Genomic DNA, 57,538 nt, shown 5'->3' with positions numbered 1-57,538 from the left:
GAGAAGATCCACGAGGAGGGCCGGGCCAAGGCCATCGGCGTCTCCAACTTCCAGCCGGCGCACCTGCGGCGGCTCTTCGACGAGAGCGGCATCGTGCCCGCCGTCAACCAGATCGAGCTGCACCCGCGGCTCCAGCAGGAGGAGCTGCGCTCCTTCGACGCCGAGCACCGCATCGCCACCGAGGCCTGGTCGCCGCTGGGCCGCGGCAACGGCGTCCTGGACGACCCGGCCGTCCTCAAGACGGCCGAGAAGTACGGCAAGACCCCCGCCCAGGTCGTGCTGCGCTGGCACCTCCAGCTCGGCAACGTCGTGATCCCGAAGTCCTCGACGCCCTCGCGCATCGCCGAGAACTTCGACGTGTTCGGCTTCGAGCTGGACGACGACGACATGACGGCCATCGCCGCGCTGGAGACGGGCGAGCGTGTCGGGCCCGACCCCGACACGCTCAACTGACCCGTCCCGTACGGCGGTCCGGCCTGTACTGCGGTCCGGCCCGTACAGCGATCCGTTCCGCACGGACTGCTCGTACGGGCCGGACCGCGAGGACGGAGCGAGCGGGCGGGCGGTGCGGGGTCAGCCCCGGGCCGCCCGCCCGTTCTCATCCCCCAGCAGCTGCTCGATGCGGGCCAGCTCCTCGTCCGTGAAGTCGAGGTTCTCCGCCGCGGCGACGCTGTCCGCCAGTTGCTCGGGGCTGCTCGCGCCCACCAGCGCCGAAGTGACCTGCTCCGTCCGCAGCACCCACGCCAGCGCCATCTGCGCCAGCGACTGCCCGCGCTCCCCGGCGAGCCGGTCCAGGGCCCGCAGCACTGTCACCCGGTCCTCGGTGATCCCGTCCTGCGTCAGGAACGGGCTGGCCCCGGCGGCACGCGAACCGGCCGGCACCCCGTTCAGATAGCGGTCGGTCAGCAGTCCCTGGGCGAGCGGTGAGAAGACGACGGAGCCGGCGCCCACGTCCTCCAGCGCGTCCCACAGCCCGTCCTCGGGCGACCGCACCAGCATCGAGTAGCGCGGCTGGTGCACCAGCAGCGGCGTGCCCATCTCGCGCAGGATGAGCGCGGCCTCCCGGGTCTGCTCCGGCGAGTAGTTGGATATCCCCGCGTACAGCGCCTTGCCCTGCCGCACCGCCGTGTCCAGCGCGCCCATCGTCTCCTCCAGCGGAGTGTCCGGGTCGGGCCGGTGCGAGTAGAAGATGTCGACATAGTCCAGGCCGGTACGGGCCAGCGACTGGTCCAGCGAGGCGAGCAGACTCTTGCGGGAGCCCAGGTCCCCGTACGGTCCCGGCCACATCCGGTGGCCCGCCTTCGTCGAGACGACGATCTCGTCCCGGTAGGGGTGCAGGTCCTCCCGGAAGATCTGCCCGAACACGGTCTCCGCCGCGCCGGGCGGCGGGCCGTAGTTGTTGGCGAGGTCGAAATGGGTGATGCCCAGATCGAAGGCCCGGCGCAGGATGGCCCGTTGACCGTCCAGCGGCCGGTCGGTGCCGAAGTTGTGCCACAGACCGAGCGACACGACGGGCAGCCGCAGTCCGCTCAGCCCGGCACGCCGGTAGGGCATCGCGTCATAGCGGCGGGGATCTGCTTCATACACGGGCGGGACCTCTCCTGGGACGTACAACGGGTGAATGGCGGCGGCGGGTCAGGCGACGCCCTCGGGGCTCGCACCCTCGATCTGCACACCGTCCGCCGCGATCCGGTCGATCTCGGCGAGCTCGCCGTCGCTCAGTTCGATATCGGCGGCACGCGCGCTGGCCTCGATGTTCTTCGCGCTGCGCGCGCCCACGATGGCCACGTCCACCCGGGCCAGCACCCAGGCGATCGCCAGCTGGCTGACACTGTGACCGCGCTCCCGCGCGAAGTCCTCCAGCTTCCGTACGACCGCCAGATTGCGCCGCAGCGCGTCCCCCGTGAACGCCGTGGACTTGCTGCGCCAGTCGGAGTCCTCGAACGTCGTGTTCTCGTCGAAGCGGCCGGTCAGCAGACCGCTGGCGAGCGGGCTGTAGGCGAGCACGCCGATCCCGTGCTCCCGCGTGTACGGCAGGATGCCGTCCTCGATGCCGCGCCGGAACAGGTGGTACGGCGGCTGCAGCGTGTCCACGGGCCGTACGGCGGCGAACTCCGCCATCTCCGCGGCGTCGTAGTTGGACACCCCCACGTAACGGATCTTGCCCTCGTCCACCAACTCCTGGAGCGCGCCCGCGGTTTCGGCCTGCGGCACGTCCGGGTCCGGCCAGTGCACCTGGTACAGGTCGATCGTGTCGACGCCGAGGTGGCGCAGGCTCTTCTCCACCCCGTCGCGGAGGAACGCGGGGGAGGCGTCGCGGCCGCCGCCGTCGGGACGGATACCGCCCTTGGTGGCGATCACCACGCTGTCCCGGTCGCGCTCGATCTCCGGCCGCAGCGCCTTGCCCAGCAGCTCCTCGGACGCGCCGAAGCCGTACGCCTGCGCCGTGTCGAAGAAGTTGACGCCCAGCCCGAGCGCGTGCCGGATGGCGTCGACGGCGGTGTCCTCGTCGAACGAGCCCCATTCACCGCCCAGTTGCCAGCTCCCGTAGGCGATGCGGGAGACCTTCAGTTCCGTGGCCCCCAGAGTCGTGGTCCTCATGTGCTCTGCTCCTCGTGACAGCGTTCCCGTGACGATGTCCTCGTGCCGGCGCCCTCGAACGGCCGCGGACGATCAGCCCTCAGCCTCTCCCCGCCACCGCTGACCCGTCCAATAGAAGAAAGCGAACGGATTCAGCGACTAGCCTGCTGAGTCATGGAACTGAGGCACCTGGAGCACTTCGTCGCGGTCGCCGAGGAGCAGCACTTCACCCGCGCGGCCGAGCGGCTGATGGTCTCCCAGTCCGGACTGTCCGCGTCCGTGCGGGCGCTGGAACGGGAGCTGTCGGCGCGGCTGTTCGTCCGGACCACCCGCAGCGTGGAGCTGACGGGGGAGGGGCGGGCGCTGCTGGCGGAGGCGACGCGCGCGCTGGCGAACGTACGGGCCGGCCGGGAAGCGGTCGCCGCCGTGCAGGGGCTGCTGCGCGGCACCCTGTCGGTGGGCACCGAACAGTGCGTCGCGGGGGTCAACGTGCCGTCGCTGCTGGCCCGGTTCCGCACCGGGCACCCCGGGGTGGAGATCCGGCTGCGGCAGGCCGGGTCCGGACAGCTGGCGGGCGAAGTCGCCGCGGGGCGGCTCGACCTGGCCTTCGTCGCGCTGTGCGGCGAGCCGCCGCAGGGCGTGGAGCTGCTGCCGCTGGCGGCGGAGCCGATGGTGCTGCTGTGTCACCCGGATCACCGTCTGGCCGCGCACCGGCAGGTCGGCTGGAGCGAGCTGAAGGGCGAGGCGGGCATCGACTTCCAGCCGGACTGGGGCGTACGGCAGCTGACGGACCGTGCGTTCGCGGAGGCGGGGACGGCACGGCAGGTCGCGCTGGAGGTCAACGACGTGCACACCCTCATCGAGCTGGTCGACGAGGGGATGGGCAGCGCGGTGGTCCCGCGCCATTTCGCGCGCAAGCCGCAGGCGTCCGGCCTGTGCACCGTGCCGCTGGAGGGTGAGCCGCTGTGGCAGGTCTCCGTGGCCGTTCCCGCCGGCGGGGGCGCGGGACCGGCGGCGCGCGCCCTCTGCGCCCATCTTGACGTGGCGGTGCCCTCGTCCGGCTAGTTGCCGTCGGGCCGGCTGGTTGTCCTGAGCCACAAGGGGCCCTCCTGTACGAGGTGTTGACCGGTCAGAGGAGCGCCGTGCGACGATCGGGCGGCTCGCGCGTCACTTCTGACCTGCGCAACTCATGAGCCCCGGGAGGAACGTTGGACCCCAACGACAGATCCGCCCCCGCACGGCCCGCCGGCGAAGCCGGCCCCGCACAGTCCGACACCGCACAGTCCGACACCGCACAGTCCGGCCCCGCGCCGGACGCCGCGCCGCACGGCACCGGTTCCCGGCAGGACAGTGGCCTGTCCCGGCGCCGCTTCCTGCAGTCCGGCACCGCCGTCACGGCAGCCACCGCCGCCACGGTTACCGGGTGGAACGGACCGCAGCCCGCCGCGGCCGCCGAGGCCCGCCGCACCGTGCTCTCCTTCACCGCCGCCACCAACGGCGCCGGGACACTGGCCCCTTCCGGCGACCGCCTCGTCGCGGAGATCCAGAACATCCTGTGGTCCGTCCCGCGCGAGGGCGGCGACGCGACCCCGCTGACCCGGCCGGGACTGGAGCCCACCCGGCCGCAGTTCTCCCCGGACGGCCGCCTGCTCGCCGTCTGCGCCTACCAGGGCGGCGGGTTCCACCTGTGGACGCTGCGTCCCGACGGCAGCGGTCTGCGGCAGCGCACCGACGGGCCGTGGGACGACCGCGGCCCGTCCTGGTCGCCCGACGGCACCCGTCTCGCCTTCGCCTCCGAACGCGGCGGCGACCCGGTCGACGGCAGCCCGTACCGCATCTGGGTGCTCGACGTCCGTACGGACGAACTGACCCGGCTCACCGGCCTGCCGGGGCAGGACGGGCCCCATCAGGGCGGCGCCTGGGAGGACTTCGACCCCGCCTGGTCCGGGGACGGCTCCCGGGTGCTGTTCGTACGCGGCACCGTCACCGCGGGCGAGGAGGGGCCGGCGCTGGACTCCCGTACGGTCGCCTCCGTGCCGGCGGACGGCGAGGGGCCCGTGCGCACCGAGTACACGGAGCGGGAGAAGGCGCAGCTGATGACGCCCGCCGTCAGCCCCGCCGGACGGCTCGCCCTGTTGCGGACGACGCCCTCTCCGGCGGCGAGCTGCACGCTGCTCGTGGACGGCGAACTGGTCGCCGTGCAGGGCGATGTGGCGCCCGTGCCACCCCGCTGGGTCTCCCGTGAGGAGCTGCTGCTCACCGTCGACGGACAGTTCCGTGTCGTCGACGTGCGCGAGCCGGCGGACGCGGAGCGGATCCCCTTCACCGCCGAACTGCCCGTCCGGCGGCCGCAGTACAGGATCAAGGACTACGGCTTCGCCCCCGAAGGTGTCCGTCCTGTGCGCGGTGTGCACCTGCCCGTCCTGTCGCCCGACGGGCGGCAGGTGGCCTTCGCCGCACTCAACGCCCTCTGGACGGCCGGCACCGACGGCGGCCGCCCGCGCAAGCTCGTACAGGCGGACCCGACCCGCTATCTGCTCGGCCCGTCCTGGACACCGGACGGCAAGGCGCTGCTGTACTCCGACGACCGTGCCGGACTGTTCGCGGTGCGCCGCCGTGACCTGCGTACCGGCGAGGAGACCGTACTCGCGGAGGGCGGCCGCGTGTTCCCCGCCCTCTCGCCGGACGGCCGCAGGCTCGCCTGCCTCGATCTGACGGGCAATCTGCTGGTGCGCGACCTGCCCGACGGCGCGGAACGCACTCTCGTGAAGCCGATGGGTTCCGGCGGGCTGCCCGGCCGGCCCAGCTGGTCGCCGGACGGACGGTACGTCGTCCTGTGCGACCGCAACCGTCTCGACAACCGGTTCCGCGAGGGCTACAACCTGATCCGCGTCGTGGACGCCCGTACCGGCGAGGACAGGCTGTACTCCCCGGCACCGCACCTCTCGCTCTCTGACCGCTACGACTCGGGGCCCGTCTGGTCGCCCGACGGCACATGGATGGCGTTCGTCGCCGAGTCGGCGCTGTGGCTGCTGCCCGTACGGCCGGACGGCGCCCCGGACGGCCGCCCGCATCCCGTCACCCGCGACGCCGCCGACCACCCGTCATGGTCCGCCGACTCGCGCACCCTGCTCCATCTCTCCTCGGGCGCACTGCGCCTGACGGAGATCCGGCAGAACGGCACGCCGGGACGGAGCCGTACTGTACGCGTGCCGCTGGAGTACCGCAGGGCCCGCACCCGGGACACAGTCGTGCGCGCGGGACGCCTGTGGGACGGACACGGCGACACCGTCCGCGAGGACATGGACATCCTCGTGCGGGACGGACGTGTCACCGCCGTCGCCCCGCACCGCGCGGGACGGCCCGCGGCGCACCGGGTGGACGCGTCACAGCAGACAGTCCTGCCGGGGCTGTGGGACTGTCACACGCACCCCTGGCAGACCATGTACGGCGGGCGCCTCACCGCCGCCATGCTGGCGTACGGCATCACCACCAGCGTGTCCCTCGGCGGCTTCGCCTACGAACAGGCCAGGCTGCGCGAGGCGTTGACCGACGGCAGTCTTGCCGGGCCCCGGCTGCTCACCACCGGTGAACTGCTCGACGGCGGCCGGGCCGCGTACAGCATGGGCCGTACGCACCGCACGCGTGCGGGACTGCGCCGCACTCTGGACCGCGGGCGTGCGCTGGACTGGGACTTCGTCAAGACGTACGTACGGGCGCCCGGCTGGATCATGGCGGAGGCGGCGCGCTTCGCGCACGACGAACTGGGCGTACGTTCCGGCAGCCATCTGCTCACCCCCGGCGTACAGCTCGGCCAGGACCTGACGACCCATCTGCAGGCGACACAGCGGCTGGAGTTCGGGCACGCGACGACGGCCACCGGACACGTCGGGCAGGACGTCGAGGAGGTCTACACGGCTGCCGGTGCGGACTTCCATCTGATCGCCACCCCGTTCACGGCCGCACCGCTCGTGGGTGCCGACCCGGCACTGGCCGAGGACCCGCGTGTCACCCGTGTGCTGCCGCCGTGGGACACCGAGGCGGTACGGGAACTGGCCGCAAGGCCGCCGACGGACGGTCAACTGGCCACCCTGGACCGGGAGACGGCCTTCTACCGCCGGCTGCTCGCGGCCGGCGGACTGCTCGCCCTGGGCACCGACGCGCCCATCGTGCCGGCGGGCCTCCATCTGCACATGGCCCTGCGCGCACTGCACCGTGCGGGGCTTCCGCCCGCGGACGTGCTGCGGACAGCCACCGTGCTGCCCGCCCGGGTGTTCGGCGCGGAACGCGATCTGGGCACCGTGGAGGAGGGCAGGCTCGCGGATCTGACGGTGGTCGACGGCGACCCGTTCACGGACTTCGACAGCCTCGTACGGACGACGTCCGTGCTGCGCGGGGGAGTGCCGTTCACCCAGCGGGAGCTGGTGGAGGCGTACCCGGAGCCGGACGCCGGGCCCAAGGCCGCCGGCGGCCAGTGGCACGCCACCAGCCGGCAACTGCGCCGCGACGGCTGCTGCGACGCGGGCGTCTGACACGCACCACCCGGAGGGCCCGAACAACGGGACCCGACAGCAGGACCCGACAGCAGGACCCGACAGCAGGAACCGACAGCAGGACCGGCCGGCGGGACATCCCCGCCGGCCGGTCCGCAGTGCGCCGTGCCGGCCGCACCCGCCGTACAGTCCGCGCTACTTGATGGACTTGATCAGTTCGCCGCCGGCGGTGTCACCGCTGAGCTCCCAGAAGAACGTGCCGCCCAGGCCCTGCTGCGCGGCCCATCCGCTCTTCGTGCCGATGGTCTCGGGCGTGTCGTAACTCCACCACTGGTCACCGCACTTGGCGTACGCCGTGCCCGCGACCTTGCCGGTGGCCGGGCAGCGGCCCTTGAGCTCCTTGTAGTCGTCGATGCCCGCCTCGTACTTGCCCGGTGCCGCGCCGCTCGCCGTGCCGCCCGGCTCCGCCTGCGACACGCCGGTCCAGCCGCGTCCGTAGAAGCCGAGCCCGAGCAGCAGCTTGTCGGACGGGACGCCCATGCCCTTCAGCTTCTCGACGGTGGCCGTGGTGTTGTAGCCGTCCTTCGGGATGCCGTCGTAGCCGGTCAGCGGGGAGTGCGGAGCGGTGGGCCCCTTGGCGTCCCAGGCGCCGAAGTAGTCGTAGGTCATGGGGAGATACCAGTCGACGTACTGCGCGGCGCTCTTGTAGTCCGTCGCGTCCAGCTTGCCGTCCTTCGAGGCGTCCGCGGGGATCGCCGAGGTGATCAGCCTGTCGCCGCCGAGCTTCGCGCGCAGCGCCTTCATCAGCTTCGCGTACGCGTCCCGGCCACTGGTGTCGCAGGTCAGGCCGCAGGCGTTGGGGTACTCCCAGTCGATGTCGATGCCGTCGAACAGACCCTTCCAGCGCGGGTCGTCGAGCAGCCCGGCGCAGGACTCGGCGAACGCGGCGGGGTTCTTGGCGGCCTCGGTGAAGCCGCCGGACCAGGTCCAGCCGCCGAACGACCAGAGGATCCTGAGGTTCGGGTGCTTGGCCTTCAGCTTCAGCAGCTGGTTGAAGTTCCCGCGCAGCGGCTGGTCCCAGGTGTCGGCCTTGCCGTCGACGCTGTCGGCCGCCGTGTACGCCTTCTCGTAGTCCGCGTACCCGTCGCCGACCGTGCACTTGCCGCCCTGCACGTTGCCGAAGGCGTAGTTGATGTGGGTCAGTTTGCCGGCCGAGCCGGAGGTCTCGATGTTCTTCACGTGGTAGTTGCGCTGGTAGACGCCCCAGTTGGTGAAGTAGCCGACCGTCCGGTCCGCGGCGGCCGCCTTGCCTGCCGGCTGCCGCGGCGCGGTCTCGCCCGCGAAGGCTCCGGCGGTGAGCAGCGCGGCGGACAGGACGGCCGCGCACGCCGCGGCGATCAGGGCCAGTAAGCCGCGTCGCCCTGCACGGCGGCGTCTTGCGCGATCCCGGGGTGCGTTGAGTCCGTGCATGGTTCTCCTCGCGGTGTGGGGGAGCGGGGCACGTGCTGTGCTGCGTACGGACAGCCACGGATGTGCGGGGCGCGGTATGCCGTACGTTCGCCGCAGGAACCTAGAAGGACTAGACCAGTACGTCAATGGTCTGCACCAAACACCTTGCTCCGGCCCCGTCCTGACACAGGATCACGAGCCTGTTCCGGCTCGGTACCGGGTCACCGCCATTCGGTGACTCGGCACCGCCGAACGGGCATACTCACCGACGCCACCGCCGCTGATGAGCCGCCGCCGCGACCCGGCGCGGCAGCATCACGGCCAGGCAGCGACACAACGGCGTCTCCGTCCCACCCCGACGGCCGGCGCCGCAGCGCCCGGAAGAAGGAGAGCGCCGCCATGACCGAATACGGGCCGCGTCCGGTGGAACGCCGGCTGCCCACCGAGGAGTCCAGGGACCTGCTGGCCCTCGTCCGCGACCTCGCCCAGCGGGAGATCGTGCCCACAGCGGCCGCGGAGGAGGAAGCGGGCCGGTTCCCGCGCGAGACCTTCGCCCTGCTGTCCCGCTCCGGACTGCTCGGCCTGCCGTACGACAGCGAACACGGCGGCGGCGACCAGCCGTACGAGGTCTATCTCCAGACCGTCGAAGAGCTCGCGGCGGCCAGACTCACCGTCGGACTCGGCGTCAGCGTGCACTCCCTCTCGTGTCACGCTGTGGCCGCTTTCGGCACCAAGGAGCAGCGCGCCGAGCACCTGCCCGGCATGCTCGGCGGCGGACTCCTCGGCGCCTACTGTCTGTCCGAACCGGCCTCCGGTTCGGACGCCGCCTCGCTCCGTACGCGCGCCGTGCGGGACGGCGACGACTGGGTGCTCGAAGGCACCAAGTCCTGGATCACGCACGGCGGCATCGCCGACTTCTACACCGTGCTCGCCCGTACGGGAGGCGAGGGCGCCACGGGCATCTCGGCCTTCCTGGTCCCCGGCGACACGCCGGGCCTCACCGCCGCCGCGCCCGAGCGCAAGATGGGCCTCAAGGGCTCACCCACGGCGCAGCTCCACTTCGACGGCGTACGCGTGCCCGACAGCCGGCGCATCGGCGAGGAGGGACAGGGCTTCACCATCGCGCTGGCCGCCCTCGACTCCGGCAGGCTCGGCATCGCGGCCTGCGCCACCGGACTCGCCCAGGCGGCACTCGACGAAGCACACGCGTACATGCAGGGGCGGCAGCAATTCGGCCGCCCGCTCGCCGACTTCCAGGGCCTGCGCTTCATGCTCGCCGACATGGCCACCCAGATCGCGGCGGGGCGCGCACTGCTGCTGGAGGCCGCCCGTCTGCGGGACACCGGCAAACCCTTCGCCCAACAGGCCGCCATGGCCAAACTGTTCTGCACCGACACCGCCATGCGCGTCACCACGGACGCCGTCCAGCTCCTCGGCGGCTACGGCTACACCGCCGATTTCCCGACCGAGCGCTACATGCGCGAGGCCAAGGTCCTCCAGATCGTCGAGGGCACCAACCAGATCCAGCGGATGGTCATCGCCCGCCATCTGACCGGTCCCGAACGGGGCGTCACACGCCCCTAGAGCCGTCCGCGGGCGGCGCGGTGCACGTCACCGCGCCGCCTCGCGCACGTCCTCCACCACCTCCGAGCTCAGCGCGGCCCGCACCAGCGCCGCCGCGAACCGGGCCGTGTCCTGCTCCCGTACCAGCCCTGCCAGGGTCTTCGCGCTCGTCGGCAGGCCGAGCTTCTCCGCGCCCTGCTGCGCCTTCTTGTCGACGTACGGCACGAACTCCGGCCACACCTCCTGCACTTCACGCAGGAAGATCGACACGCCCGTCGGGCCGATGCCCGGTACGTCCTCCAGGCGCTTGTGCGGCGCGGAGTCCTCGCGCAGCTTCCGCAGATCGCCCCCGTACTGCTCCAGCAGCAGCTCGGCGCCCTGTCCGAGCATCGTGGCCGTGCGCTCGTCGTACCGCCGGTAGCCGCCCTCTCCGAGCGCGTCCACCCGCTGCTGCCAGGTCGCGTCGCACATCCGGCGCGCGTCCCGCATGCCGGCGTCCGACAGCGCCCGCGCGGCGGCCACCGCGATGTCCGCGCGGATCCGCGCGGACAGCAGCATCGACAGCACCAGCAGCCGGTACAGCGGCGACGGCGTGTCCTTCAGCGTGATGCCGGCCTCCGCCGCGTACGTCCGCCCGTGCCGCTTCAGCAGCTCCCGTACGACGGCCTCGTTCCGCTGCGTCGTCATGGCAGTTCACTCCCGGTCTGTCCGCGAGGCGGCCGCTGTGGCCGTGTCACTGTCGGGCCGGCCGCCTCAGTCCGGCGGCTCGCCGTTCGGCTGCGCGGCAGACTTCCGCTCGCCCTCGCCGGGCGACTCGGGAGGCGCGCCCAGCGCCTCCTCGACCTCTTCGTCCGGCTCCTTGGCCCGCAGGGCGTGCTCGACCTGCTCGGTCCTCTCCTCCTCCGCGGTCCTCTCCTGATCGGCGCTGCCGTCCTCGCCCGGTGCCTGCTCCTGCCTCAGCGGCTCCGGCGCGCCGTGGTCGTCAGCCATGGCCTCTCGCTCTCCGCGGACCGGGCACCGGCCCCGCAGACTGCCCGTGGGGGGCGGCGCCCGTGTGCCCGTTCCTGCTCGTGTGTCTGCTCCGAGTCCCCGGCAGCGGCGCGGCAAAACGCGCCCTCACCTGCGGCGCCGCACCGTACATCGGGGCGTGCCCCGGCGCGTGCGGACAGCGTGAACCGGTATGCGGCAGCGAGGAGTTGAGCACGCGGCACGTCCCCGGCGGGGACGCGCGGCACGTGGCACCGGCGAACCGGTGTGTCAGGGAAGGGCGCTCCGCGGGAGCGGGCCCGTCAGTGCCGGAGCGCCGGCTGCTCCGGTACCCGTACGGGGCGCGTCCGCGGGCCGCCCACGTGCGAGAAGGGCTGGGTCCGCCAGTCCAGGCTCTCCGGAAGCGTCAACAGTGCGGTCACGTCGTGCTCCTGACCGTCCGTCAACCCGTCCAGCTCGGCCGCCTCGTCCACATGGCGCCCCGAGCCCTGGCACACCACGGGCCCGAACGGGTTCCACGGTGTGGCACACAGCGCGTGCTCCGGCAGGCTCTCCTCGTCCGCCAGCAGCGCGATCGGCTGGCCGCAGTCCGGGCAGCTCACCCGGAAGATGTCGTACGACTCGTTCTCCAGCGCCTCCACGGCCTCCGGACCGCCGAACTCGGCGTCCTGGACGTCCTGCTCACGGGCACGGACGGGCTTCACAGCGGGCATGCAATCCCCCTCGAACGGACCTGCCGGGCGTCGTGCCCCGGCCACAGCAAGCACTTCCCGCCGCGTCACACGGATATTCGCCTCACCCCCACGGACACCGGGGTGCGCGTGTGGCCTTGGTCACACCGTGCGCCTGTACGTGCCACCGGGAGCTGTCGACCGTGCCGGAGCGCCTCTCCGTACGCGGGCGGGCACGGCGTTTCCGCCGTGCCCGCCCGCCGGGGCCGCGGCCCCGGAAACCTCAACGCACGGTGACCTTCATGGTGTTGGAGACGGTGTCACCGCCGGCCATGCGGAGCTTGTTGACCCCCTTGGGGCCGAGCTTGGCCCGCAGCCCGAAGTGGCCCCCTGTCTCGACCACGGTGGTCGCGGCCAGCGGGACCCACTTCTTCTCCGCGGCCCGGTACTGCTGCAGGGTCAGCTCGGTGCCCAGCGGAATCCCCGTCGCCCTGCCCGTGATGCGGAACTCCTGCCAGCTCTTCACGCCGGAGGTGTCCGCCTCGGCGACGAGCTTCCCGGCCACGGCCTCCTCCGTCCCGGCCGGCGGCGCCGGCGCCGCGACGGCGGCGGGGGACCGCCCCGGAGCCGCCGCCGCGGAGGCCGCGGCACCGAGGGTTCCGGCGAGGACGGCGACGGCGAGGGAGCCTGCCACGGCGAGGCGGGACGTGCGGTTGAGCGTCATCAGTCATCTCCAGTTGTCCGTGATCCGTATAGGACCCGTGATCCGTGAGGACCCCGCCTTCCGTGCGGAACGGCGGGATCGCACGAGGACGCGTCCGCCGCGGCCTCACCCGGCCGCGGCGGACGCGTCGCCCTGTACTGAGGCATCGCAGCGCCTCCGGCCCCGTTCCCCTACGGGAAACGCCACGCACCCCACGCCTCTCACCCGATGGGCTGATTCCTCATACCGCCCGCGCCCCGACGGCGGCACACGCGCGCGGGGCAACGCGGGCCCGTACGGGGCGCGTTGGGGCTCGCGTACGGCCGGCGCGGCTCCGCTGTCCGTGGAGGCGGCGGGCGCCGGCCTGGGCCCCGCCGCCCGCTCGCGGCGGGACAGCGCGTTACAGGGCGCGGAATCCCGCGGAACCGGCCGGTGGAATCCCGCTGTGCCGAGCCCTCCCGTCCCCTGTAGGTTGATCCGCTGTGGAGGAACTCGACCGACAGATCGTGGAACTGCTCGTCAAGGACGGGCGGATGAGCTACACCGACCTGGGCAAGGCCACCGGCCTGTCCACCTCGGCCGTTCATCAGCGGGTACGGCGCCTGGAGCAGCGCGGAGTCATCCGCGGCTACGCGGCGATCGTCGACCCGGAGGCGGTGGACCTGCCGCTGACCGCGTTCATCTCGGTCAAACCCTTCGACCCCAGCGCCCCCGACGACATCTCCGACCGGCTCGCCGACGTACCGGAGATCGAGGCCTGCCACAGCGTCGCCGGCGACGAGAACTACATCCTCAAGGTGCGCGTCGCCACGCCCATCGAGCTGGAGCACCTGCTCGCCCGCATCCGCTCGCTGGCCGGGGTCTCCACCCGCACCACGGTCGTCCTCTCCACCCCGTACGAGGCGCGGCCGCCCCGCATCTGAGGCCGCACGGCCGACCCCGCGCGCGGGCGGCCGCGCGCGGGGCGGGAAACTGTCCCCATGAGCGAGCGCACCACCCCCGAGAACCGGACCGTCCTGCTGCGCGGCGGCGAGGTCCACAGCCCCGCCGACCCGTTCGCCACCGCGATGGTCGTCGAGGGAGGCAGCATCGCGTGGGTCGGCTCCGAGGGCGCCGCCGACTCCTTCGCCGACGGAGTCGACGAGACCGTCGACCTCGAAGGCGCGCTCGTCACCCCCGCGTTCACGGACGCACACGTGCACACCACGTCGACCGGGCTCGCCCTCACAGGGCTCGACCTGTCCGGGGCCACCGGACTCGCCGACGCGCTCGGGAAGGTCCGTACGTACGCCGCCTCCCGCCCCGCCGACCGGATCCTCCTCGGCACGGGCTGGGACACCGCCGCCTGGCCCGAGCGCCGCCACCCCTCCCGCGCGGAGCTCGACGAAGCGGCAGGCGGGCGGCCCCTCTACCTCAGCCGTGTCGACGTGCACTCCGCGCTCGCCACCACCGCACTCCTCGACCTCGTACCGGGCGTCACCTCCCGGCAGGGCTACGCCGACGGACAGCCGCTCACCGGCGACGCGCACCACGCCGTACGCGCCGCCGCGTACGGCAGCCTCAGCGCCGCGCAGCGCGCCGAGGCGCAGCGCGCGGCACTCGACCGTGCCGCGTCCCTCGGCATCGGCGCACTGCACGAGTGTGCGGGCCCCGACATCTCCGACGAGGACGACTTCACCTCGCTCCTCGCGCTCGCCGCCGAGGGCAACGGGCCGCGCGTCCACGGCTATTGGGCCGAACCCCTCACCTCCGCCAAGGGTGCCGAACGCATTCGCGAACTCGGCGCCCTCGGCGCGGCCGGCGACCTCTTCGCCGACGGCTCCCTCGGCTCGCACACCGCACATCTGTGCGGCCCGTACGCCGACGCGGGACACTCCGGCACCGCCCACATGGACGCCGACGCCATCGCCGCACACGTCGCCACCTGCACCGAAGCCGGCCTCCAGGCCGGCTTCCACGCCATCGGCGACGCCGCGATCCGGAACGTCACCGACGGCGTACGGGCCGCCGCCGAACAGGTCGGCCTCGGCCGCGTCCGCGCGGCCCGGCACCGCGTCGAACACGCCGAGATGCTCGACGAGCACACCATCGCCGCGTTCGCCGAACTCGCCCTCACCGCCTCGGTCCAGCCCGCCTTCGACGCGGCCTGGGGCGGGGAGGACGGCATGTACGCCGAACGGCTCGGCCGCGAACGGGCCCGCACCCTCAACCCGTACGCCGCCATGCAGCGCGCCGGCGTGCCCCTCGCTCTCGGCTCCGACAGCCCCGTCACGCCCCTCGACCCGTGGGGCACGCTCCGCGCCGCGGCCTTCCACCGCACACCGGAACACCGGATCTCCGTACGGGGCGCCTTCACCGCCCACACGCGCGGCGGTTGGCGCGCGATCGGACGCGACGACGCGGGAGTTCTGGCACCCGGCGCGCCGGCCGACTACGCGGTCTGGCGCACCGGCGAACTCATCGTCCAGACACCCGACACGCGCGTCGCCAACTGGTCGACCGACCCGCGCTCCGGCACACCCGGACTGCCCGACCTCACTCCCGGCCGCCAACTCCCGCTCTGTCTGCGGACGGTGCTCGGCGGACGGACCGTCTTCGCGCGGCCGAACGAGTGATCTCAGGGCCTCCCCATACCGCCGAACGATGCCCCTCGGCCTGTCGCGGGGCCTTCGCGCGGTCCTCACTGACCTGCTGATTTGGTGAAACGCCGCAGGCCAGAGGGCTGTTGACAGGCGATGCCACTGGGCGGGTAGGTTCAGCCGGGTCCACCAGAGGACGTCCGACCGGCAAGACTCCGCGCAGTCGTCGAACGCCGCTGGGCCATGGGGCGGTGTGCCGCACCGGCGCACCGCCACTGGGAGCCAGGTCCAGCGCCCGCGGCACGGGGGCGGAAGGTTTCAGCCGATCGGCAGGTGCGACCCGGGTGGGGCCCGGAGGCTCAGTAGACAACGGCTTTCGGTCGACCCGCAGCCAGCGGTTCCCAAGCCGGCCCGAAGAGCCCCGGGCCCCACCCGCACCTCACCCCCCACCGAGGGGCGGCTGAGTTGGATGTGCGGCTACGCCGCGCGGGGCGGGCACACCTCCACCGAGGTGTGGGCAGCGGTCCGCCCAGAGGGCGGGACGGGTGGGCACACCGGACCGCACCCGCGAGGACACGTCCCCCACGCACGCAACGCACGCGCACCCCACGCGCCGGCCACCCCGCACGCAACGCCCGCGCCCCGCTGAGGGGTTGGCCCCAGCCCCGCCCCTACCCGTTTCTTCCAGGGCCCCGCCCCGGTCCCCACCGCGCTCCGCGCGAAAGACCGGGGCTACGCCCCAGACCCCACGGGGCTCCGCCCCGTACCCCACCGCGCTCCGCGCGAACGCGGGGACACCGCCCAGGGCCGAAGCCCACCGGGCCGGACCCGCCAAGGTCCGCCCGCCCAACACGGGGCGAGGCCCCCACGGCGCGGGCCCCTCACGCCCCGCCCCGAGGGCGAAGCCGTCACAGCAGCGGGCCCCCGACCCCCTCACGGGGCGAGGGGGATGGGTGTCGGGGCGGCTGCGCGTTGTACCGTCAGCTCACCACCGCGCACCACCTGGAGGAAGGCCGACCGTGCCATCGGGCCCGCACACCACCGACGCCCCCGTCACCGACGGCACGGGCGCGCCCGCAGCCACGCAGGACGGGCAGACCTCGCAGGACGCGCCGCCCCGCGCCGGGCGCACGCGCCGCCTCGGGAGGGCCCTGCGCCGTGAGGCGCCCCGTACGGGCTGTGCCGTACTGGCCGGTGTCGCCCTCGCCCTGGCCTTCCCCCCGTACGGGCTGTGGCCGCTGTCGCTGGTGGCCGTCGCCGCGTTGAGCCTGCTGACCCGCGGCCGTTCCGGCCGCAACGGCGCCTGGCTGGGCCTCGCTTTCGGCTGGCCGTTCTTCGCCGTACTGCTGAAGTGGCTTCATGTCGTGGGCTGGGACGCCGTGTTGGGGCTCGCGTTCCTGCAGGGCCTGTTCCTCGCCGCACTCGGTGCCGCGCTCGCCGTCACATCGCGGCTGCCGTGGTGGCCGTTGTGGGGCGCCTGCCTGTGGGTGACCGAGGAGTGGGCCCGGGACCGGGTGCCGTTCGGCGGATTCCCTTGGGGGCGGCTCGCGTTCGCCAACACGGGCTCCCCGTACACGCCGCTCGCGGCGCTCGGCGGCGCCCCGCTGGTGACGTTCGCCGTGGCACTCACGGGCACGCTGCTCGCGGCCACCGCGCTCGCGCTGTGGCACCTGCGCCGCACCCGCCGCACCCCGTCCGGGACGGACACCGCACCGGCACCGGACTCCGCGGCAACCGCCCCGGCCCCGGAGACATCCGGAACCCCCCAGACGTCCGGAGCCACACCGGCATCCGGAGCCACGCCGGCAACAGCGACCGGAACCACCCCGGACGACGACGCAGCGGCCCCGGACACCCCCGGCACTCCCACCCCCTCCGCCCCAACGCCCGCCTCCCGCCGGGCCGTCCGCGTGCTCGCGCCCCTCGTGCTGGCGCTCGCCGTCACCGCGTCCGGGTACGCCGTGCCCGTCCCGACGCAGGCGGACGACAGCGCCGACATCGCCGTCGTGCAGGGCAACGTGGCGCACGCCGGCATGGACTTCCTCGGCCGCCCGATGAAGATCCTGAACAACCATGCCGACGCGACGCTGGACCTCGCGAAGAAGGTCGAGCAGGGCAAGGCCAAGCGCCCCGATCTGGTCATCTGGCCGGAGAATTCCTCCGACCTGGACCCCTACCAGTGGCCCGAGGCACGCGACCGCATCGACGAGGCGGTCAAGGCGATCGGCGTGCCCGTCCTGGTCGGCGCGCTCGTCGACAGGCCAGGCTCGCAGGGCTACGTGGAGAACCAGGGCATCGTGTGGGACCCGAAGAAGGGTCCCGGCGCCTCGTACACCAAGCAGCACCCCGTGCCGTTCGGCGAGTACGTGCCGTTCCGCGCCGAGCTCAGCAAGGTCATCACCCGGCTCCAGCGCATCCCGCGGGACTTCTACCCGGGCGACCACACCGGCGTCCTGCAGACCGGCCCCGCCCGGCTCGGCGACGTGATCTGTTTCGAGGTCGCGTACGACGAGATCCCCCGCGAGACGGTGAACGCCGGCGCCCGCGCCCTCGTCGTGCAGACCAACAACGCCACGTACGGCAGGACCGGGCAGCCCGAACAGCAGCTGGTGATGTCGAAGTTGCGTGCCGTCGAGCACGGCCGCGCCGTGGTCACGGCGGCCACCAGCGGCATCAGTGCCGTCGTCGCCCCCGACGGCACGGTGCAGCAGCGCACCGAGGAATTCACCCGGGACGTGCTGAGCGCGAAGCTGCCGCTGCGCGACGACACCACACTGGCTGACCGTATTGGCGCCGCTCCGGAGTGGACGCTCGCTATGGTGGGCTTGCTGTCCTGCGCCGGAGCATGGTTCCTCGGCCGACGGACACGGCGTACGGCGGTGCGACAGGGGAGCGAGGGGCAGCAGTGAAGGACGGCGGACAGCAGGAGCGCCCGTCCGGGGAAGCGGACCGGCGCGAGTCCGGACCCCTCGGCACTCCGCTGGTGATCGTGCCCACCTACAACGAGGCCGACAACATCAAACCCGTGGTGACACGCGTGCGTTCGGCCGTCCCCGACGCGCACGTCCTCGTCGCCGACGACAACAGCCCGGACGGTACGGGCAAGGTCGCCGACGAACTCGCCGCGGACGACGAGCAGGTGCACGTGCTGCACCGCAAGGGCAAGGAGGGCCTCGGCGCGGCCTATCTGGCCGGCTTCCGCTGGGGCATCGAGAACGGCTACGGCGTGCTCGTGGAGATGGACGCCGACGGTTCGCACCAGCCGGAAGAGCTGCCCCGGCTGCTGACCGCCCTGAAGGGCGCCGATCTGGTGCTGGGTTCCCGCTGGGTGCCGGGCGGACGGGTCGTCAACTGGCCGCGCTCCCGCGAGTTCCTGTCCCGCGGCGGCAGTACGTACTCGCGGCTGGTGCTGGACGTGCCGCTCCGCGACCTCACCGGCGGCTTCCGCGCCTTCCGCGCCGAGACCCTGGAGGGGCTGGGCATGGACACCATCACCTCCCAGGGCTACTGCTTCCAGGTCGACCTGGCGCACCGCGCCGTCCGCGCCGGCTACCAGGTCGTCGAGGTGCCCATCACCTTCGTCGAACGGGAGCGCGGGGACTCGAAGATGAGCCGGGACATCGTCGCGGAGGCCCTGTGGCGGGTCACCGCATGGGGCATCCAGGACCGGATGAAGAAAATCCTCGGCCACAGGCACACTTGAGACATGACGACGCGCGCACCTTACCCGTACGAGCCCCCTCACGAGCAGGCGTCCTCCGCCGGTGAGGAGCAGAACGGAGGTGCGAGCCGCCGTCCCGCGGGGCGCCGCTCGCGCCTCCGCACGCTGCTCCCGCTGGGCGTCGCGGCCTGGGTGGTGCTGGAGATCTGGCTGCTCACCCTGGTCGGCCAGGCCGCGGGCGGGCTGACCGTCTTCGCGCTGCTGGTGGCCGGGTTCCTGTTCGGCAGCTGGGCCATCAAGCGCGCCGGGCGGCGCGCGTGGGGCGAGCTGACCGACTCCGTGCAGCGCGCTCAGGCGCAGGCGGCGGGCCAGGACCCGGACGAGGCCGGCACGCAGTCCGGGGACGGCACAGCGGCCGGGAACGCCAAGAGCGGAAAGGGCGGCGGCAAGAAGGGCGGCAACGCGCAGGCGATGCTGGGCGGCCTGCTGCTGATGGTGCCGGGCCTGGTCTCCGACGCGGCCGGGCTGCTGCTGCTCTTCCCGCCGACAGCGCGGCTGCTGAGCCGTACCACCCGCCGCATGATCGGCCGCCGGGCCGAGGCCGGGTTCGCGCCCGGCGGGCTCGGCGACGCCTATCAGCAGGCGCGCCGGGCCGAGGAGCAGGTCCGCATCCACCGCCCGGACGGCAAGGTCGTGCAGGGCGAGGTCCTCCGCGAGGACGAGCCCCCGACGCGCTGACAGCATCTCGGCTGCGGCACAGTCCCGCGGGCCGCACAGGCCCGCGGGACACCGCACGTCCCGCCGGCAGAACCGCAGACACGACTGACCCGCAGACACGACAGAAAGGCCTGCGACCGGACTGGTCGCAGGCCCTCACTGCCGTCGTGACACAGGCACACCCTGCGGGGGCGTGCCGTGCGGCGGCGTCAGCTCACGCGGACTTGCGCTTGCTGTTGCTGTTGTTGCCGCTGCCGTCGTCCCGCGGATGAATCGCGAGGTTCATCGAGCCGGAGCGCAGGACGGCCAGCCTCTCGGCCAGCACCTCCTCCAGCTCCTCACGGGTACGCCGTTCCATGAGCATGTCCCAGTGCGTACGCGCGGGCTTGCCCTTCTTCTCCTCCGGCCCCTCTCCGTCGACAAGGAGTGCCGTGGCGCCGCACACCTTGCACTCCCACTCATGCGGAATCTCGGCCTCTACCGAGAACGGCATCTCGAAACGATGGCCGTTCTCGCATGCGTACTCCACCGCCTGGCGCGGTGCCAGGTCGATGCCGCGGTCGGTCTCGTAGCTGGTCACCACGAGTCGCGTGCCGCGAAGAGCTCGCTCACTCATGAATCGTGCCTCCCGGGCTTGTCGCCCACAGGACAGGTGTCGCTGTCGTCGTCTTCCGGTCAACGTCCGGTCGGCGGTGAAGATTCCCGTGTTGGGACATGTGCCCACCCGTCACCCACCGCCACCCCTGGGGGGACGCTGTGCGCCGCTGCCGTCCTTCGTGCCACCGCTTCGTCGAATATGCGGTACCCGCCTGTGCCCGGTTTGTCACAGCTGTGAGGAGATGTCACCCAGCGTTTGCATCTCAGTGTCTGCAGTAACGGTCCACCCGGCGGGGCCAAGGGGTTACCCTATCGGGCCGAAGGGCTCGGCGTTAAATCCGGGTTGTTTCCGGTTGCCGGAGCAGACCGTTCTGGAGGGTCGCGGCGGGACGGCGAACAGCCGCAGGAACAGCTGCGACAGGGGCCCGATCGCCAGCGCGTACGCCACCGTGCCGATCCCGGCGGAGCCGCCCAGCAGGAAGCCGCACGCGAGGACGGCCACCTCGATACCTGTCCGCACCAGCCGGATCGAACGCCCCGTCACCTGGTGCAGCCCCGTCATCAGCCCGTCCCGCGGGCCGGGCCCGAAGCGGGCCGTGATGTAGAGGCCGGTCGCCGCGCCGTTCAGCACGATGCCCGCCGCGAGCAGCGGGCCGCGCAGCCACAGCGAGTCAGGGGCGGGCACCAGCCACAGGGTGGCGTCCATCGACAGCCCCACGAGAAATACGTTCGAGACCGTCCCGAGTCCCGGGCGCTGACGCAGCGGCCACCACAGGAGCAGCACCACGGCGCCCGCCACGATGGACACGACACCGATCGACAGTCCCGTACGTTCCGCCACCCCCTGATGGAACACGTCCCACGGATCGAGCCCGAGCTGCGCGCGCACCATCAGCGCACAGCTCGCGCCGTACAGCGCGAGCCCCACGTACAGCTGCGTGAGTCTGCGGATCATGCGGCCGTCTGTTCTTCCCGAACCGCTCAACTCTCCACCCCTCCTGGCGCCAATCAACCGATGCGTGGCAGTCTGTTGCAGGCCAACGGCCAGTTCGAGGGCCAATCCGGGAAAGGTGGACTGCGACGATGACTCAGTGGACCTCCGTGATGGGCGCACCGCAGCTCGCCCGGCTGCTGGCCTCCCAGCAGCCGCACAACGGTGAGGCCGCCGCGCCGACGGCGTCCGCCACGCGGCGCGTCCCCGCCTACCGCTCCCTGGCCGACGGCGTACGCCTGCTCATCCTCGAAGGCCGGGTGCCCGTCGCCACCAGGCTGCCCGCCGAGCGTGAACTGGCCGCCGCACTGCACGTGTCCCGTACGACCGTCGCCGCCTCCTACGAGGCGCTGCGCGCCGACGGGTTCCTCGAATCCCGCCGGGGATCGGGGAGTTGGACCGCCGTCCCGGCGGGCAACCCGCTGCCCACCCGCGGACTGGAGCCCCTTCCGCCGGAAACCGCCGGCACGATGATCGACCTGGGCACCGCGGCACTGCCCGCACCCGAGCCGCACCTCACGCACGCGTTCCAGAACGCGCTCGCCGAACTGCCGCCGTACGCCCGCACGCACGGTGACTATCCGGCCGGACTGCCAGCCCTGCGCGAGGCGCTCGCCGACCGCTACACCGCGCGCGGTGTGCCCACCATGCCCGAGCAGATCATGGTCACCACCGGCGCCATGGGTGCGGCGGCGGCGCTCGCCCGGCTGTACGCGCCGCGCGGCGAGCGCATCGCCGTCGAGCACCCGTCGTACGCCAACATCCTTCATCTGCTGCGCGATGCGGGTGCGCGCCTCGTGCCGGTGCCGATGGCGGGGGAGCTCGCCGGCTGGGACCTGCCCGCCTGGCGGCGGGTGCTGCGCGACGCGGCGCCCGCCCTGGCGTACACCGTGCCCGACTTCCACAACCCGACCGGCGCGCTCGTCCCCGACGACCAGCGCCGCGCCCTGGTGTCCGCGGCCCGCGCCTCCGGCGCCGTGCTCGTCGCCGACGAGACGATGGCCGATCTCCCGCTGGAGCAGGGGCTCGAACTCCCGCGCCCCATGGCCTCGTTCGACTCCGGCGGCTCCACCGTCATCACCGTCGGCTCCGTCTCCAAGTCCATCTGGGCCGGGCTGCGCATCGGCTGGGTCCGCGCGGCCCCCGAGGTGATCCGCGCCCTGGTCGCGGCCCGCGCCTACGCCGACCTCGGCAGCCCCGTCCTCGAACAGCTCGCCGTGGCCGACCTGATGACCGGCGACGGCTGGAACGCCGCCGTCGCGGTGCGCTGCGAACGGGCCCGCGCCAACCGGGACGCGCTCGTCGCCGCCGTCCACGACCGGCTGCCCGACTGGGAGTTCACGACGCCGTCCGGCGGACTCACCCTGTGGGCCCGCACCGGCGGACTGTCCGGCTCCCGCATCGCGGAGGCGGGGGAGCCGCTGGGAGTGCGGGTCCCCTCCGGCCCCCGCTTCGGTGTCGACGGCGCCTTCGAGGGGTTCGTACGGCTGCCGTTCACCATCGGCGACCCGCTGGCCCGGGAGGCGGCGAGCCGGCTGGCCGCGGCCGCGGACCTCGTACGGACGGGCGCCGTCCAGGACGCCGAAGTGCCCCGCTCGTACGTGGCCTGACGCTTCGTAAGCGGCCTGGCCGAGCCGGAGGGCCCGCCGTCAGGTCGCCTGGACGGCGGTCCGCTCGGGCAACAGGTCCATGACGGCCCGGCGTTCGGCCTCGCTCGCCGACTCGTCGTACGGGTCGGGCGTCGCCGGTACGCGCAGCCGCAGCACCGGCCCGGCGCCCAGCCGCGCGAACCCGCGGCCCGGCGGAATGTCCGAGGACGGAGCGGAACGGGGCGCCTCGCCCAGCACGGCCCGCGCCTCGTCGGGGGAGACCGCGCCCAGCACCACCCGCGCGCGGGTGTAGGCGCGTACCGGCTGCCCGAGCCCGTCGGCCCCCTCGAACTGTTCGGCCACCGCGACCGTCACCCCCGCGGCCCGGCCGTGCCGCAGCGGCACCTGCAGCAGGTCCTGCGGATCACGGCGGCCCTCCGCCTCCGCGAGCTGGCTCAGCACCGAAGGACGGTCGATCACCAGCCACAGCGGACGCCGTACGTCCTCCGGCATCTGGTGGCCCGCCTGCCGCGCACGGCTGGCGGACAGCAGCCGGCGCTCCGTCTCGTGCACCGCCCACTCCAGCGTCGCCAGCGCGCCCACCAGCGACGACTCCACCGCGAGCACCCCCGTGCGGCCGGTGAGGCAGGCGAACTCGCCGGCCCCGCCGCCGTCGACGACCACGACGTCGCCCTCCTCCAGCGCCTGAAGGGCAACCGACCGCAGCAGCGAGCTGGTGCCGGAACCGGGCACTCCCATCGCCAGCAGGTGCGGTTCGGTGGAGCGCCGGCCGGTACGCCACATCACCGGCGGTACGTCCCGCGTCTCCTCGCCGTCGGTGACCGGCACCGTCCGCTGTACCGCCGCGGCGTCGGTGAAGCCCAGCAGCACCTCCCCGGGCCCCGTCACGAAACGCTGCGCCCGGACCCCGCCGGGCAGCGGGCCGAGCGCGGAGATCTCCAGCCGGTTGCGCTCCTCGTCCCAGCCGAAGTGGTACTCCCGCTCGCGCCCGGACTTGCCGCTCAACAGCCGTTCCACGCGCAGCCGTTCCTCGGCCTCGCCGTCCCGGAAGTAGGCCGGGTAGCGCAGCCGGAGCCGCCCGATGCGGCCCTCGTCGGTGAACTCGTAGTCCTCGAAGGCGCGGGACCAGTCGCCGTTGTGCGCGTACAGCGGCTCCGGGCTGGGGTCCTCGGGGACGGCGAAATAGGGGACGAGCGCCTCGTACACCGCCTGCAGCCGCGCCGTCTCGTCCTCGCCGGGCCCGGTGGGCTCCTCCTCCACGGGGTCGGTGCGCTCCCAGCCCTGCCACACGGCGGACGCGACCAGCGCGATGGTGCCGATCACCGGCCCGTACGGCATCACCACGAGCAGCAGGAGACAGACCGCCGCCAACAGAAGGGCGGGGCCCCGCCGTTCCTTCGGCAGCTTCAGCCACGCCCCTCTCAGCAGCAGCGCCAGCTTGCCGAGTCCGCGGCACAGCAGGATCACCGGATACAGCACGTCCCGCGCGCCGTAGGTGCCCGTACGCAGCAGATCGCGTGCCCGCGACCACCACGCCCCCGGTCCGTCCCCCAGACGGGGAAGCGCCCAATGTCCCACTGCTGCCTCCTCAGGTGGCCGGAGCCCGTTACTGGATGTTGCCCAACAGGTTCGCGAGGCCCTGGCCGCCGGACCGGATGCTCGGCGCGATGGAGGTTCCGGCCAGATAGAAGCCGAAGAGCGCGGAGATGACGAAGTGGGACACCTTGAGGCCGTGGTTGCGGAAGAACAGGAAGATGATGATTCCGAGCAGCAGCAGGCCGGAGATCGAGAGGACCATGGGTTACTCCGATGTAGGGGACAATCACCATGAGTTCCACCAGTTTCACAGAAAGTATGTAAGTGGTGTAACTGGCAAAAGGGTGTTTACGCCCGTTCGGGGACTTGTCTCTCAATCCCGGCGTTGCTCTCCGGGCTCCTCCCGTACGACGTCGGCTGGCTTCTTGTCGTCCCGCAGACCGAGGTAGCGCGGGTGCCGCAGCAGGCCGTCGCGGGTCCACTCGGTGAAGCCGATCTGCGCGACGAGTTCGGGCCGGACCCAGTGCACGCCCCGCTCGCGGACCTCGTCGGCGAACTGAGACGTGCCGGTCTCCAACTCGTCCAGACGGGCGCGCAGATCACGCAGCGTGGCCTGGTCGTAGCCGGTGCCGACCTTGCCCGCGTAGCGCAGCCCGCCGCTCTCGTAGTGGCCCACGAGCAGGGCGCCGAAGCCGGTGCGGCTGCCGGCCGGTTCGGTGAAGCCGCCGATGACCAGCTCCTGGCCGCGGGAGCACTTGAGCTTCAGCCAGTCCGGGGAGCGTCGCGGCAGATAGCGGCCCTCGGCGCGCTTGGCGATCAGGCCCTCCCAGCCGTGCGCGCAGGCCTCGTCGAGCAGCTCCTGGCCGCCCTCGTTGCGGTGCGTGGTGAAGCGCAGCGGCGCGGCGAAGTCCAGGGCGCCGCGCAGCAGGGATTTGCGGCTGCGCAGGGAGAGGCGGGTCAGGTCCGTGCCGTCCAGGCGCAGCAGGTCGAACACGTAATAGGTGACGGCCACGCCGCTGGCCCGCGCCTGCCGCGGATCCGTCAGCTGCATGCGCTGCTGGAGACGGGAGAAGTCCGTACGGCCGTGGGAGAAGGCGACGATCTCGCCGTCGACGGTGAAGTCCGCGCAGTCCTGCGCGGCCAGTGCGTCGGCGATCTCCGGGTAGGTGTCGTTGACCCGGCGGCCGGTGCGGGAGAGGAGGCGGACCGTGCCGCCCTCGCGGACGGCGAGGACACGGACCCCGTCGAGCTTCCGCTCGAACATCCAGCCGCCGCCGGAGAAGTCCCGGCGGTCGCTCAGTTCGGCGCGCATCGGCTCGGCTGCCAGCTGCGCACCGGGCGGCGCGGTACGCAGCAGCCGGCGTTCCTCGTTGCCGAGCCCGTCCAGCGCGCCGCTCACTGCGGGTCCTCTTCGGCGGCGACCTGTTTGAGGGTGCGGCCGCTGCGGGCCGAGCGGGCACGTACGGGGTCGGGGGCGCCGCGCTTGCCCGCCCGGGCGTCGTCCTCCTTGACCAGCAGCCACGCCTCGCGGCTCTCGTCCTGCCCGCCGCTGCCGCCGCGGAACCGGGTCAGCGCGTAGCCGCCGTGCAGCTTCGAGCCGTCGAGCCAGAAGCCGGCGTGCCCCTTCTCCAGGGCCTCGGCGAAGTCGGTGGGATTGCCGTGCCGGTCGTGGGTCAGCGGCCGGTAGGTGCCCTGGTCCCAGACGATCACGGAGCCGGCGCCGTACTCGCCCCCGGGGATGACGCCCTCGAACTCCCGGTACTCCAGCGGGTGGTCCTCGGTCGGCATGGCCAGCCGCTTGTCGTGCGGGTCGGCGGACGGGCCCTTGGGTACGGACCAGGACTTCAGCACGCCGTCGACCTCCAGCCGGAAGTCGAAGTGCAGGGTGCTCGCGTCGTGGATCTGCACCACGAAGCACGGCTGCTCACCGGGGGTGCCCTCCGTGCCGCGCGGCTCCCCGGTGCGGTCGAAGCTGCGTTTGCCGCGGTAGGTCCGCAGGGAGTCCTTGCCGCTCACGGCCGGCTCCTTCCTTCTCGGATCCGCGCCTCATCGGCTGCGTACGGTCACTCTCCCTGCCGGGTACCGCGTCCGCACCGTGGGATGCACCGGCACCGCCGGGGCCGGTGTGGTCAGTGGGGGAGGGGGATCTCGAAGTGGACGGTGCCGAAGCCGGGGCCGTGCTCGCCCGTGGTGCGGGCGTCGAAGATCTCCTTGGCGACGGAGTGCCAGAAGGGGCCCGCCCCCTCGATGTGCACGTTGGTGTGCAGGTAGACGCAGTCGTAGCCGGCGTGGGCCGCGAAATCGCAGGCGGAGTGGACCAGGGCGCGGGCGAGGCCGTGCCGGCGGTGGTCGGCGTCCACGTACACGCGCACCAGCTGGGCCGTGCTGCCGGAGGGGTAGCGCTCGGCGATCCACCGCGGGTGCGGGGGATGCGCCGGACCGCGCGAGTGGAGGCCCGTGGTGGCCACGACCTCGTCGCCGTGCCGGGCGACGAGGAGCAGGTGGCGGGGGTCGTCGAGGTAGGTGCCCGCGAGGTCGGTCACGTCCCGGTGCCAGGCGGGGACGTAGCCGTAGCCGAACTCGCGATAGAAGGTGTCGAGCATGACGCGGCGGGCGCCGTCGACGTCGCCGGGTCCTGCCGCGGCGACGGTGTAGGGGCCGATGTGCTGTGGCTGTACCGGGTGTTGCACTTTTTGTCCCGTTCGCTGGAGGGGTGGCATGTGAGCCGGACCAGCGTAACTGAAAACGATTGTCAAAAAGTGCGGGCGTGCTTCCCGGTGCGCTACGCCGCCGCCATCGCCAGCAGCTCCTGGAGCCGCAGCCCCCGCCGGGCGTCGGGACCGGACGGCCGGCCGGTGCGTACCGCCGTGGCGAACTCGCGGCGCAGTACCGGCCAGCACTCCTCGTGGTCGATCTCCGCGGTGTCGTAGGTGAGTTCGCCCTCCGGGCCGAACAGCTCCACCCGCGTACGGGCCCGCGGCAGCCGTACCGCGCCCGACAGCGACACCTGGCTGACCGCGCCGCCCTCGTGCTCGCAGGTCAGCTCCGTCCAGCGGCGCGGGTCGCCGGACGCGCGGACCGAGGTGACCGGGCCCGCCGTCAGGTCCAGCAAGTCCAGTACGTGCGGGCCCAGGTCGAGGAGCGCGCCGTGCTCCAGGCGCCAGCCGGTGGCCTGTTCGCCGTCGAGGAACGCGCCGTGCAGATAGCAGGAGCGGGCTCCGGCGACCGGGAACTCCGCGGCGCGGGCGAGGAATTCACGGGTCGCCGGGTGGTACCGCTTGGTGAGCACCAGCTGCGAGACGACGCCGCTCCCCTCGACCGCGTCCGCGACGGCCCGCGCCGAGGGCAGGTCGGGGCCCAGCGGCTTCTCCAGCAGCAGCGCCTTGCCCGCGCGCGCGGCGAGCGGTGCCAGTTCGGCCTGTACGTGGGGCGGGACGGCGAAGGCCACCGCCTCGCACCGGTCCAGGAGCTCCGCGAGCGTCGCCGTGGCCGTCGTGCGGAACGCGCCGTACTGCGCGGCGAGTTCGACTGCCGCCTCGGGGCGGCGCGCCCACACGGCGGTGAGCCGCGTCTCGGGCCCGGCCGCGAGCATCCGGGCGTGCATGGTGCGGGCCCAGGGGCCGGCGCCGACGAGGCCGACCCGCAGCGGGGGACTGTTCCAGGGGCCGGTCACGGTGCGGGTACCTCCGGGAGGGGGCGGGTCAGAGGCCGAGGGCGGCGAGGCGGGCGTCGGCGCGCTCCGGCGCGTACAGGTCCTCGACGACCATCAACGCGGCACCCAGCAGGCCCGCGCGGTCGCCGAGTTGGGAAGTGGTCATGTGCAGATGCGCGGTCGTACGGGGCATGGCGCGCTGGTAGAGCAGCTCGCGCACCCCGGTCAGGAACGGGGTGCCCGCGAGATCGCCGGCGATCACCAGTACGCCCGGGTTGAGCAGGGTCACGACGGCCACCAGCACCTCGCCCACGCGGCGGCCCGCCTCCCGGGCCAGCCGGACGGCGTCGGGACTGCCGGCGGCGAGCTGGTCGCGTACGTCCGTGCCGGGTTCCGCCGGGACGCCCGCCTCGGTGAGCTGTCCGGCGAGCGCGCGGCCGCTGGCGACCGCGGCGAGGCAGCCGTACGAGCCGCACATGCACAGGGCGTCCGGCCGGTCGTGCAGCCGGATGTGGCCGATGTCGCCGGCGCCGCCGTCGATGCCGCGGTACATCCGGCCGTCCACGACCACCCCGGCGCCGATGCCGGTGGACACCTTCACGAGGAGGAACGCTGAGCAGTCGGGGTGGGCTGTGCGCTGCTCGGCATAGGCCATCAAGTTGGCGTCGTTGTCGACGAGTACGGGCACGGGCGGGCCCTCGCCGGTGACGTGCTCGGCGTACGCCTGCCGCATCCGGTCGCGGATCGGGTAGCCGTCCCAGCCGGGCATGATCGGCGGCTGGATGACGAGCCCGGTCTCCCAGTCGACCGGGCCTGGTACGGACAGGCCGATGCCGCACACACGGTCCGGTGCGGCGCCGGACTCGTCGAGCAGCGCGGCGAACTGCCGCCCCAGCCGGTCCAGTACGTGCTCGGGCCCGTCGGCGATGGGGAGTTCGACCGACCGCTCGGTCAACACGGTCCCGGCCAGGTCCAGTACGGCCGTACGGGCGTGCCGGGTGTCCAGGTCCGCGGCGAGCACGACGGCGTGTCCGGTGTCGAACTCCAGCCGTGTGGAGGGGCGTCCGCCGGTGGAGCCCGGCGGTGGGGCCGCCTCCCCCTCGCGGAGCCAGCCCGCGCCGAAGAGCTGGTCGAGCCGGTGGCCGACGGTCGACCGGGACAGGCCCGTCGCCTGCTGGAGGGCGCCGCGGGTGGTGGCCCGGCCCTCGCGCACCAGCCGCAGCAGGTGCCCGGCGCTCGACTGATTGCCCGTCATGCTCGCTTCCCCCGCAGGTCCCCATGGCGCCGGTGCCGCCGCCGGCACCTCATCCCTTGTCCGCACCGCTGGTCAGCCCCTCCGTGAGCAGACGTTCAGCGGCGAAGAACAGCAATACCACGGGGACCGTCAGTACCACCGAACCGGCCATCAGCACGGTCTTGGACACCTCGATGCCGTTGGCCAGCTGCTGGAGCCCCAGCGAGACCGTCCACTTCTCCGGCGAGGCGGCGAGGAAGAGCAGCGCGAAGAGGAACTCGTTCCACGCGATCATGAAGATGTAGAGGCCCGTGGCCATCAACGAGGGGGCGGCCAGCGGCAGTACGACCTTGCGGACCGTCTGCAGCCGCGAACAGCCGTCCAGCGCCGCGGCCTCCTCGATGCTGTACGGGATGGTGACGAAGTAGTTCTTCATCATGTAGATCGACACGGGCACTGTCTGCGCGATGTACACGATGGCCAGTCCCACCAGGCTGCCCTGCAGCCCGAGCTTCGCGAACATCACGAACAGCGGGACCGCCAGCAGTGTCGCCGGGAACAGATAGACGGCGAGGAAGAGGGCGCTGACGTGCCGGGAGCCGAAGAACTTCAGCCTGCTCACGGCGTACGCGCCGGGGATCGCCGCGAGCATGGTGAGCACGACCGCGCCCACCGACACCGCGGCGGAGTTGCCGAGCATCCCGAGAAAACCCTGCCCGCCCTCGGATGTGGGCCGCAGCACCTCCTCGTACGTGGAGAGGGTGAACTCCTCGGCGGACACCCACAGTCGGCCCGGATCGAGCAGCAGTGCCTCGATCGGCTTCACCGACAGCAGCACCATGTAGAAGAAGGGGACGAGGGTGATGGCCGCCAGGAACACGATCACCAGCGGGCGCAGCACCCCGAACAGCCGCTCCTCGAACCGCGCCCGGCTCATACGGGGGCGCGGGGCGGGGGCTCCGAGGGTGCCGGGAGCCGGCGGTCCGGTCGTCGCGGCGCCCTCCGTGCGTACCGCTGTGCTGTTCATCGCGCCTCCTCTCATCGCGCGTCCTCCTCGGTCCTGCGGGCGAAGAACGTGAAGTAGATGCCCAGCAGCACCATGAGGACCACGGCGAGCACGAGGGCCTGGGCAGCGGCGGCGCCGACGTCGAAGCGGGCGGTGAGGAAGTCGTACACCCGCACCGCCACCACGTCGGTGCCCGAACCGCCGCCGGTCAGCAGGTAGATGTCGTCGAACTTGTTGAACGTCATGATGAAGCGCAGCACGCACAGCAGCGCGATCACCGGCATCAGATGCGGCAGCAGCACGTACCGGAACTGCTGTGTGGGCGCGGCGCCGTCGACCTTCGCGGCCTCCTCCAGGCCGTCCGGCACGGCCTGGAGGCGGGCCAGCAGGAAGAGGAAGGCGAAGGGGAAGTAGCGCCACGTCTCGAAGGCGATGACGGTGAGCAGCGCCAGCGGCACCTCGAAGTGCAGCCCCAGCAGGCTCACTTCGTACTCGCGGGTGGAGAGGAACGCGATGGGGGAGTCCCAGCCGAGCAGCTTGGCGCCCCACTCGTTGACGATGCCGAACTGCGGGCTGAGCGCGATCTCCCAGACGAACGCGACGGCCACGACGGGCGCCACGTACGGCAGCAGCATGGCGGCGCGCAGCGGCCCGCGGCCGCGGAACGGCCTGCGCAGCGCGAGCGCCGCGACCAGGCCCAGGCCCGTCGAGCCGACGGTGGCGCCGACCGTGTAGAGCAGGGTGGTGCCCAGGCTGGACCAGAAGCCGGGCGAGGCGAAGACGCTGTCGAAGTTCTCCAGCGACCAGTTGCCGAACAGGCTCATGCCCTGGATGTCGACGAGCCGGGCGCGCTGGAATGCGAGCAGCAGCGTCCACAGGATCGGCAGCACCACGACGACGAGGACGACGACGAACGTCGGGGTGACGAAGGCGAGTCCCGCGCGGTTCTCGCGCCGGCTGCGCGTCAGGGGGCGTCGTGCTTCGCGGGGCGGAGTGTGTGTGGTCATCGCAGGGACCTCCGCAGCGCCTCGATCTCGTCGGCGGCTTCCCGCGCCGCCTCCTCCGACGTCAACTGGCCGCCGGCGAGCGCTCCGAGGGTCTTGGGGACGGGCAGTTCGCCGTTGGTGGCGCCGACGAGGGCGCCCTCGCCCTGGTCGATTCCCCAGCGCCGCATGCTGCCGACGCCGCCGGCGAGCCGGTCCAGCAGCTCGTCGGAGTAGATCTCGTCGAGCGGCTTGCGGACGGACGCCTCGACGCCGAGCCGGCTGCTCTTCCAGGCGCGGGTGTACTTGTCCGGGTCGTCCGCCGTGCCCTCCCGGACCGGGATCTTGCCCTCGGGGGCCATGCCGAACCAGTCCTCGTACCCGTCGCTCATCATGTACTCGATGAAGCTTCGGGAGGCGCCCTTCTCCGCCGACTTCGTCACCGCCCAGGAGGTGATCTCGCCGAACGGTGCGGGCTTCTTGCCGTGCGGGCCGCGCAACGCCGTGCTGATGCCGCTGTGTTCGGCCAGATAGCCGCGGTTCTTCTTGCACTGCGGACAGCTGGGCACGGTGTCGGCACGCAGCCCGGAGAGCTCGTCGAGGAGGAACGAGGACCACAGCAGCATCGGCGACCTGCCGGCGAAATAGGTGGCCCGGGTCGAGTCCACGCTCTGCGTGCCGGGCGCGCCGTGGTCGCGGGCGAGGCTGCGGTAGGCGGCGAACGACTCGCGGCATGCGGGGGAGTCGAGCTGCACCTTGCCGTGTCCGTCGATGAGCCGGCAGTTGTTGGCGAGGGCGAGATTCTCGAAGGACTGCTGGGTGAACACGTCACCGGGGTCGGTGGCGACGGACATTCCGTCCATCCGGCCGCGGTCCAGCTTCGCGGCCGCCCTGGTCAGGGACGCGTACGTGTCCGGTGCGGGCAGTCCGGCCTTCTTCAGCAAGTCCTTGCGGTAGACGAGCAGTTGCAGCCACGCGTCCGAGGGGACGGTCAGCGGGGTGCCGCCGTCCGAGGTCAGCTTGCGCGCGTTGGCGTTGAACGTGCCGGGCCCCAGATCGTCGATGATCTGCCGCGGGAGCCGGGTGTCGAGCAGCCCGTTTCCGTACATCTGCCATGCCTGGCCCAGCGGGAGGGCCGCGATGACGTCGGGGAGGTCACCGGCCGCGGCGGCCGACATGATCAGCTGCGGGAGCTGCGCCTCGTCGACCCCGACCAGCTCGACCTGGATGCCGGTGCGCTTCTCGAAGCGGTCGACGACCTTGTGGGTCGCCGTCATCCGGGCCGGCAGGTTCTCCTGCGTCCACACCGTGATCTTTCTGTCCGGTGCGCTCTTCTCCTGGGCCGAACAGCCCGCCAGCAGGCTGCTGCTGAGAAGCACAGCGAGACCGGCCGCGGTCGCCCTCGACCGCCGCGTCCACTTGAGCATGCCTCGTCCTCACACGATTTCTGCCTGATGGACGTGCATCCCAGCACCAGTTCTGTCTCTTTACAAGACGTAACTCTGATGTATCTTCGACGAAACTGGTGGAGCGAATCCCTTCGGAGTCCCCTGTGGAACGAGTTGTCCAGTTCACCGGCCCGCGTCAGGTGGAAGTCGCCGAGCACGAGAGCGCCCCGCTGCCGCCCGGCCATCTGCGCGTCCGCACCCGCTACTCGGGCATCTCCGCGGGCACCGAACTCACCGCGTACCGCGGCACCAACCCCTATCTGACCCGCACTTGGGACCCCGAGGCGCGGCTCTTCCGGGACGACGAGGCCGGCATCGCCTACCCGGTCGCAGGGTGGGGGTACTCCGAGGTCGGCGAAGTGACCGAGCTGTCCCCCGAGTTGACGGGCCGGCCCGGGATGCCCGCCGTGGGAGACCTCGTGTGGGGCATCTGGGGGCACCGCAGTGAGGGCATCGTCCCCGCCGAGCGCATGACGGGGCACGCCCTGCCCGCCGGGCTGGAGCCCCTCGCCGGCGCGTTCGCGCGCGTGGGTGCCATCGCGTACAACGCCGTACTGGGCGCGGGCATCCGGCTCGGCGAGGACGTCGCCGTGTTCGGGCAGGGCGTCATCGGGCTGCTCACCACCCGCCTCGCCGAACTCAGCGGCGCCCGCGTCACCGCCGTCGACGCGCTCCCCGAACGCCTGGAGACGGCACGCCGGTACGGTGCGGCCCGCACCCTCGACGCCCGTACGGACGCCGTCGCCGAACGCATACGGGACGAGACCGCGGGACGCGGAGCGGACGCCGCCATCGAGATCAGCGGCGCCTACCCGGCACTCCACGAGGCGCTGCGCTCCGTGGCACCCGGCGGCCGCGTCATCGCCTCCGGCTTCTACCAGGGCGACGCGGGGGCGCTGCGGCTCGGCGACGAATTCCACCACAACCGCGTCCAGTTGATCTGCTCGCAGATCGGCGGAGTGCCGCCGGAACTCGCCGGACGGTGGACCGTCGACCGCCTCCAGCAGACGTTCCTGCGGCTCGTCGCCGACGGACACGTCGACGTGAAATCCCTCGTCAGCCACGTCATACCGGTGACCGAAGCCGCCGACGCGTACGTCCTGCTGGACGAACGCCCCCAGGAAGCCCTCCAGATGGTCCTGGAGTTCTGAGCCGGGGGCGCGGGAGGGAGCTCCGGGCCGGAGCTCCGGGCCGCGCCGCCGTCCGTGGGTCCGGCCGTCCGTAGGTCCGGCCGCCGTGGGTCCGACCGTCGCACGCCGAACCGTCGCACGCTGTGAGCCGCACGCTGTGAAAGGCACCGAAGCATGTTCCAGACCGCCTGCCAGGAACAACTCCTCCCCGGCGAAACCCTCCAGGAGAAATGGGAGTTCGCACGCGCCGCCGGATACGACGCCATCGAACTGCGCGGCAAGGGCGACTTCCACTTCCGCGACCGGCTGCCCGAACTCCGCAGGGCACGCGCCGACGGCGTCGTCATGCCCACCGTCTGCGTCGACATGCTGCACTTCTTCGCCGCGTTCGACCCGGACCGGCGGCGTGACGCCCTCGCCCAGATGAAGTCCCAGCTGTCCGTCATCGCCGAACTCGGCGGCACCGGCGCCCAGACGCCCGCCTCGTACGGCATGTTCTCCCGCAGACTGCCGCCCTTCGAACCGCCCCGCAGCGAGCAGGAGGACCGCGACGTACTGCTCCACGGGCTCACCGAGCTCGGCGAACACGCGCGCGCGGAAGGCGTCTCTCTCTTCCTCGAACCCCTCAACCGCTACGAGGACCACATGGTCAACAGGCTGGAACAGGCAGCCGAGTTGATCCGTACGGTCGGCCTCGACTCGGTCCGCATCGGCGTCGACAGCTACCACATGAACATCGAGGAGGCCGACCCCGCGGCGGCCCTTCTCGACGCCGCCCCGTACATCGGGCACGCCCAGGTCAGCGACTCCAACCGGTTCCAGCCCGGCGCCGGGCACCTCGACTGGGCCGCCTGGCTCGGCGCCCTCGACAGCGCCGGCTACACAGGACACCTCGCGCTCGAATGCCGGCTGACCGGCGACCCCGCCGACGCCGTCCGCTCCATCCCGGCCTTCCTCGCCCGGGCGGCCCGGTGACCGGGGCACTCCTCACCCCGGCCGGCGCCGCGCAGCACCTCGGACGTGACACCGGACGGGACGGGCTGCGGCGCGCCGCACGCCGCGTACTGTTCCGGAACTGGACGGGCCGCTCCACCGTGCCGTCCCACAGCCTCTACCCGCACCAGTGGAGCTGGGACTCGGCGTTCATCGCCATCGGCCTGCGCCACCTCTCACCCCTGCGCGCCCAGCAGGAAATCGAGACGCTGCTCGGCGCCCAGTGGCACGACGGACGCATCCCGCACATCGTCTTCAACCCGGCCGTGCCCCTCGACGCCTACTTCCCCAGCCCCGACTTCTGGCGCTCCACCACGGCCGGCGCCCCCGCCGGAGCACCCCGGTCCCCCGAGACCTCCGGCATCGTGCAGCCTCCCGTCCACGCCCTCGCCGCGCTGCTGGTGCACCGCGCCGACCCCGGCCTCTCGCGTCGGCGGGGCTTCGCGGCGCGTGTCTACCCGCGGCTCGCCGCCTGGCACCGCTACCTCACCACCAGCCGCGACCTCGGCGGCCACGGACTCGCCGCCATCGTGCACCCGTGGGAGCCGGGCATGGACAACAGCCCCTGCTGGGACGGCCCGTTGACGCGGATCGAGCCCGCGGCGCCCGGCTCTTTCCGCCGCGCCGACCTCGACCACGGTGCCGCCGCCGACCGGCCCACCGACCTCGACTACGGCCGCTACGTACGCCTCGCCGCCGCCTACCGCGACCGCGGCTACCGGGACGCCGGAGACCCGCACCCCTTCGCCGTCGAGGACCCCGGCGTCAACGCGCTGCTCATCGCCTCCGAACACGCGCTTGCCGAGCTCGCGTCCCTCGTGGGGGACGCGGGTTGCGGGGGCGTCGACCCCGATGTCCACCGGGAGCGGGCGGAACGGCTGACAGCGGTGCTGGTGGACCGGCTGTGGGACGCGGACACCGGCCAGTTCCTCAGCCGCGACCTGCACGACGGGCAGCTCGTACGGGAACGGAGCGCCGCTGGACTGCTGCCGCTCATCGCCCCCGGACTGCCGCGCCCCCTGGTGAACAGCCTGCTGGCGACCGCCGCCGGCGAACACTTCGGCCTCGGCGACACCGTTGCCATGCCGCCCAGTTACGACCTGCACGGGCCCGCCTTCGACCGGTGCCGCTACTGGCGCGGCCCCGCCTGGTTCAACGTCGCCTGGCTGCTGGAACGCGGCCTGCGCGCACACGGCGAGACCCCGCAGGCCGACGCGCTGCGGACCGCGGCACTGGACGCAGCGGCCGGCTCCCGGTTCGCCGAGTACCTCGACCCGTACACGGGGGAGGGGCGTGGGACCCGCGACTTCAGCTGGACGGCGGCTCTGGCGCTCGACTTGCTGGCGTCGTCTGGAGAGCAGGGGTCAGGCACATCCACGGGAGAGCACACGTGAGCACGAACGGGACGCAACTGCTCGTCCACGACGGCACCTTCGCCGTACTCGACCCCGCCGGCGACATCAACGGCACGCCCGGAACCACACCCGACGGACTGTTCCGCCGCGACGCCCGCCACCTCAGCCGCTGGCAGCTCACCACCGACGGCGCGGCGCCCACTGTGCTCGTCCCCGGCGGCGACGGTACGGCTGCCGTTCTGACTCCGCCCGGCACCCGCGCCGCGCCGCCCGCCTACACCGTGTTCCGTGAACAGGCCGTCACCGCCGACACGTTGACCGAACTTCTGCGCGTCACCGCCAACGCGGACGAGACGACGACCGTACGGCTGGCCGTCACCATGGACGCCGATTTCGCCGACCAGTTCGAACTGCGGGCCACGCGCCGTACGTTCGACAAACCGGGCGCCATCCGTACCTGTACCGAGCGCCCTGAGGGCGTCACCTTCACGTACACAAGGGACGCATGGCACTCCCGTACGACAGTCGTGGCCGACCCGCCGCCCGACAGCACGGTGCGCGCTGACGCACCGAGCGACAGTTTGACCGGTACCGCCCGCACGTTGACCTGGCTCCTGACGCTCCTACCACACGGCACAGCGGAAATCCGGCTGCGGGTCACGGCAGTTCCGCACGGGGTGCCGGAGCCCGCGCCCTGCGATGAAGACCCTGCGCATGTGCACGCCCGACTGGCCGCGGAAGCCCACCGGTTCAGCGCGGAGCAACCTGCCCCCGCCACCCTCGCCGACTGGCCCGAACTCGCCCGCGCCTGCGAACAGGGACTCGCCGACCTGGCCGGCCTGCGCGTCACGAGCCACGGGCCGGACGGTGAGCCACTTCGCGTACCGGGCGCGGGAGTTCCCTGGTTCCTCACCCTCTTCGGCCGCGACTCCGCCCTCACCTCCCTCTTCGCCCTCCCGTACCGTCCGGCCCTCGCAGAGGCCACGCTGCTCGCGCTCGCCGCGACCCAGGCCCGGCACGACGACCCGGAACGGCTCGCCCAGCCCGGAAAGATCGTCCACGAGGTGCGGCACGGCGAACTCGCCCACTTCGGGCAGGTGCCCTACGGCCGCTACTACGGCTCCGTCGACGCCACGCCCCTCTTCCTCGTACTCCTCGCCGCGTACGCCGAACAGCAGCCTGAGGGCGCCGAGTCGGGCGGAGCCGCGGGAACTTCGGGACCGGGCAGCGCTCTTGCCCGCCGCCTCGAAGGGCACGCCCGGGCCGCCGTCGACTGGATGTTCCGGGACGGCGGACTCGACACCCACGGGTTCCTCGCGTACGAGCCCCACGTGGGCGGACTCGCCCACCAGAACTGGAAAGACTCACCGGGCGCCATCTGTTCGGCCGACGGTACGCCGCCCACCGGCGCGGTCATGGTCGCCGAAGTGCAGGGCTACGCGTGCGACGCGCTGCGCCGTACTGCACGCCTGGCCCGCACCATCTGGCACGACGAGCCCTACGCGGAGCGGTTGGAGAGGGAAGCGGCCGCGCTCCGCCGCCGGTTCGCCGACCGCTTCCTGCCACCGGGCCAGGACTTCCCCGCCCTCGCCCTCGACGGTACGGGCCGCCGCCTGGACGCCCTCGCCTCCGACGCCGGGCACCTGCTGTGGTCCGGCATCCTGGACCCGGCCGCCGGGCGCGCCGTGGGACGGCGGCTGCTGGAACCCGACTTCTTCTCCGGCTGGGGCGTACGCACCCTTGCCGCGGGCGGGCGCACGTACCACCCGCTGTCGTACCACCGCGGCAGCATCTGGCCCCAGGACAACGCGCTCATTGCCCTCGGCCTCGTCCGGTACGGCCTGCACGCCGAGGCCCGTACCGTGGCCGAAGGGATGATCGCCGCCGCGGCCCGGCACGGGTACCGGCTCCCCGAAGTCCTCGCCGGATACGGCCGCGACACCCACCCCGGCCCCGTCCCCTACCCCCACGCGTGCTCCCCGCAGGCATGGGCTGCGGCGACCCCGCTGGCGCTGCTCACGGCATTGCGGGCGGAACAGGGGCGTGACCAGGGGGAATTCGGGGGAGAGGAGCTTGACGGGGCTTGACTCGGCTTGACGGCGGGTGAGGCGGAGGGCACGCCGGGTCATTTACTCCAGGTAATCGGAGGTTAGTGCGCCCCACGGAGCCCCGTACCGCGGGACCGTCACCGGCGTCTAGGATCGTGAGTGCCCCCACGTACCCTGAACCAACTGGTCAGCACTGTCATGCCCCTGATGCGCCATGCCCGGATCTCCCTCGCCGTGCTCTCCCTCCTCGCTCTCAGCGCCTGCGGCGGAAGCTCAACGCAGAGTGACAAAGCTGTAGTTCTCACCGTCCCCACCTGGACCGGCGGACAGGCCAACGGCGCGGTCGCCCGCTACCTCCTGGAGAAGAAACTCGGCTACAAGGTCCAGCTGCGGAAGATGGACGAAGCGGACGCCTGGACGGCGATCGGCACGGGCAAGGCGGACGCCATCCTCGAGGACTGGGGCCGCAAGGCCGAACAGCGCAAGTGGGTCCAGCAGAAGAAGACGGTCGTGCCCGCCGGTTCGCTCGGCGTGAAGGGCCAGACCGGCTGGTACATCCCGACCTACCTCGCCGACCGGCACAAGAACATCACCGAATGGCAGCACCTCAACGACTACGCTTCTCTGTTCGCCGGCCGGAACGGCGGCAGCACGGGTGAACTCCTCGAAGGCTCCAAGCAGTTCCTCACCCACGACGAGGAACTGCTGAAGAACCTCAACCTCAACTACCGCACCCGCTACGCGGGCAGTGAACAGGCGCAGCTCAAGGAGATCCGCGAGCGCGCCGCGAAGAAGGAACCCTTCCTCACGTACTGGTGGCGCCCGCACTGGGTGGGCGAGGAAGTCGAACTCACCAAGGTCAACCTGCCCGGCTACTACGACGGCTGCGACAGCGGACAGCAGAAGGTGGTCTGCGGCTACCCGGACGCCGAACTGCAGAAATACCTCAACACCGGCTTCAGCAAGAAGGGCGGCGACGCGGCCACCTTCCTCAAGAAGTTCCAGTGGAGCGAGGAAGACCAGAACAAGGTCGCCAAGCGCATCGCGGAAGACGGCCTTTCGGCCGACGCCGCCGCCGAGGAATGGGTCAAGCAGAACCCCGAAACATGGAAGATCTGGCTCTGGGGCCTCGGCGAAGACGAATAACCCCTGTGCCCCGGGGCCCCATTGACCGACGACGCCCCGCGCGCGTGTCACCGCCGATGACACGCGCGCGGTGCGTACCGGTGCACGCCGGTACGCGCCGGACTGCGTAAGTGTGGGCGGGCCGGGACGTAACCGCGCGCTCATTCGCCGCCATGTCCGACGGTCGGCGTCAGGGCCGGCGGCCGGGGCAGGTCGGTCACTTCGTGCCCCCGCCCGTCCGGATGTGTCTTGCAGGGCGAACCGGACCCACCGTCGAGCCGGTTGAGGTGCTGTTCCCAGGTGAGACTGACTTCGTAGCCGTCCTTCCGTTCGGCCCTGAGCGACCAGCTTCCGGCCCGGCCCAACGCCTCGAACTCGGTGATGCGCCACCCGCGCTCCACGAGGTGGCTGCGGGCCCGGCGCAGAGCCGCATAGCCTTGCTCCTTGCCCACCTTCCCCAGCATCCAGCCGTGATGGATGCGGAACGATCCCTTCTCTGGTTCGCCGGCGATGCTCTCCAGCCCGTCGGGGTAACAAATGTCGGGGCTGAGGGAGTTTTCGTTTCCCGTTTCCCGGTCGAACGACCCTTCCGGCACGGACCGGTTGATGTCCAGCGCAGCGAAGGTGTCCTGCGAGTGACCGAAGACGCGCTTCGCCACAGGGAGCGGTCGAGCGGTGGGGTATCCCTCGGGCCAGGCGCGTTCTGCCGCATAAGTGACGATGATGCCGGCGATCAATACCACCGGCAGCAGCAAGGCAACTCCGCATCCCTTGCCCGCGGTCTTCAGCGCAGAACTTGCGGATTTCTCGTCCTCGCTCATCACCAGGACGCTAGGACTTCCGCAGGCCCTCCGTAACGGCGGAGTGGCTCACGGCCCATGAGTACCGCTACTCACTTCCGGACTTCTTGTGGCCGCAGCCGGACACAGGAGCCCGGAGCACCCACGGCGGAAGTCTCTTACGGCGCAATGGAGATGAAGGCGGGCCCGCTCTCCTAGGCTGAGCTGTATGGGGTTGGCCGAGTGGGCGTATGCGTTGTCCGGGGCGATGCTTGCCGAGGCGTTGCCGCGGCGTTGGGCGCACTCGCTCGGAGTTGCCCGGCGCGCTCGTGAGCTCCAGCCCGTCCTCGGAAACGACGCCGAGTTGCTGGTGGCTGCCGCGGTCCTGCACGACGTCGGGTATGCGCCCTCCATCGCGACCACGGGCTTCCACCCGCTCGACGGGGCGCGCTTCCTGCGGGAGCAGGAGAACGCCGACGAGCGGGTGGTACGGCTCGTGACGCACCACTCCTGCGCGCTTCTGGAGGCGGAGAAGCGCGGCCTGCGGGACGAACTGGAGCAGGAGTTCGCCATGGAGCGGCCCGAGTTGGTGGACACGCTCATCTTCTGCGACATGACGACCACGCCGGACGGCGAGCGCACAGAGCCGGCCTCCCGCCTGGCGGAAATCGCGAAACGGTACGGGCCCGGCGACCTCGTCACGCAGTTCATCCACGCCGCGGCACCGGAGATTCACGCGGCGACCGAACGCGTCGAACAGCGCATGGCGAAGGCAATACCGGGTTAGCCGCGCGGCTGCCGTCGCAGCACGAACCGCGCACACGCCGAGAGATCCGGGAGGCTTTCCGCGTATGGGACCGCAGTCCACGGAGGCGTACTACGCGATCCGTGGGTGGATCGACTCCGGAGACCTGGAGCCCGGACAGAGGATCCCGAGCGCGCGCGAACTGGAAGCGGCCCTCCCCGTGAGGCGCACCGCGCTGCGGCAGGCGCTGGCGCGCCTCGTCTCGGAGGGACTGCTGGAGGTTTCCGGCCGCAGCACCTACCGCGTCGCGGGCGGCGTCAGCGTGCAGCGTCCAACCGGCGTGGAGCCGTGGAGGATTCACGGCGAGCGCCGCGTCTACGAGAACCGGTGGGTGAACCTCGACCTCGTCGACGTCGACCCGCCCGGCGTGGAGCGTTTCGAGCACCACGTCGTACGGCTGCACCACGTGTCGGTCGCGGCCGTCGTCGACGACAGGGACCGGGTGCTCATGCTGTGGCGGTACCGGTTCGTACCGCGGGCGTTCGGCTGGGAGCTGCCCGGCGGCATCGTGGACCCGGGCGAGGACCCGCAGGCGGCCGCGGCCCGCGAGGTGGAGGAGGAGACCGGCTGGCGGCCGGGGCCGCTGAAGCACATCTCGACGTTCCAGCCTATGGGCGGGATGGTCGACTCCCCGCACACCGTGCACATCGGCCGCGGCGCCGAACACATCGGCGAGCCGACCGACGCGGAGGAGGCCGGCCACGTCGAATGGGTACCGCTCGGCGACGTACGCGGCCTCATGGCCCGGGGCGAGCTCATGGGCGCCGGAACGCTCGTCGCCCTCAACTATCTGCTGGCCCATCCCGGTCAGCTCCCACCACCCACGGACGAGCCCGCGTGAGCGGACTGCACGCCCCAACAACACTCAGGGCCGGTCTCCTTGGAAGAGGAGACCGGCCCTGAACTGCCGTGCTGCTGTCGGGACGGCGGGATTTGAACCCACGACCCCCTGACCCCCAGTAACGTCCGATCAGTTCTCCTGCCTGCGGCGGATGTTGAAGCCGCTGGTCAGAGCCTTGGTATGGGTTGGTCTCGGTAGGCCTCGGCGCGCCAGGAGAACAAGATCATCTCCCAAATTTCTCCCAACCTTGCGACGCGGTGGCGACCGGACTGCCTGGGTCGGCGGGCGAGGACGGAGCGGACGGACATGATGGGCAGACGCGCCCGGGGTGGCTATTCGCTGCAGCCGGCTTCGGGCGACCCGGATGGTCTGGTGTGCCTTCGCGATGGTGGAACACCGGCGGACGGTGGGTCGGGTGCGAAGCCTCAGTCGCTGTGATGCGGGGCCCACTCGGCTGGGGAGGCGCGGGTGCGATCTGTTGAGTTGGCCTCTTGGCACTTGAGTTGGCCCGGTTAAGCGTCAGAGTTGCCCCTTCATTATTGAAGGTCAGCACGGTCGCCCTCGCCGAGCATGGGATGCCATGTCGGCGGTGTCCAATGCGTCATCAAAGGTGTTGTTGGGCGAGGTGGCGTTGCAGTTCGATGTGGCGGAATTGGTATACGGGCCCGACCTGCCGCAAGACGCCGCGGTGTTCGTGCGCGTCGTGCAAGAACGACGTCAGCCCCCGCGGTGCTTTGCGGCGCACCAACAGGTAGGCCTGGGCCAGTACGAAGTGTGGCCAGACTGAATTCTGTAGCCCGACCGTGAGCCCGAACGCGAACCCAACCGAGAGTCCGAACGTGAGCCAGTCCCTGGGGCCGAACGCGAGCCCGAGCGCGAGCCCGAGCGCGAGCCCGCCCCCAAGCGCAGTGACGAAGGCTCTACGGTCTGCGCGAAGCAGCGTGACTGGTCCCATGCTAGAGGCCAAGTCGGGCTCCTTCGGCATGAGCCCGATCCCAAACCCTACGGCGAACCCGACAACGAGCCCTAGCACAGGTTCAGCTGTGGCCCCGCTCCAGAGCGAGAGCACGAGCCAGGCCGCGAGCCCGAGCGCGAGACCGTTCACTAGCCCGCCCACGAGACTGCCTGGCGACCAACGAAACCCGATGCTCGGAGTGACGTAATCCCGTCCGAGCGTGGGTTTTGACACGATCCCGCCCGCGAGCCCGCCCGCGACCCCGCCCGCCAGCACGCCCACGGTTCCGCCTGCGGACATGGCCACGAGCAGGACCAAGAGCACGCTTACGAGCAGGCCTGTGAGGCGGCGGGCGTATGCCGGGGTGACCTGTGTGAGTTCCCACCAGGCTAGGTCCGGGCTGCCGTGGCGTTGGTGTTCGAGGAAGTGAGCGAGGGTGACGAAGGCGCGGTGGGCTTGTTGGCTGCTCCAGTGGGGTGGGTTGGGGGAGTCAGGGGCGTAGGCGGCCGGGATGAATGCGTTGAACAGATGCCGATCCACTGCAGCACGGTCCGGAAAGAGCTCGGTGTCGCACAGCCCGGCCGGGTGCGGCACCTCGGCAGTGGATGCGGCGCCAGGGCGGGGGTTGTAGATGGTGCGGGCCAGGAACAGCCCCAGTGGGGTGCTCAGTGCTTGCCCGGCTGGCGAGGTGGTGCCCAATTCGGCGGCTACGGCATTCCATCGGGCAGCGGCGGGGGTGTGTGGGCCACCCGCGTCCCGGCGAAGGTAGGCGGCTGCCCGATCGGGGGTTAGGGGGAGGAGTTGGATGGCGGCGGCGCCGTTGAGGCGGACCGTGGGACCCGGACCGCTCAGCGCGGCCCGGTAAGCGGCGGCGCGGGCGGCCAGGACGAGGGGCTGACGGGTGGGCAGGGCCCGGTTGAGGGCATGCAGGGCGCGCTGGTGAAGGCCTCGGGGCAGCTCGTCGAAACCGTCGAACAGGGGCAAAATGCGACCGGTCTCTAGAAACGCCTGGGCCAGATCCCCCGAGGCGGCGGAGGTGGTCGTGGCGGGAGCCGGAGCGCGCAGGCTGGGGTGGGTACGTCGCAGCTGGTTGGCCAGCCACGTCTGAAGCGGCTGGTCCGGATTCCAGGAGGCGAGGGAGAAGAGCACAGGTACCGGCTCATCGTCGGTGCGGCGGGCGAGGAGGTCCTGCAGCAGCCGCATCAGCAGCACGCTCTTGCCGGCTCCGGGCTCTCCCAGGACCACCAGGCGCTGGGTGGGTACCCGGTCGGTGAACACCTCCCCGATCCGGGCGCCCTCGCCCGCCAACTCAGTGGCCTGATGCGGCCATTGGGAGGGGTCCCCGGGGGGCCCGCCCGGCCACGCGCGGGCCAGCTCAGTCAACAGCGGCCAGGGCTCGGCAAGATCCTCATCCGCGGCACGCCAGGGGACCGGTAGCGGATAGGGGTCGTTGACCCGGCGCACCGCAGACTCCGCGTCCCATTGCCTTCTGACCGCTACCGCGAGCTGCCCGGCCGCCTCGTCCAACGCCGGAGTCGACCGTTGTCGGCGCCACAGCTGCACGACTCCAACAAGGACGGCAGGAACACCGAGGAGCGCGATATACGCGCCGATCACACTGCTGGCCTGATCGGCTTCTTCCAGCCCATCGAGGCGGAAGTAGTAGAGCGTCACTCCGATGAGGAGCGCCGCGTACAACGTCGCTCCGACCCATTTCATCCCCCGACCGGTCATAGGTTCAGCATGGCGGCAGCACCCCCTGTTGGACAGCCACTGCGTCACTGGCACCGCGGCGGTCTCTGCCCTGGTCCTGGCTTGGTCGGAGGCGATGCTGGGAGCAGCAGCACGGCATCCATTGGCCCGGACCCGCTGGCATGCGATGTCAGTGGGGCCAACTGTGACGCTCAACTGGGCCGACTCAAGCGCTAAGTCTCACAGGGGCGATCTTCAGTGTGCGCTGCATGCGATCTAGTCTCGAACGTGTGAGCGACTGGATTGATCGGGCGTGGCCGTGGGCGCGGGCGACGATGCCCGACGGCCAGGCCCTCGACGTGATCGTCACCGCGCGTACCCGCACCACGGATGGGGAGTGGTGGTACGAGTGCGAGGTGATCCTCCCCGACCGGCACATCCACCCTGACGGGCGGACGAAACCGACGGCGGCCGTGGCTCCGATCAACGTGCACTCCGACGACGTCGTACCGATACCCGGCGAGCGGTACGACGCGGTGCCCACGACGGGCGCGATTGCCGGGCGGCAGTGGGTGCTGTCCCGTATTCGGCTGCAGGTGGCGGATGGGCCGGAGTGGCGGCTGCACCGCTGGGACTGCTGGCAGGTGAGCGGTGAGCAGCAGCGCATCACCGAGGCGGAGGCCTGCGCCTCCGTACTGGGGGAGTCGGGCGCAACGCCGGTGCAGATCTGTGACGTGTGCCGGCCCGATCGAGCGCTGACTGAAATGCGCAGCTCCTAGAAGGGAGCCGAGCCGTTGCCGAGGAAGTCCGCTCTCCCCTGCAGGTTCGTAGCTGTGATCATGCCCGTGCCCTCTTCGCCAGCGGGGAATCGCAGGGTGATCGTCTTGCGCATGAAGCGGTGAAAGTCCTCGTTGGGGCCATCCGCGAAAACGACGCCGCCCCAACCGTCCCCGTCACCTTCAAGGTCGGCTTGCGCCTCGGCCTGTTCGTCTCCGTCGATCAGGCGCACTTCCCCTACATATTTGTTCATGAGTGCCTCCCTCAACGGCGGTTGCGTTTCCACCGTGCGACGACGACACGGTATCCGCATGCTGATCACGTGAGCCTCCGTCCGCCGATCACCGTCGCTCTCGCCCGCCGCGTGACGAGACTGCCCTCGGGGGATCGGTGGGCGTTCGAGCCGAAGCTTGACGGTTCTCCAGACACTTGAGAGGTGTCTCGCCCAGGTGGTCACTGACGTTCGCTTTCCGGTCGAGGCGAAGCGCAGTTGGGGCGGTGCTTTGGTTGCGGCGCGCTGGTGTGGGGTGTGTGCTGCTGACAGGCGGCTCGTGTCCGCGGCGATGCGGGCGCCGAGCTCGGGGGTGCGGGATGGATCCAATATCGGTAGCGCTGTTGGTGGCCTTGGCCAGCGGGGCGGGGGGTGAGCTGGGCCGGCAGACATGGACATCCCTGACCGCGCTGGTGCGCCGTCCCTTCACACGCGCGGGCAGCCAGGGGAACGTGCCGGAAATCGGCTCCGGGCAGCGCGAGTTGGCGGCACTGGAGGCCGCGCCGGATGTCCAGGAACGGGCACAGGCCTTGAGTACCGCACTGGCGGTGCGGGCCGCCGTGGAGCCCGGTTTCGCATCCGCGCTGCAGGAGTGGGCGCAGCATGCCGAGCAACTGCACATCGGCGGGGACGTGCACAACGAGATCAGCGGCGGCGACTTCCACGGCCCGGTGATGCAAGGCAGGGACTTCTCCAACCTGACCTTCCACGCCCCCGCGCCCCCGCCCGAGGCCGCACCTGGTGGCAATGCGGGTGAGGCAGTACCGGAGGAGGAACAGTGACCTCGCGCAGGGGTGCGGAGCCGGGCACGCACAACGAGATCAGTGGCGGGGTGTTCTTCAACGTCGTCGTGCAGGGCCGCAACATCACCCTGCAACTGCCCCGGGAGATCACCCCGGCCCTGGCCGGGCTGCCCCCTGCCTCCCCCGCCTTCACCGGGCGTGCCTCCGAACTGGCGGACTTAACGCACCTGCTGGCCCCAGCTCAGCTCACGCAGGGGGAGGGAGGGGTGGCAATGGTGGCCGGCTTGCCGGGGGTGGGCAAGACCGAACTGGTTGTGCAGGCCGCCCACCAGGCCCTGCAGCGCGGCTGGTTCCCCGGCGGCGTCCTCTTCATCGACCTCTTCGGCTACGACACGCAGCGCCGGCTCGCCCCCGAACAGGCCCTGGCCGCGCTGCTGCGCGACCTGGCGATACCCGATGAGCACGTTCCGCCTGGCCTGGAGGAGCGTGCCCGCCTGTACCGCTCGGTGCTGTCCGCCTACGCCGACCAGGAACGCCCCCTGCTGGTCGTGCTGGACAACGCCCGCACCAGCGACCAGGTCAAGCCCCTGCTGCCGGGCGATTCCCGCACTGCGGCCCTGGTCACCTCCCGCCACACCCTGGCCGACCTCAACGCCCGCCTGCGCGACCTGAATGTCCTGGACCGGCCCGATGCTGTGGAGCTGCTGCGCGAGACCGTCGCCCAGGCCCGCGGGCCGGCCGACACCCGTATCGGGCCGGCGGCCCAAGACGCATCTGCTCTCGCGCAGTTGTGCGGAGATCTGCCACTGGCGCTGCGCATCATCGCCGCGCTGATCGCCGAATTCCCCGCCCGCCCGCTGGCTGATCTGGTCGACGTCCTGGCGGATACCCGGCACCGGGTGCACCGCCTGACCAGCGGCAGCCTCGTCGTCCGCGACGTCTTCGATCTCTCTTACGCCCACCTGGGTGCCGAGCAGGCGCGTCTCTTCCGGTTGCTGCCCCTCAACCCCGGACCCGACCTGGCCACCGAGGTTGCCGCGCACCTCGCCGACACCGACGCCTACACCACCGAGGAATGCCTCCAGGCCCTGGCCCGCGCCCACTTGATCGAACCCGGCGCCGTCTACGGTCGCTGGCGCCTGCACGACCTGCTCCGCCTCTACGCCGACGACCACGGCCGCGACCGTGCGGAAGCCGACAAACGCCCCGATGCCTTGGCCCGCCTGCTACACCACTACCAGGACACCACCGAAGCCGCGGACACCCATCTGGATTCCCAGAGTGAGCCCGCGGACCGCTTCACCACCCGCGACCAGGCACTGGCCTGGCTCGACGCCGAACACACCAACCTGCTCGCCGCCGCCACAGCTGCCCCCACCCTCGGGGACCCCGAATTCAGCCTCAACCTCCTCTACGCCCTGGGCAGATTCCTCAGCTGGCGGCGCTACTTCGAGGACTGGATCACCCTCAGCACCACGGCCCTGCACACCGCCCGCGATGCCGGCCAACCGCACGACGAGGCCACAGCCCTCAACGACCTCGGCTATGCGCTGCAGGGGGTGCGGCGGTTCCAGGAGGCCATCGCCGCCCACACCGACGCCGCCGCCATATTCCGGGAGACCGGCGACCGGCACAGCGAAGGCAGCGCGCTGGGCAACCTCGGCAGTGCGCTGCAGGGGGTGCGGCGGTTCGAGGACGCCATCGCCGCCCACACCGACGCCGCCGCCATATTCCGGGAGACCGGCGACCGGCACAGCGAAGGCAGCGCGCTGAACAACCTCGGCAATGCGCTGGGGGAGGTGCGGCGGTTCGAGGACGCCATCACCCCCCTCACCCAAGCCGCCGCCATATTCCGGGAGACCGGCGACCGGCACAGCGAAGGCAGCGCGCTGGGCAACCTCGGCAGTGCGCTGCGGGGAGTGCGGCGGTTCCAGGAGGCCATCGCCGCCCACACCGACGCCGCCGCCATATTCCGGGAGACCGGCGACCGGCACAGCGAAGGCAGCGCGCTGAACAACCTCGGCAATGCGCTGGGGGAGGTGCGGCGGTTCGAGGACGCCATCGCCGCCCACACCGACGCCGTCGCCATATTCCGGGAGACCGGCGACCGGCACAGCGAAGGCAGCGCGCTGGGCAACCTCGGCAATGCGCTGCGACAGGTGCGGCGGTTCAAGGACGCCATCGCCGCCCACACCCGCGATCTGGAAATCTGTCGGGAGACCGGCGACCGGCACGGGGAAGGCGCGGCGCTGAACAATCTCGGCAGTGCGCTGCGGGGAGTGCGGCGGTTCGAGGACGCCATCGCCGCCCACACACAAGCCGCCGCCATCTACCGGGAGACCGGCGACCGGCACAGCGAAGGCACGGTCTTGTGGAACTTGGCTGCCACGTGCAATGAGCGTTGGAGAGAGCGTCATGATGCGGCCGACGGGATGGATCTCACAGGGCCATAGAGCCCGAACGGGGCCCAATGTCTCGTGAGACATGCGCAGTCTGGAGAAGGACGGCTGGCGGTGCCTGATCTTCCGCAGCGAGGACGGCGTCGAACTACAGGCACGCAGTGGCCGGCTCATCACGCCGGTATTGCCGGACCTCGTCGAGTCTGCACTGCGGCTCCCTGCGGGTGCGGTCCTCGACGGGGTTATGCGAGCTGCTCGGGTGTCGCACGCCCTGTGTGTCTCAGAGATGGGCGCCATCTTGCATCCCGGAGTGTCTCAGAACTTGCCCGTGAGTGACGCCAGTTGCTGACCGGGCCTTGTGCAGGCTATGCCGCGAACGGCCGTGCAAAGCGCGGGGTGTGGTACTGCGGGGCGACCTTGCCGCCGCGGGTGCGGCAGGTGCTGTCGGCGGGCGCCTCACAGGTAGGGCAGTCGAACTATTCGACGGTGGCAGCCGGTTCGGCGAGCTGGGGCATGTCGCAGAACCTATGGGGAGGGGTTTTGTGCGAACCGTGTTTTGCGAGAGATCACGAGAACGGAGATCGGAGGTAAATCGGACATGGTTCTGCGGGGGGACGTGATCTCTCAGAACTACTCATTTCTGTGAGCCGGACTCTGGGTCGTTCGCTGCGAGCCAGCTCCGGATGTCCCCTGCCTCCCGCACACGCCCGAGCCTGAGGAGTAGGTCCGCCTGCAAGCCCAGCACAAAACGGAGCAGTGAAAGGAACTGCGCAGGTACGGCTGCCACGAGCCGGCGGTAGATCTCTACCGCCTCCCCCGTAGCTCGCAGCGCACCAGATGGGTCCTGCTGTGCTCGATAGCGCACCCATGCCCAGACAGTCAGCGAGCGCGCGAGGTCGGGGTTGTAGGCGGCCGGGTTGCCCGCCGCCAGCCGACGCCGGATCTCCACCGCCTCCTCGGTGATGGGCAGGGCCTCCTCCCACCGCCCCACCCCCGACAGATGGTGGCCGAGGTTGGACAGCGAGCGCGCGAGGTCGGGGTTGTAGGCGGCCGGGTTGCCCGCCGCCAGCCGACGCCGGATCTCCACCGCCTCCAGCTCGGCGGTCAGGGCCTCCTCCCACTGCCCCAGCTCCGATAGCCGGACGCCGAGGTTGGACAGCGAGCGCGCGAGGTCGGGGTTGTAGGCGGCCGGGTTGCCCGCCGCCAGCCGACGGTAGATCTCCACCGCCTCCTCGGTGGCGGTCAGGGCCTCCTCCTGCCGCCCCACCGCCGACAGGTCCGCTCCGAGGTTGGACAGCGAGCGCGCGAGGTCGGGGTTGTAGGCGGCCGGGTTGCCCGCCGCCAGCCGACGCCGGATCTCCACCGCCTCCAGCTCGGCGGTCAGGGCCTCCTCCCACTGCCCCACCCCCGACAGATGGTGGCCGAGGTTGGACAGCGAGTTGGCGAGGTCGGGGTTGTAGGCGGCCGGGTTGCCCGCCGCCAGCCGACGGTAGATCTCCACCGCCTCCAGCTCGGCGGTCAGGGCCTCCTCCCACTGCCCCAGCTCCGATAGCCGGACGCCGAGGTTGGACAGCGAGCGCGCGAGGTCGGGGTTGTAGGCGGCCGGGTTGCCCGCCGCCAGCCGACGCCGGATCTCCACCGCCTCCTCGGCGGCGGTCAGGGCCTCCTCCCGCCGCCCCACCGCCGACAGCAAGGCTCCGAGGTTGGACAGCGAGGTGGCTAGGTCGGGGTTGTAGGCGGCTGGGTTGCCCGCCGCCAGCCGACGGTAGATCTCCACCGCCTCCTCGGTGGCGGTCAGGGCCTCCTCCCGCCGCCCGAGCTCCGACAGCAAGGCCCCGTGGTTGGTCAGCGAGGCGGCGAGGTCGGGCTGGTGGGCGGGGTTGGTGCGGGTGAGGTCGCGCCAGGCTTGCAGGGCGTCTTGGCTGGCAGTGAGGGCTGCGTCGCGGAGTCCGGCGTAGGACTGGCGTATCGCGAGGCTCTCGTGGGTGCGGGCGCGGGTGGCGGGGTCGTCGGTGGTGGCCAGACGGTGGCGGGCCAGCCGTACGGTGATGGCGGCGATGCCGACATCGAGGTCGGTGTGCCGGCCTTCGGGGAGATAGGGCTCGATGGCTTCCAGGACGGTGAGGTCGAGGCTGTCGAGGCCGGCCAGCGCGGCGAGGGCGGTGCCGCCCGCGTGCAGGGCGAGTTCTGGGTGGTTCTTGAGCAGGGGGTAGAGCTGACCGGTGGCGAAGTGGGGCCAGCGGCGGGCGGTTTCAATCAGTACGGCCAGAGCGTCGCGGGTCCACGGCACAGCTGTGATGGTGTTGGTGGGGCCGAGGAGGAGGCGTGCGGCGGCCCGGTGGGCCCAGTCGTCGGTGACGGCCCCGGGCACTGGATGGGGGGTGCCGGCGTCGTCGGGGTTGGCTGGGGTGGTCAGGCCGAGGAAATCCTCGCCGAGGCGGTCGGGGTAGAGCGGTTCCAACACGGTGACGGTGTGGGCGGACTCGGCCTGGGGCGGGGGGTAGCAGTAGCGGTGGTCGTCCAAGAGGGTGTTGGCGACGGCGGTGGAGTCGGCAAGCCCGATCTGGTCAAGGGCGGTCTGGCCGTGGGTGCGGGCGAGGGGACGGGTGAGGGTGGCGGTCAGCACGGTGCGGCCCATCGCGTCCGGGGTGGTGGACAGCGGATCGGGGTCACGCCGGTGCAGGGCGCTCCAGTGGGCGCGTTCGCGTTTGAGGAGGTAGGCGGAGGCCCGGGCCGGGTTGGTGGGGGCGCTCTCGTAATGCAGCAGGGCGTCGACGGCGGCCAGGGCGGCGATATGGATGGTCAGGATCTGGGCGTAGTCCTCGTCGATGTTCAAGTCCAGGGGCGGGCCGATACGACCGGCCTGGTCGGGGGGCAGACCGAGATGGTCGGCGAAGCGGTCGCGGGCCTGGTGGAACAGGGCGGCGCGCGCGGATGGGTCATCGGCCAGTGGCAGCAGGGGATGGAGCTCGGCGGAGATGTCGAACTCATCGCCGATCCAGGTGTCCAGGCTCTCCCACCAGATTCCGGCCGGGCGGGCCAGCAGCAGGATCCGCACCGGAGCAATGGTGCGGTGCAAGAGCGGCTCTCGCAGGAGTCTGCGCAGGTCGGGTGTGGGCCAGCGTTCGGCGTAGTCGACCACCAGCAGGATGCCGGTTCCCGTTTCGGGGATCGGGCTGGTGGCGATGGGGTTGGCCCCGGTTTCGTTGACGGAGGCCTGCCACACGGTCCACCCGGCCTCGCGGCTCAGGTCGGCGAAGCGCGCGGCCAGGCGGCTCTTGCCCTGCCCGCCGGGGCCGTGCACCAGCCGGACGGCCAGCCGGGGGGCTGGATCGTCGCGCCAGCGGGCCAAGTCCACGAGGTCGTCGTGGCGGCCGGTGAAGGGCACCACCTGATGGACCGCCCGCAGCAGCCGGGAGGGCTGCTCGGCCAGCACTCGGGCGGACACCGGCCGGGGCGTGGCGGGAAAGTCCTCGATCCGGTAGGCGGGCTTCCACTGGTAGACGAACTGGACGTTCTGGGTGCCGTGATCGCCGACGAGGAACGCGGTTTGGCCGGTGAAAGTGTTGTCGTGCACGCCGCCATCGCCCGCCGGGCCGGCGCCGGGGGTGGTCACGGCTGGGGGCCGAAGCGGACGTCCTGCCGGTTATGGCTGCCGGCCTGGAAGGCAGTGGGGCCATTGAAGGTGTTGCCGGACACCAACCCCAACTCGCCGGCCGGGGCCGGGGCGGCCTCTTCCAGCAGCTGCCGCAGCTGGTCGGCGGCCTGGGCCCGCTGTTCATCATCGTCCAGATCTTCCAGCAGGCTCTCGATGCGGGTGGCCCACACAGCCTCCTGCCGTGTCCTGACACGGTCGACGATACCGGTCTCAGCGGCTTCGAGCTCAGCAGCGCTGCGCTCCAGCCGCTCCAGCTCTCCGCGTTCGCGGGCCGCGTCCCCCCGGCCGAACCACTGTGCCAGCCGGCTGCGCAGTCCTTCCCACGCGTCCGTGCCCGCCGCCTGCACCACCGCGCTGCCCCCTGCCGCGGCCAGTACCGTCATCGCCTCAGCCAGCATCCGGTTCCCCCAAGTTGTCGCGCGGTGCATGCCGGTCGATCCGCGACCGCAGCGACCTGCCGGCATCTACGGAGCGTCTCTACTCAACTTACGCTCAGCAACCGCCTCCCGGCACCCGCGCGCCGCCGCATCTATGGCGGGTGGACAATGCGCGAGGGTGGCCCGGTGAAGTACCTGCCTCGCCGGCCACATCTATGTCGATACCGAAGCCCGCGCTCGTTGCGCGGCGGAAGGCGGACTGCCAGGCCGAGGTCCTCAGCGCCGCCCCGTCATCGCCCAGCTACAGCCACAGCGGCCCAACGGGCTGGCCGTCCTGACTGCCACGGACCAGCCGCAGGCGGCCGACTGGCCCGATCCTGGAGTAGGGCCACCGGCGGCTCCCGCCCTCCAAGGTCAGCCCGCTCCGCCCAGTCCCTCGGCCAGCAGCCGGCCCCGCTTGTAGGCGCGGAGGTCCTCCTCCCCCCCCCGTATTCCCAGATGGACTTGCCACCCCGCGACTCGGCCAGGAACCGGCAGAACAGCATCAGATCACGGGACTACCCCTCAACGCTGTTGTCTGTCGGCACGCCCCAGCTCGGGAGCTCGCGCAGCAACCGGTTGAGCTCCAGGTCGTAGCTGCCGTCGTTCCCAAGCGATGAACGGCTGCCCTTCCAGTACCCTCAAGTGCTGCAAGATGCCCTGCAGTTCCGAACTCGCTCCCGGGCACGAACGCGCTCGGGAGTGGCTGGTGCGGCTCAGCAGAACGGGTGCTGTTCTCGTCATGTGGCTCCTCGTCCAGTCGTGAGACAGCCCTCACGCGTGGATAACGAGAGAGCCGGTGAGACGGAGTGAACAGCTCACATAAATGGCGAGTGCGTCGTCTACACCCGTGAGCGGATCGATTTCCTTGCGATGCAGCGCCGGGCGCTGTCGTCTCCGCGGCGGGCCGTGGCGCTCGCCCACACGATGCCCGTCTCATACGGAGCGTTCGACTGCCTCGCTGAAGAGGGGGCCGATATCCGGGCCCGCCCGTACGACGACCGGCGTGCAGCGATGCTGCGCGTGCTCGACGGCATCAGCCCCCCGATCCAGGCGACCCCGGTCACGTTTGACCCGGAGGTCGCGGCCGAGTGGTTCCGGGTCCTGCCCGAGATGGGTTGTTTGTGCTTATCTGTCGTGTCTCTTACTGCGGCTTGAGGCGTCGGCGGGTGATCAGCGGCAGACACAGAACCGATCTACTTCATGGTGCACAGTGTGTCGAGCGAAGAGCGAGCCCATGAACTCGCGACCGCGCTCCATGCCGCCTGGTCCGACAGTGATCAACCGCTCAGGCCGGCTTCCCGGGAGCTGATGCCAACAACGGAACGTGGCGGGGCCATCCGCCGCTGCCGGGAGGACGGTCGCAGAGTGCCGTCCTTCAAGGCGTGCACCTCGCTCCGAAGCGGCAACGCTGAAGACGCTCGATGAAAGATCACGGAACGCCCTGTCAGGACCCGACCACCGTGCTGGTCACCGTGGAACTTGCGAACCCATTGGTGGTGGTGACACGCAGCAGGAGCCCCTGGCCCGGCGGAGACAGCGACGGGTCGAGGGGCACCACTGGTTCCCGGAGACCGACTCCCACGGTGTGCCAGGTGCGGCCCCGATCGGTGCTTATCTGCGCGAAGTAGGTGTGACCCGCCTCCAGGGCGCCATCGAGTTCGAGCTCGATCCCCAGGGTGCCCTCCCGAACGTCGGAATATCGGGTGCTCAGCACCGAGGGCGGGGGAGGCCCGGCGCGGAATACATCCGCTACTTCTCCCGCCAGTAGGAGTTCCACGGACCGCGCGTCTGCGGCCACGGGGATGACCGCGTCGACCAGACCGGTGCGTTCTTCGTCCGGCGCGAGCTCGGAGTCGAGTGCGACCGCCACCGGGAAATCTTGCGGTGGGGAGTCGCCGGCGCCCCGCACACGCAGTACAGCCGACTCACCCGGGGCGGACGGTAGTCCGGCCTCTGGCCGTGTGGCGATCGGGTTGACATACCGGATGCTGCCCTGTTGTTGGGAAAGGTTCACCGTGGCAACCACGCTGACGTACCGCTGGTTCCCTGTAGGTTCGGCGGACCGGTCGACCGACACCATCCGTTGGGGGTGGCGTTCGTCGGGGCGTCCGCCTCGCGCGACCGCGGCGACCGCCGGCAGGGGCGGTCCGAGCGGACTCAGGGCGGGGGCGATGTCGTCCTCGGCTAGCAGGCGCTGTCGTATCCCCAGATAGGTGTATGCACTGAGCCACTGGAAGTTGCAGTAGGTCATGACGTCGTGCCATTGCGTTCCGGGCAGTGCGGCCATGGGCAGGCCGAGGGTTGGGTCGCCGACGTCGAACCCCATGAACCCCTCGTCGGAGTCAGCGAGTTGGCCCTTCGCGAAGGGGTAGTTTGCGAGGTCGTCCTGTGTCTCCCCGCAGAATCCGGGGTGCCGGCGGCCGAAGGTGTGCCCGAGTTCGTGGCCTCCGTACCAGTCGCCGTAGGTGCCATCGAAGTCCCAGCCCCAGGTGGCCGGTCCGGTGGGCCCGGATGCGACGGTGCCTGGAGAAGGTGTGGTGGGGATGCCGGCGGCGCAGCCACGCATGAAGAAGCCGCCGTCGCCGACGAGACCGTAGTAGTGGGTGCGCTGGTCGGCCCCCGCGTCCATGTCGAGAGCGCGGACGGCGGCAATCTGGGCGTTGATGCTGCCGCAGCCGAAGGGGGCGGCGGGATTCGCGTCGATGGTGTCCTGGGTGGCGATGACCCGACCAACCGGATAAGCCCGCCGCAGCCAGGAGGTGAGTCCCGCGAAGTCCAGGGCTACCGGCGCGAAGATGATCGGAGGTGCACCCTGGCTGTAGCGCAGTCCCAGGATGCGTACGCGCAGCGGTGGACCAGCATGGAACCAGACGGTTGGCCTGAGTTCCGCAGCGACCGTGACCGGATCTCCGGTGTCGGCGTCTACGATGCGCGCCAGACTGATCGCGAGGGGGCCCTGCACCGTGCGGTCGTCAGGAAGCCGGAAGTTGAGACTTCGCGAGACGTCACGACGCCGGGCGGCGAGGTCGGTCTGCCCAGTACCGAGGCTGACGCTGTTCACCGATGGGATCGTCGTGCCGGAATCCGAGGATGTCCGGGTCACCCTGATCTCCCCGCGCACCGTCAGTGCGGAGGCCGCGCGGTTTCCGAGATACAGCCGGACGACTGTCCCTTTGCCCGCGATCAGCGGCACCGACTGGCTGAGGTCCTGGATAGCCTGGGTGACTTCCATACCGTCGAGCCCCAGTACGAACGAGCCAGTACCGGGTGCGGGCTGGCGTACGGCCGAGACCTCTCCCGACGTGTCCGGATGCACGACCTCAACGGTCCTCCCAGCGACCTGCGCCTGCGCGAGCACCCCCACCAGCGATTGTTTGAAGGACCGCTCAGGAGCGGAATCGGTCTGCCTCACCTGGACGAACAGCGCTTCGGACGCCGTAGGCGTCGCGCCTACCCAGCAGCAGGCGGTGGGCCCGCCGGGCCACCACATCAGTTGGTGAACGTAGCCCCTTGTCACAGCCATGATCCAGCCCCGTCGCCGCCGGTTCTACACGGGTTCGATCCGCAGCGCGCCGATCGTCGCGTTGTTGTCCGGGTGAGTCGCCACCACTGCGCGGTAGTTGGTCTGTGCCGTGGCGAGGATCTCCACCAGAGTGGCGGCGAATGTGGAACCTGCCGCCGTGCCATCGTTCGCCACGAGCAGCAGTTCGGCGTTTCCGGGCCTGGGGCCTATCCAGGCACAGCTGTAAACCTTGCCGACCCACAGTTGCTGCACCAGACCTGTTGTCGTGGCCATAGGTTCCCTCGTCGGTGTGTCGGTACTGTCGAGCGAAAGCGAGAACCCTGCTTCAGAGGGGCTCTTTGAGAATCCCGAGTTCCAGTGCGAGGTCGCTGAGATGGCGCAGATCGCCGCGAATGCGGAAACCTCCGGACTGGAACTGCCGCCTGGCATCCTCTTCGCCGTTGATGACGGACCGGATGACATCCGGGTCGCCCAATACCTCGAACAGCGACGGGACTTCGGCATCCGCTTGGGCAGCCGCTACACGAACCTCACCGGCCCCGCCGATCCGGATGCGATAAGCGCCGCCGATCGGTTCCGCGAACGAGAAGGCGATCACACCCGACCTCGCGGACTTACACTCTCGGATCCGCTGCGCCAGTCGCTCCAACGAGCGCTCCAAGTCCTCGCGGACACTCACAGCATCCTGCGTCATGGCGCCCCCCATGGTCCAGCTTGTCCGGATTGAGCACTCTTTCCGGAACTGTGGGGCAGAGACTAGGAAAGGAAGCACTGCTTCAGCAGTCGAAAATCGGCCACATTGGACCTGAGTGGCGCTCACGCGATGTTCGATCAGCAACAAGGGCGGAGCGTCACCGAGCATCCAGCGGTCCACGACCCCATCCTGTGACTGCTCTGCTCCAGGTCAGAACCCCATCGCGCTGGGCTCGTTCCAAGTCGACCAGGGAGGTGTAGCCGCCGTCGACCAGATGCTCGGCGGGCAGCCTGCGCCGCGCCAGGCGGGTGTGGATGCCGGGCAGGGCCTGGCCGTCGTTGGTGGCGTCATCAGACGACAGGTGATCAGCCGTGCCCCCATCCTGCACCGGGCAACGACACTCTCCAGCGCACACCGCCGCCGGCCAAACACAGGTCACACAGCGTGATGACAACGGTCCTCTTCGAGGAACCAAAGGCATGTCTTCTCAACGCGACACCGCATGCTGGATCGCGGAGACACACCACTCAACGTGGTTCCGCCGGAACGAGACACGACCTGCGCGGGACACAGTGTCTGCGGAAACAAGATGGGTGTCGAAGGCTTGGTGATCAAGCATCGAGGGCGGGCCTACTGGGGCGGCAAACGGGACTGGCAGAAACTGAAGCACCCGACCGCGCGCCCCTGACTACGCCTCACTGCCTGCCGGTTCGCTGGCCTCCTCCTGCTCGGCCGCCCTCGCGGCTCGCATGACCGCCTGCTGCGCCTCGTAGAACCCGTGCTCGTCGACGAGCCCCGACTCGTACAGCGCTTCTCGCCATGCGGTTACCGCGGCGCTGGCCTCGTTCCGCAGCCGTACGACCTCTTCCCG

The 57,538-nt window shown here is 71.2% G+C and carries 49 protein-coding genes and 1 pseudogene (2 of these 50 running past the window's edge); 21 read left to right on the top strand and 29 right to left on the bottom strand.

Going from position 1 to position 57,538, the window contains the following annotated elements; genetic code table 11:
- Positions 1-453, top strand: partial view of an aldo/keto reductase gene (locus AC3AGO_RS06695; RefSeq protein ID WP_487819198.1) — the 3' portion only. 375 nt of this gene lie to the left of the window's left edge; 453 of the gene's 828 nt are visible here — the last part of the coding sequence; its start codon lies off the left edge, out of view; the stop codon is at positions 451-453.
- Between the two features lie 120 nt (positions 454-573).
- Here AC3AGO_RS06695 and AC3AGO_RS06690 read toward each other — a convergent pair whose 3' ends face one another.
- Positions 574-1,587 (bottom strand): aldo/keto reductase, encoded by a 1,014-nt coding sequence (locus tag AC3AGO_RS06690; RefSeq protein ID WP_487819197.1) that lies wholly within the window; start codon positions 1,585-1,587, stop codon positions 574-576.
- A gap of 48 nt (positions 1,588-1,635) precedes the next feature.
- Positions 1,636-2,601, bottom strand: a complete 966-nt coding sequence (locus AC3AGO_RS06685; RefSeq protein ID WP_487819196.1) for an aldo/keto reductase — start codon at positions 2,599-2,601, stop codon at positions 1,636-1,638.
- 153 nt (positions 2,602-2,754) lie between these two features.
- Between AC3AGO_RS06685 and AC3AGO_RS06680 the strand changes: the two genes are divergently transcribed.
- Together AC3AGO_RS06680 and AC3AGO_RS06675 are read left to right on the top strand one after the other, a co-directional pair.
- Positions 2,755-3,645, top strand: coding sequence for a LysR family transcriptional regulator (locus tag AC3AGO_RS06680; protein ID WP_487819195.1), 891 nt, complete (start codon positions 2,755-2,757; stop codon positions 3,643-3,645).
- A gap of 290 nt (positions 3,646-3,935) precedes the next feature.
- Positions 3,936-7,112, top strand: coding sequence for an amidohydrolase family protein (locus AC3AGO_RS06675; RefSeq protein WP_487824557.1), 3,177 nt, complete (start codon positions 3,936-3,938; stop codon positions 7,110-7,112).
- Between the two features lie 156 nt (positions 7,113-7,268).
- Here AC3AGO_RS06675 and AC3AGO_RS06670 read toward each other — a convergent pair whose 3' ends face one another.
- Positions 7,269-8,543 carry a glycoside hydrolase family 18 protein gene (locus AC3AGO_RS06670; RefSeq protein ID WP_487819194.1) on the bottom strand — a complete coding sequence of 425 codons (1,275 nt, stop codon included), beginning with the start codon at positions 8,541-8,543 and terminating at the stop codon, positions 7,269-7,271.
- A gap of 378 nt (positions 8,544-8,921) precedes the next feature.
- Here AC3AGO_RS06670 and AC3AGO_RS06665 point away from each other — a divergent pair, with 378 nt between their 5' ends.
- Positions 8,922-10,106, top strand: coding sequence for an acyl-CoA dehydrogenase family protein (locus tag AC3AGO_RS06665; RefSeq protein ID WP_487819193.1), 1,185 nt, complete (start codon positions 8,922-8,924; stop codon positions 10,104-10,106).
- A 27-nt stretch (positions 10,107-10,133) separates the two neighbouring features.
- Here AC3AGO_RS06665 and AC3AGO_RS06660 read toward each other — a convergent pair whose 3' ends face one another.
- The 4 genes from AC3AGO_RS06660 to AC3AGO_RS06645 form a co-directional block, all read right to left on the bottom strand.
- A complete protein-coding gene (locus AC3AGO_RS06660) occupies positions 10,134-10,772 on the bottom strand; it encodes a hypothetical protein (protein ID WP_487819192.1) in 639 nt (212 codons plus the stop codon).
- 66 nt (positions 10,773-10,838) lie between these two features.
- Positions 10,839-11,075 (bottom strand): hypothetical protein, encoded by a 237-nt coding sequence (locus AC3AGO_RS06655; RefSeq protein ID WP_487819191.1) that lies wholly within the window; start codon positions 11,073-11,075, stop codon positions 10,839-10,841.
- A 299-nt stretch (positions 11,076-11,374) separates the two neighbouring features.
- Positions 11,375-11,785, bottom strand: a complete 411-nt coding sequence (locus AC3AGO_RS06650; protein WP_487819190.1) for a hypothetical protein — start codon at positions 11,783-11,785, stop codon at positions 11,375-11,377.
- A gap of 241 nt (positions 11,786-12,026) precedes the next feature.
- Positions 12,027-12,467, bottom strand: coding sequence for a hypothetical protein (locus AC3AGO_RS06645; RefSeq protein WP_487819189.1), 441 nt, complete (start codon positions 12,465-12,467; stop codon positions 12,027-12,029).
- Positions 12,468-12,928: 461 nt separating this feature from the next.
- Between AC3AGO_RS06645 and AC3AGO_RS06640 the strand changes: the two genes are divergently transcribed.
- The 5 genes from AC3AGO_RS06640 to fxsA all read left to right on the top strand — a co-directional run bounded on the left by AC3AGO_RS06640 (position 12,929) and on the right by fxsA (position 19,424).
- On the top strand, positions 12,929-13,369 hold the full coding sequence (locus AC3AGO_RS06640; protein WP_487819188.1) for an Lrp/AsnC family transcriptional regulator: 441 nt from the start codon (positions 12,929-12,931) through the stop codon (positions 13,367-13,369).
- A 57-nt stretch (positions 13,370-13,426) separates the two neighbouring features.
- Entirely contained in the window at positions 13,427-15,061 is a 1,635-nt protein-coding gene (locus tag AC3AGO_RS06635; RefSeq protein ID WP_487819187.1) for an amidohydrolase, read from the top strand.
- A 983-nt stretch (positions 15,062-16,044) separates the two neighbouring features.
- A complete protein-coding gene (gene lnt, locus AC3AGO_RS06630; RefSeq protein WP_487819186.1) occupies positions 16,045-17,934 on the top strand; it encodes an apolipoprotein N-acyltransferase in 1,890 nt (629 codons plus the stop codon).
- Positions 17,871-18,728 (top strand): polyprenol monophosphomannose synthase, encoded by an 858-nt coding sequence (locus AC3AGO_RS06625; protein WP_487819185.1) that lies wholly within the window; start codon positions 17,871-17,873, stop codon positions 18,726-18,728. The genes lnt and AC3AGO_RS06625 overlap by 64 nt, the downstream gene beginning before the upstream one ends.
- 3 nt (positions 18,729-18,731) lie before the next feature.
- Positions 18,732-19,424, top strand: coding sequence for an FxsA family membrane protein (gene fxsA / locus AC3AGO_RS06620; RefSeq protein ID WP_487819184.1), 693 nt, complete (start codon positions 18,732-18,734; stop codon positions 19,422-19,424).
- Positions 19,425-19,617: 193 nt separating this feature from the next.
- Here the strand turns inward: fxsA and AC3AGO_RS06615 are convergent, their stop codons facing one another.
- Complete coding sequence (locus tag AC3AGO_RS06615) at positions 19,618-20,019, bottom strand: RNA polymerase-binding protein RbpA (RefSeq protein ID WP_487819183.1); 402 nt, start codon at positions 20,017-20,019, stop codon at positions 19,618-19,620.
- 285 nt (positions 20,020-20,304) lie between these two features.
- Positions 20,305-20,955: a membrane protein YczE gene (gene yczE / locus AC3AGO_RS06610; protein ID WP_487819182.1), complete on the bottom strand. Its 651-nt coding sequence runs from the start codon at positions 20,953-20,955 to the stop codon at positions 20,305-20,307.
- A 128-nt stretch (positions 20,956-21,083) separates the two neighbouring features.
- Here yczE and yczR point away from each other — a divergent pair, with 128 nt between their 5' ends.
- A complete protein-coding gene (gene yczR, locus AC3AGO_RS06605; RefSeq protein WP_487819181.1) occupies positions 21,084-22,601 on the top strand; it encodes a MocR-like transcription factor YczR in 1,518 nt (505 codons plus the stop codon).
- Positions 22,602-22,640: 39 nt separating this feature from the next.
- On the opposite strand, the gene AC3AGO_RS06600 is transcribed toward yczR, so the two are convergent.
- The 10 genes from AC3AGO_RS06600 to AC3AGO_RS06555 all read right to left on the bottom strand — a co-directional run bounded on the left by AC3AGO_RS06600 (position 22,641) and on the right by AC3AGO_RS06555 (position 32,439).
- The gene (locus AC3AGO_RS06600; RefSeq protein ID WP_487819180.1) at positions 22,641-24,179 is read right to left on the bottom strand and encodes a hypothetical protein; all 1,539 of its coding nucleotides are present in this window, start codon (positions 24,177-24,179) and stop codon (positions 22,641-22,643) included.
- Positions 24,180-24,207: 28 nt separating this feature from the next.
- The gene (locus AC3AGO_RS06595; RefSeq protein ID WP_487819179.1) at positions 24,208-24,399 is read right to left on the bottom strand and encodes a hypothetical protein; all 192 of its coding nucleotides are present in this window, start codon (positions 24,397-24,399) and stop codon (positions 24,208-24,210) included.
- Positions 24,400-24,510: 111 nt separating this feature from the next.
- Positions 24,511-25,536, bottom strand: coding sequence for a non-homologous end-joining DNA ligase (ligD, locus tag AC3AGO_RS06590; protein WP_487819178.1), 1,026 nt, complete (start codon positions 25,534-25,536; stop codon positions 24,511-24,513).
- Positions 25,533-26,153, bottom strand: a complete 621-nt coding sequence (locus AC3AGO_RS06585; protein ID WP_487819177.1) for a DNA polymerase ligase N-terminal domain-containing protein — start codon at positions 26,151-26,153, stop codon at positions 25,533-25,535. The genes ligD and AC3AGO_RS06585 overlap by 4 nt, the downstream gene beginning before the upstream one ends.
- 113 nt (positions 26,154-26,266) lie before the next feature.
- A complete protein-coding gene (locus AC3AGO_RS06580; RefSeq protein WP_487824556.1) occupies positions 26,267-26,740 on the bottom strand; it encodes a GNAT family N-acetyltransferase in 474 nt (157 codons plus the stop codon).
- A gap of 179 nt (positions 26,741-26,919) precedes the next feature.
- Complete coding sequence (locus AC3AGO_RS06575) at positions 26,920-27,810, bottom strand: Gfo/Idh/MocA family protein (protein ID WP_487819176.1); 891 nt, start codon at positions 27,808-27,810, stop codon at positions 26,920-26,922.
- Positions 27,811-27,838: 28 nt separating this feature from the next.
- Positions 27,839-29,044: an ROK family protein gene (locus AC3AGO_RS06570; protein ID WP_487819175.1), complete on the bottom strand. Its 1,206-nt coding sequence runs from the start codon at positions 29,042-29,044 to the stop codon at positions 27,839-27,841.
- 49 nt (positions 29,045-29,093) lie between these two features.
- Positions 29,094-29,960: a carbohydrate ABC transporter permease gene (locus tag AC3AGO_RS06565; RefSeq protein WP_487824555.1), complete on the bottom strand. Its 867-nt coding sequence runs from the start codon at positions 29,958-29,960 to the stop codon at positions 29,094-29,096.
- A 101-nt stretch (positions 29,961-30,061) separates the two neighbouring features.
- The gene (locus tag AC3AGO_RS06560; RefSeq protein WP_487819174.1) at positions 30,062-31,036 is read right to left on the bottom strand and encodes a carbohydrate ABC transporter permease; all 975 of its coding nucleotides are present in this window, start codon (positions 31,034-31,036) and stop codon (positions 30,062-30,064) included.
- Positions 31,033-32,439: an ABC transporter substrate-binding protein gene (locus AC3AGO_RS06555; RefSeq protein ID WP_487819173.1), complete on the bottom strand. Its 1,407-nt coding sequence runs from the start codon at positions 32,437-32,439 to the stop codon at positions 31,033-31,035. Before AC3AGO_RS06555 ends, AC3AGO_RS06560 begins: the two co-directional genes overlap by 4 nt.
- Before the next feature lie 125 nt (positions 32,440-32,564).
- On the opposite strand from AC3AGO_RS06555, the gene AC3AGO_RS06550 reads away from it, so the two are divergent.
- The 5 genes from AC3AGO_RS06550 to AC3AGO_RS06530 all read left to right on the top strand — a co-directional run bounded on the left by AC3AGO_RS06550 (position 32,565) and on the right by AC3AGO_RS06530 (position 39,132).
- Positions 32,565-33,611, top strand: a complete 1,047-nt coding sequence (locus tag AC3AGO_RS06550) for a zinc-dependent alcohol dehydrogenase (protein ID WP_487819172.1) — start codon at positions 32,565-32,567, stop codon at positions 33,609-33,611.
- Between the two features lie 153 nt (positions 33,612-33,764).
- Positions 33,765-34,565 carry a sugar phosphate isomerase/epimerase family protein gene (locus AC3AGO_RS06545; protein WP_487819171.1) on the top strand — a complete coding sequence of 267 codons (801 nt, stop codon included), beginning with the start codon at positions 33,765-33,767 and terminating at the stop codon, positions 34,563-34,565.
- Complete coding sequence (locus tag AC3AGO_RS06540; RefSeq protein ID WP_487819170.1) at positions 34,493-35,977, top strand: MGH1-like glycoside hydrolase domain-containing protein; 1,485 nt, start codon at positions 34,493-34,495, stop codon at positions 35,975-35,977. The genes AC3AGO_RS06545 and AC3AGO_RS06540 overlap by 73 nt, the downstream gene beginning before the upstream one ends.
- The gene (locus AC3AGO_RS06535) at positions 35,974-38,025 is read left to right on the top strand and encodes an amylo-alpha-1,6-glucosidase (RefSeq protein ID WP_487819169.1); all 2,052 of its coding nucleotides are present in this window, start codon (positions 35,974-35,976) and stop codon (positions 38,023-38,025) included. The genes AC3AGO_RS06540 and AC3AGO_RS06535 overlap by 4 nt, the downstream gene beginning before the upstream one ends.
- 120 nt (positions 38,026-38,145) lie before the next feature.
- Positions 38,146-39,132, top strand: coding sequence for a glycine betaine ABC transporter substrate-binding protein (locus AC3AGO_RS06530; protein ID WP_487819168.1), 987 nt, complete (start codon positions 38,146-38,148; stop codon positions 39,130-39,132).
- Between the two features lie 140 nt (positions 39,133-39,272).
- Here AC3AGO_RS06530 and AC3AGO_RS06525 read toward each other — a convergent pair whose 3' ends face one another.
- Positions 39,273-39,932: a hypothetical protein gene (locus tag AC3AGO_RS06525; RefSeq protein WP_487819167.1), complete on the bottom strand. Its 660-nt coding sequence runs from the start codon at positions 39,930-39,932 to the stop codon at positions 39,273-39,275.
- 187 nt (positions 39,933-40,119) lie between these two features.
- Here AC3AGO_RS06525 and AC3AGO_RS06520 point away from each other — a divergent pair, with 187 nt between their 5' ends.
- Positions 40,120-40,677 (top strand): HD domain-containing protein, encoded by a 558-nt coding sequence (locus AC3AGO_RS06520; RefSeq protein WP_487819166.1) that lies wholly within the window; start codon positions 40,120-40,122, stop codon positions 40,675-40,677.
- Positions 40,678-40,741: 64 nt separating this feature from the next.
- Positions 40,742-41,536, top strand: coding sequence for an NUDIX domain-containing protein (locus AC3AGO_RS06515; protein WP_487819165.1), 795 nt, complete (start codon positions 40,742-40,744; stop codon positions 41,534-41,536).
- Between the two features lie 604 nt (positions 41,537-42,140).
- Here AC3AGO_RS06515 and AC3AGO_RS06510 read toward each other — a convergent pair.
- On the bottom strand, positions 42,141-44,225 hold the full coding sequence (locus AC3AGO_RS06510; protein WP_487819164.1) for an NACHT domain-containing protein: 2,085 nt from the start codon (positions 44,223-44,225) through the stop codon (positions 42,141-42,143).
- 248 nt (positions 44,226-44,473) lie between these two features.
- Between AC3AGO_RS06510 and AC3AGO_RS06505 the strand changes: the two genes are divergently transcribed.
- Positions 44,474-44,962, top strand: a complete 489-nt coding sequence (locus AC3AGO_RS06505) for a DUF6233 domain-containing protein (protein WP_487819163.1) — start codon at positions 44,474-44,476, stop codon at positions 44,960-44,962.
- Here AC3AGO_RS06505 and AC3AGO_RS06500 read toward each other — a convergent pair.
- Positions 44,959-45,213 (bottom strand): hypothetical protein, encoded by a 255-nt coding sequence (locus AC3AGO_RS06500; protein ID WP_487819162.1) that lies wholly within the window; start codon positions 45,211-45,213, stop codon positions 44,959-44,961. The two genes, AC3AGO_RS06505 and AC3AGO_RS06500, sit on opposite strands and share 4 nt — an antisense overlap.
- Positions 45,214-45,683: 470 nt before the next feature.
- Between AC3AGO_RS06500 and AC3AGO_RS06495 the strand changes: the two genes are divergently transcribed.
- Both AC3AGO_RS06495 and AC3AGO_RS06490 read left to right on the top strand, forming a co-directional pair.
- Positions 45,684-46,013: a hypothetical protein gene (locus AC3AGO_RS06495; protein ID WP_487819161.1), complete on the top strand. Its 330-nt coding sequence runs from the start codon at positions 45,684-45,686 to the stop codon at positions 46,011-46,013.
- Entirely contained in the window at positions 46,010-48,427 is a 2,418-nt protein-coding gene (locus tag AC3AGO_RS06490) for a tetratricopeptide repeat protein (protein WP_487819160.1), read from the top strand. Before AC3AGO_RS06495 ends, AC3AGO_RS06490 begins: the two co-directional genes overlap by 4 nt.
- Positions 48,428-48,738: 311 nt before the next feature.
- On the opposite strand, the pseudogene AC3AGO_RS06485 reads toward AC3AGO_RS06490, so the two are convergent.
- The 3 genes and pseudogenes from AC3AGO_RS06485 to AC3AGO_RS06475 all read right to left on the bottom strand — a co-directional run.
- Positions 48,739-48,834, bottom strand: a pseudogene (locus tag AC3AGO_RS06485) (zinc finger domain-containing protein); the annotation flags it as partial.
- A gap of 173 nt (positions 48,835-49,007) precedes the next feature.
- Positions 49,008-51,950, bottom strand: coding sequence for a tetratricopeptide repeat protein (locus AC3AGO_RS06480; protein ID WP_487819159.1), 2,943 nt, complete (start codon positions 51,948-51,950; stop codon positions 49,008-49,010).
- A 35-nt stretch (positions 51,951-51,985) separates the two neighbouring features.
- Positions 51,986-52,459 carry a hypothetical protein gene (locus tag AC3AGO_RS06475; protein WP_487819158.1) on the bottom strand — a complete coding sequence of 158 codons (474 nt, stop codon included), beginning with the start codon at positions 52,457-52,459 and terminating at the stop codon, positions 51,986-51,988.
- Positions 52,460-53,269: 810 nt separating this feature from the next.
- Here AC3AGO_RS06475 and AC3AGO_RS06470 point away from each other — a divergent pair.
- The gene (locus AC3AGO_RS06470) at positions 53,270-53,605 is read left to right on the top strand and encodes an ATP-dependent DNA ligase (RefSeq protein ID WP_487824554.1); all 336 of its coding nucleotides are present in this window, start codon (positions 53,270-53,272) and stop codon (positions 53,603-53,605) included.
- 289 nt (positions 53,606-53,894) lie between these two features.
- On the opposite strand, the gene AC3AGO_RS06465 is transcribed toward AC3AGO_RS06470, so the two are convergent.
- The 4 genes from AC3AGO_RS06465 to AC3AGO_RS06450 form a co-directional block, all read right to left on the bottom strand.
- Complete coding sequence (locus tag AC3AGO_RS06465) at positions 53,895-55,973, bottom strand: hypothetical protein (protein WP_487819157.1); 2,079 nt, start codon at positions 55,971-55,973, stop codon at positions 53,895-53,897.
- A gap of 24 nt (positions 55,974-55,997) precedes the next feature.
- On the bottom strand, positions 55,998-56,246 hold the full coding sequence (locus tag AC3AGO_RS06460; protein WP_487819156.1) for a hypothetical protein: 249 nt from the start codon (positions 56,244-56,246) through the stop codon (positions 55,998-56,000).
- A 52-nt stretch (positions 56,247-56,298) separates the two neighbouring features.
- Positions 56,299-56,667, bottom strand: coding sequence for a hypothetical protein (locus tag AC3AGO_RS06455; protein ID WP_487819155.1), 369 nt, complete (start codon positions 56,665-56,667; stop codon positions 56,299-56,301).
- A gap of 688 nt (positions 56,668-57,355) precedes the next feature.
- Positions 57,356-57,538, bottom strand: partial view of a hypothetical protein gene (locus AC3AGO_RS06450; protein WP_487819154.1) — the 3' portion only. Its footprint extends 126 nt past the window's final position; the window shows 183 of its 309 coding nt (coding positions 127-309); its start codon lies off the right edge, out of view — the gene reads right to left on this strand; its stop codon occupies positions 57,356-57,358.

The organism is Streptomyces sp. BL1, assembly GCF_057628045.1.
This window is presented reverse-complemented; position numbering and strand designations above follow the sequence as displayed.

Excerpts from the sequence above, each read along its gene's own strand:
- AC3AGO_RS06685 (WP_487819196.1), bottom strand. The coding sequence starts at position 2,601 with ATGAGGACCACGACTCTGGGGGCCACGGAACTGAAGGTCTCCCGCATC.
- AC3AGO_RS06680 (WP_487819195.1), top strand. The coding sequence starts at position 2,755 with ATGGAACTGAGGCACCTGGAGCACTTCGTCGCGGTCGCCGAGGAGCAG.
- AC3AGO_RS06670 (WP_487819194.1), bottom strand. The coding sequence starts at position 8,543 with ATGCACGGACTCAACGCACCCCGGGATCGCGCAAGACGCCGCCGTGCA.
- AC3AGO_RS06665 (WP_487819193.1), top strand. The coding sequence starts at position 8,922 with ATGACCGAATACGGGCCGCGTCCGGTGGAACGCCGGCTGCCCACCGAG.
- AC3AGO_RS06660 (WP_487819192.1), bottom strand. The coding sequence starts at position 10,772 with ATGACGACGCAGCGGAACGAGGCCGTCGTACGGGAGCTGCTGAAGCGG.
- AC3AGO_RS06655 (WP_487819191.1), bottom strand. The coding sequence starts at position 11,075 with ATGGCTGACGACCACGGCGCGCCGGAGCCGCTGAGGCAGGAGCAGGCA.
- AC3AGO_RS06650 (WP_487819190.1), bottom strand. The coding sequence starts at position 11,785 with ATGCCCGCTGTGAAGCCCGTCCGTGCCCGTGAGCAGGACGTCCAGGAC.
- AC3AGO_RS06645 (WP_487819189.1), bottom strand. The coding sequence starts at position 12,467 with ATGACGCTCAACCGCACGTCCCGCCTCGCCGTGGCAGGCTCCCTCGCC.
- AC3AGO_RS06635 (WP_487819187.1), top strand. The coding sequence starts at position 13,427 with ATGAGCGAGCGCACCACCCCCGAGAACCGGACCGTCCTGCTGCGCGGC.
- AC3AGO_RS06625 (WP_487819185.1), top strand. The coding sequence starts at position 17,871 with ATGGTTCCTCGGCCGACGGACACGGCGTACGGCGGTGCGACAGGGGAG.
- fxsA (WP_487819184.1), top strand. The coding sequence starts at position 18,732 with ATGACGACGCGCGCACCTTACCCGTACGAGCCCCCTCACGAGCAGGCG.
- AC3AGO_RS06615 (WP_487819183.1), bottom strand. The coding sequence starts at position 20,019 with ATGAGTGAGCGAGCTCTTCGCGGCACGCGACTCGTGGTGACCAGCTAC.
- yczE (WP_487819182.1), bottom strand. The coding sequence starts at position 20,955 with ATGATCCGCAGACTCACGCAGCTGTACGTGGGGCTCGCGCTGTACGGC.
- yczR (WP_487819181.1), top strand. The coding sequence starts at position 21,084 with ATGACTCAGTGGACCTCCGTGATGGGCGCACCGCAGCTCGCCCGGCTG.
- AC3AGO_RS06595 (WP_487819179.1), bottom strand. The coding sequence starts at position 24,399 with ATGGTCCTCTCGATCTCCGGCCTGCTGCTGCTCGGAATCATCATCTTC.
- AC3AGO_RS06580 (WP_487824556.1), bottom strand. The coding sequence starts at position 26,740 with ATGCTCGACACCTTCTATCGCGAGTTCGGCTACGGCTACGTCCCCGCC.
- AC3AGO_RS06570 (WP_487819175.1), bottom strand. The coding sequence starts at position 29,044 with ATGACGGGCAATCAGTCGAGCGCCGGGCACCTGCTGCGGCTGGTGCGC.
- AC3AGO_RS06565 (WP_487824555.1), bottom strand. The coding sequence starts at position 29,960 with ATGAGCCGGGCGCGGTTCGAGGAGCGGCTGTTCGGGGTGCTGCGCCCG.
- AC3AGO_RS06560 (WP_487819174.1), bottom strand. The coding sequence starts at position 31,036 with ATGACCACACACACTCCGCCCCGCGAAGCACGACGCCCCCTGACGCGC.
- AC3AGO_RS06555 (WP_487819173.1), bottom strand. The coding sequence starts at position 32,439 with ATGCTCAAGTGGACGCGGCGGTCGAGGGCGACCGCGGCCGGTCTCGCT.
- AC3AGO_RS06545 (WP_487819171.1), top strand. The coding sequence starts at position 33,765 with ATGTTCCAGACCGCCTGCCAGGAACAACTCCTCCCCGGCGAAACCCTC.
- AC3AGO_RS06540 (WP_487819170.1), top strand. The coding sequence starts at position 34,493 with ATGCCGGCTGACCGGCGACCCCGCCGACGCCGTCCGCTCCATCCCGGC.
- AC3AGO_RS06525 (WP_487819167.1), bottom strand. The coding sequence starts at position 39,932 with ATGAGCGAGGACGAGAAATCCGCAAGTTCTGCGCTGAAGACCGCGGGC.
- AC3AGO_RS06520 (WP_487819166.1), top strand. The coding sequence starts at position 40,120 with ATGGGGTTGGCCGAGTGGGCGTATGCGTTGTCCGGGGCGATGCTTGCC.
- AC3AGO_RS06515 (WP_487819165.1), top strand. The coding sequence starts at position 40,742 with ATGGGACCGCAGTCCACGGAGGCGTACTACGCGATCCGTGGGTGGATC.
- AC3AGO_RS06510 (WP_487819164.1), bottom strand. The coding sequence starts at position 44,225 with ATGACCGGTCGGGGGATGAAATGGGTCGGAGCGACGTTGTACGCGGCG.
- AC3AGO_RS06500 (WP_487819162.1), bottom strand. The coding sequence starts at position 45,213 with ATGAACAAATATGTAGGGGAAGTGCGCCTGATCGACGGAGACGAACAG.
- AC3AGO_RS06475 (WP_487819158.1), bottom strand. The coding sequence starts at position 52,459 with ATGCACCGCGCGACAACTTGGGGGAACCGGATGCTGGCTGAGGCGATG.
- AC3AGO_RS06465 (WP_487819157.1), bottom strand. The coding sequence starts at position 55,973 with ATGGCTGTGACAAGGGGCTACGTTCACCAACTGATGTGGTGGCCCGGC.
- AC3AGO_RS06460 (WP_487819156.1), bottom strand. The coding sequence starts at position 56,246 with ATGGCCACGACAACAGGTCTGGTGCAGCAACTGTGGGTCGGCAAGGTT.
- AC3AGO_RS06455 (WP_487819155.1), bottom strand. The coding sequence starts at position 56,667 with ATGACGCAGGATGCTGTGAGTGTCCGCGAGGACTTGGAGCGCTCGTTG.